The 57,671-nt window shown below is 72.0% G+C and carries 46 protein-coding genes (2 of these 46 only partly in view); 19 read left to right on the top strand and 27 right to left on the bottom strand.

What is annotated here, in order from left to right; translation table 11 throughout:
• The 6 genes from HHX40_RS21380 to HHX40_RS21355 all read right to left on the bottom strand — a co-directional run.
• Positions 1-547 carry the 5' portion of a response regulator transcription factor gene (locus tag HHX40_RS21380; RefSeq protein WP_220499373.1) on the bottom strand. It extends 143 nt beyond the left edge of the window, so only the first 547 of its 690 coding nucleotides appear in the window; it begins with the start codon at positions 545-547; its stop codon lies beyond the left edge, outside the window.
• A 141-nt stretch (positions 548-688) separates the two neighbouring features.
• Positions 689-2,020, bottom strand: coding sequence for a cation:proton antiporter (locus HHX40_RS21375; protein WP_182872967.1), 1,332 nt, complete (start codon positions 2,018-2,020; stop codon positions 689-691).
• A 15-nt stretch (positions 2,021-2,035) separates the two neighbouring features.
• A complete protein-coding gene (locus HHX40_RS21370) occupies positions 2,036-3,424 on the bottom strand; it encodes a cytochrome P450 (protein WP_220499372.1) in 1,389 nt (462 codons plus the stop codon).
• Positions 3,418-4,464: an alpha-hydroxy acid oxidase gene (locus tag HHX40_RS21365; RefSeq protein ID WP_208758792.1), complete on the bottom strand. Its 1,047-nt coding sequence runs from the start codon at positions 4,462-4,464 to the stop codon at positions 3,418-3,420. The genes HHX40_RS21370 and HHX40_RS21365 overlap by 7 nt, the downstream gene beginning before the upstream one ends.
• Positions 4,461-6,029, bottom strand: coding sequence for an NAD(P)-binding domain-containing protein (locus tag HHX40_RS21360; RefSeq protein WP_182881986.1), 1,569 nt, complete (start codon positions 6,027-6,029; stop codon positions 4,461-4,463). The genes HHX40_RS21365 and HHX40_RS21360 overlap by 4 nt, the downstream gene beginning before the upstream one ends.
• 65 nt (positions 6,030-6,094) lie before the next feature.
• Positions 6,095-7,693, bottom strand: a complete 1,599-nt coding sequence (locus HHX40_RS21355; RefSeq protein WP_220499371.1) for a class I adenylate-forming enzyme family protein — start codon at positions 7,691-7,693, stop codon at positions 6,095-6,097.
• A 183-nt stretch (positions 7,694-7,876) separates the two neighbouring features.
• On the opposite strand from HHX40_RS21355, the gene HHX40_RS21350 reads away from it, so the two are divergent.
• Complete coding sequence (locus tag HHX40_RS21350; protein WP_182881985.1) at positions 7,877-8,530, top strand: GNAT family N-acetyltransferase; 654 nt, start codon at positions 7,877-7,879, stop codon at positions 8,528-8,530.
• 65 nt (positions 8,531-8,595) lie between these two features.
• On the opposite strand, the gene HHX40_RS21345 is transcribed toward HHX40_RS21350, so the two are convergent.
• The 4 genes from HHX40_RS21345 to HHX40_RS21330 form a co-directional block, all read right to left on the bottom strand.
• Positions 8,596-9,057 (bottom strand): PPOX class F420-dependent oxidoreductase, encoded by a 462-nt coding sequence (locus tag HHX40_RS21345; RefSeq protein WP_111700386.1) that lies wholly within the window; start codon positions 9,055-9,057, stop codon positions 8,596-8,598.
• Between the two features lie 146 nt (positions 9,058-9,203).
• Positions 9,204-11,432 carry an ATP-binding protein gene (locus HHX40_RS21340; protein WP_182881984.1) on the bottom strand — a complete coding sequence of 743 codons (2,229 nt, stop codon included), beginning with the start codon at positions 11,430-11,432 and terminating at the stop codon, positions 9,204-9,206.
• 73 nt (positions 11,433-11,505) lie between these two features.
• Positions 11,506-11,733: a hypothetical protein gene (locus HHX40_RS21335; protein WP_182872970.1), complete on the bottom strand. Its 228-nt coding sequence runs from the start codon at positions 11,731-11,733 to the stop codon at positions 11,506-11,508.
• Between the two features lie 72 nt (positions 11,734-11,805).
• The gene (locus HHX40_RS21330; RefSeq protein ID WP_310738218.1) at positions 11,806-12,279 is read right to left on the bottom strand and encodes an NUDIX hydrolase; all 474 of its coding nucleotides are present in this window, start codon (positions 12,277-12,279) and stop codon (positions 11,806-11,808) included.
• Positions 12,280-12,441: 162 nt separating this feature from the next.
• On the opposite strand from HHX40_RS21330, the gene HHX40_RS21325 reads away from it, so the two are divergent.
• Positions 12,442-14,694: an MMPL family transporter gene (locus HHX40_RS21325; protein WP_182881983.1), complete on the top strand. Its 2,253-nt coding sequence runs from the start codon at positions 12,442-12,444 to the stop codon at positions 14,692-14,694.
• Between the two features lie 187 nt (positions 14,695-14,881).
• The gene (locus tag HHX40_RS21320) at positions 14,882-16,045 is read left to right on the top strand and encodes an MFS transporter (RefSeq protein ID WP_182881982.1); all 1,164 of its coding nucleotides are present in this window, start codon (positions 14,882-14,884) and stop codon (positions 16,043-16,045) included.
• 45 nt (positions 16,046-16,090) lie between these two features.
• On the opposite strand, the gene HHX40_RS21315 is transcribed toward HHX40_RS21320, so the two are convergent.
• On the bottom strand, positions 16,091-16,336 hold the full coding sequence (locus tag HHX40_RS21315) for an AbrB/MazE/SpoVT family DNA-binding domain-containing protein (protein ID WP_182881981.1): 246 nt from the start codon (positions 16,334-16,336) through the stop codon (positions 16,091-16,093).
• A gap of 42 nt (positions 16,337-16,378) precedes the next feature.
• Positions 16,379-17,116: an MBL fold metallo-hydrolase gene (locus tag HHX40_RS21310; RefSeq protein ID WP_182881980.1), complete on the bottom strand. Its 738-nt coding sequence runs from the start codon at positions 17,114-17,116 to the stop codon at positions 16,379-16,381.
• A 54-nt stretch (positions 17,117-17,170) separates the two neighbouring features.
• On the opposite strand from HHX40_RS21310, the gene HHX40_RS21305 reads away from it, so the two are divergent.
• Both HHX40_RS21305 and HHX40_RS21300 read left to right on the top strand, forming a co-directional pair.
• Positions 17,171-17,986 (top strand): putative RNA methyltransferase, encoded by an 816-nt coding sequence (locus tag HHX40_RS21305; RefSeq protein ID WP_182882048.1) that lies wholly within the window; start codon positions 17,171-17,173, stop codon positions 17,984-17,986.
• Between the two features lie 110 nt (positions 17,987-18,096).
• Positions 18,097-19,878: a prolyl oligopeptidase family serine peptidase gene (locus HHX40_RS21300; protein WP_182881979.1), complete on the top strand. Its 1,782-nt coding sequence runs from the start codon at positions 18,097-18,099 to the stop codon at positions 19,876-19,878.
• A 28-nt stretch (positions 19,879-19,906) separates the two neighbouring features.
• Here the strand turns inward: HHX40_RS21300 and HHX40_RS37805 are convergent, their stop codons facing one another.
• Positions 19,907-21,439, bottom strand: coding sequence for a PP2C family protein-serine/threonine phosphatase (locus HHX40_RS37805; RefSeq protein ID WP_310738217.1), 1,533 nt, complete (start codon positions 21,437-21,439; stop codon positions 19,907-19,909).
• Between the two features lie 158 nt (positions 21,440-21,597).
• Between HHX40_RS37805 and HHX40_RS21290 the strand changes: the two genes are divergently transcribed.
• From HHX40_RS21290 to HHX40_RS21280, 3 genes are all read left to right on the top strand, one after another.
• Positions 21,598-25,812 (top strand): HAMP domain-containing protein, encoded by a 4,215-nt coding sequence (locus HHX40_RS21290; protein ID WP_182881978.1) that lies wholly within the window; start codon positions 21,598-21,600, stop codon positions 25,810-25,812.
• Between the two features lie 3 nt (positions 25,813-25,815).
• Positions 25,816-26,448 (top strand): response regulator, encoded by a 633-nt coding sequence (locus tag HHX40_RS21285; protein ID WP_182872977.1) that lies wholly within the window; start codon positions 25,816-25,818, stop codon positions 26,446-26,448.
• Between the two features lie 77 nt (positions 26,449-26,525).
• Positions 26,526-27,467, top strand: a complete 942-nt coding sequence (locus HHX40_RS21280; RefSeq protein ID WP_182881977.1) for a MerR family transcriptional regulator — start codon at positions 26,526-26,528, stop codon at positions 27,465-27,467.
• 25 nt (positions 27,468-27,492) lie between these two features.
• Here the strand turns inward: HHX40_RS21280 and HHX40_RS36945 are convergent, their stop codons facing one another.
• Positions 27,493-29,484, bottom strand: a complete 1,992-nt coding sequence (locus HHX40_RS36945) for an NYN domain-containing protein (RefSeq protein WP_310738216.1) — start codon at positions 29,482-29,484, stop codon at positions 27,493-27,495.
• Positions 29,485-29,713: 229 nt separating this feature from the next.
• A complete protein-coding gene (locus HHX40_RS21265; RefSeq protein WP_182881976.1) occupies positions 29,714-32,602 on the bottom strand; it encodes a sigma-70 family RNA polymerase sigma factor in 2,889 nt (962 codons plus the stop codon).
• A gap of 140 nt (positions 32,603-32,742) precedes the next feature.
• Here HHX40_RS21265 and HHX40_RS21260 point away from each other — a divergent pair, with 140 nt between their 5' ends.
• Positions 32,743-33,285: an orotate phosphoribosyltransferase gene (locus HHX40_RS21260; protein ID WP_111700374.1), complete on the top strand. Its 543-nt coding sequence runs from the start codon at positions 32,743-32,745 to the stop codon at positions 33,283-33,285.
• On the opposite strand, the gene HHX40_RS21255 is transcribed toward HHX40_RS21260, so the two are convergent.
• Together HHX40_RS21255 and HHX40_RS21250 are read right to left on the bottom strand one after the other, a co-directional pair.
• Positions 33,257-33,703: a hypothetical protein gene (locus HHX40_RS21255; RefSeq protein ID WP_182881975.1), complete on the bottom strand. Its 447-nt coding sequence runs from the start codon at positions 33,701-33,703 to the stop codon at positions 33,257-33,259. The two genes, HHX40_RS21260 and HHX40_RS21255, sit on opposite strands and share 29 nt — an antisense overlap.
• A 79-nt stretch (positions 33,704-33,782) precedes the next feature.
• Positions 33,783-34,487 carry a DedA family protein gene (locus HHX40_RS21250; RefSeq protein ID WP_310738215.1) on the bottom strand — a complete coding sequence of 235 codons (705 nt, stop codon included), beginning with the start codon at positions 34,485-34,487 and terminating at the stop codon, positions 33,783-33,785.
• Positions 34,488-34,664: 177 nt separating this feature from the next.
• Between HHX40_RS21250 and fbaA the strand changes: the two genes are divergently transcribed.
• The 4 genes from fbaA (at position 34,665) to HHX40_RS21230 (ending at position 38,685) form a co-directional block, all read left to right on the top strand.
• Positions 34,665-35,687, top strand: a complete 1,023-nt coding sequence (fbaA, locus tag HHX40_RS21245) for a class II fructose-bisphosphate aldolase (RefSeq protein ID WP_111700371.1) — start codon at positions 34,665-34,667, stop codon at positions 35,685-35,687.
• A gap of 101 nt (positions 35,688-35,788) precedes the next feature.
• A complete protein-coding gene (locus HHX40_RS21240; protein WP_111700370.1) occupies positions 35,789-36,211 on the top strand; it encodes a DUF3151 domain-containing protein in 423 nt (140 codons plus the stop codon).
• A 187-nt stretch (positions 36,212-36,398) separates the two neighbouring features.
• Positions 36,399-37,682 (top strand): adenylosuccinate synthase, encoded by a 1,284-nt coding sequence (locus HHX40_RS21235; RefSeq protein ID WP_111700369.1) that lies wholly within the window; start codon positions 36,399-36,401, stop codon positions 37,680-37,682.
• Positions 37,683-37,755: 73 nt separating this feature from the next.
• Positions 37,756-38,685, top strand: a complete 930-nt coding sequence (locus HHX40_RS21230; protein WP_182881974.1) for a glycerophosphodiester phosphodiesterase family protein — start codon at positions 37,756-37,758, stop codon at positions 38,683-38,685.
• A 252-nt stretch (positions 38,686-38,937) separates the two neighbouring features.
• On the opposite strand, the gene HHX40_RS21225 is transcribed toward HHX40_RS21230, so the two are convergent.
• From HHX40_RS21225 to HHX40_RS21215, 3 genes are all read right to left on the bottom strand, one after another.
• Positions 38,938-39,156: a ferredoxin gene (locus tag HHX40_RS21225; RefSeq protein WP_182881973.1), complete on the bottom strand. Its 219-nt coding sequence runs from the start codon at positions 39,154-39,156 to the stop codon at positions 38,938-38,940.
• A 21-nt stretch (positions 39,157-39,177) separates the two neighbouring features.
• Positions 39,178-40,374, bottom strand: a complete 1,197-nt coding sequence (locus tag HHX40_RS21220) for a cytochrome P450 (RefSeq protein WP_182881972.1) — start codon at positions 40,372-40,374, stop codon at positions 39,178-39,180.
• Between the two features lie 145 nt (positions 40,375-40,519).
• The gene (locus HHX40_RS21215) at positions 40,520-41,638 is read right to left on the bottom strand and encodes a magnesium and cobalt transport protein CorA (RefSeq protein WP_182881971.1); all 1,119 of its coding nucleotides are present in this window, start codon (positions 41,636-41,638) and stop codon (positions 40,520-40,522) included.
• A 381-nt stretch (positions 41,639-42,019) separates the two neighbouring features.
• Between HHX40_RS21215 and purD the strand changes: the two genes are divergently transcribed.
• From purD to HHX40_RS21195, 4 genes are all read left to right on the top strand, one after another.
• Complete coding sequence (purD, locus tag HHX40_RS21210; protein WP_182881970.1) at positions 42,020-43,261, top strand: phosphoribosylamine--glycine ligase; 1,242 nt, start codon at positions 42,020-42,022, stop codon at positions 43,259-43,261.
• A gap of 14 nt (positions 43,262-43,275) precedes the next feature.
• Positions 43,276-44,163, top strand: coding sequence for a phosphoribosylaminoimidazolesuccinocarboxamide synthase (locus HHX40_RS21205; protein WP_220499416.1), 888 nt, complete (start codon positions 43,276-43,278; stop codon positions 44,161-44,163).
• A gap of 175 nt (positions 44,164-44,338) precedes the next feature.
• Complete coding sequence (murA, locus tag HHX40_RS21200; RefSeq protein WP_182881968.1) at positions 44,339-45,616, top strand: UDP-N-acetylglucosamine 1-carboxyvinyltransferase; 1,278 nt, start codon at positions 44,339-44,341, stop codon at positions 45,614-45,616.
• Between the two features lie 262 nt (positions 45,617-45,878).
• Complete coding sequence (locus HHX40_RS21195) at positions 45,879-47,123, top strand: transcriptional regulator (RefSeq protein ID WP_165900650.1); 1,245 nt, start codon at positions 45,879-45,881, stop codon at positions 47,121-47,123.
• Positions 47,124-47,240: 117 nt separating this feature from the next.
• Here the strand turns inward: HHX40_RS21195 and hisC are convergent, their stop codons facing one another.
• A complete protein-coding gene (hisC, locus tag HHX40_RS21190; RefSeq protein ID WP_182881967.1) occupies positions 47,241-48,296 on the bottom strand; it encodes a histidinol-phosphate transaminase in 1,056 nt (351 codons plus the stop codon).
• Between the two features lie 32 nt (positions 48,297-48,328).
• Positions 48,329-48,844 carry a hypothetical protein gene (locus tag HHX40_RS21185; RefSeq protein ID WP_182881966.1) on the bottom strand — a complete coding sequence of 172 codons (516 nt, stop codon included), beginning with the start codon at positions 48,842-48,844 and terminating at the stop codon, positions 48,329-48,331.
• 135 nt (positions 48,845-48,979) lie between these two features.
• Between HHX40_RS21185 and HHX40_RS21180 the strand changes: the two genes are divergently transcribed.
• Positions 48,980-51,172, top strand: a complete 2,193-nt coding sequence (locus HHX40_RS21180) for a glycoside hydrolase family 6 protein (RefSeq protein WP_182881965.1) — start codon at positions 48,980-48,982, stop codon at positions 51,170-51,172.
• Positions 51,173-51,319: 147 nt separating this feature from the next.
• The gene (locus HHX40_RS21175) at positions 51,320-51,985 is read left to right on the top strand and encodes a polysaccharide deacetylase family protein (RefSeq protein WP_182881964.1); all 666 of its coding nucleotides are present in this window, start codon (positions 51,320-51,322) and stop codon (positions 51,983-51,985) included.
• Here HHX40_RS21175 and HHX40_RS21170 read toward each other — a convergent pair.
• The 5 genes from HHX40_RS21170 to HHX40_RS21150 form a co-directional block, all read right to left on the bottom strand.
• The gene (locus tag HHX40_RS21170; protein ID WP_182881963.1) at positions 51,964-53,172 is read right to left on the bottom strand and encodes an acyltransferase family protein; all 1,209 of its coding nucleotides are present in this window, start codon (positions 53,170-53,172) and stop codon (positions 51,964-51,966) included. The two genes, HHX40_RS21175 and HHX40_RS21170, sit on opposite strands and share 22 nt — an antisense overlap.
• A gap of 88 nt (positions 53,173-53,260) precedes the next feature.
• Complete coding sequence (locus HHX40_RS21165; RefSeq protein ID WP_111700359.1) at positions 53,261-53,935, bottom strand: NUDIX hydrolase; 675 nt, start codon at positions 53,933-53,935, stop codon at positions 53,261-53,263.
• Between the two features lie 39 nt (positions 53,936-53,974).
• Positions 53,975-55,810 carry a DUF4434 domain-containing protein gene (locus HHX40_RS21160; RefSeq protein ID WP_182881962.1) on the bottom strand — a complete coding sequence of 612 codons (1,836 nt, stop codon included), beginning with the start codon at positions 55,808-55,810 and terminating at the stop codon, positions 53,975-53,977.
• A gap of 62 nt (positions 55,811-55,872) precedes the next feature.
• Positions 55,873-56,961, bottom strand: a complete 1,089-nt coding sequence (locus HHX40_RS21155) for a glycosyltransferase (protein WP_182872994.1) — start codon at positions 56,959-56,961, stop codon at positions 55,873-55,875.
• Between the two features lie 14 nt (positions 56,962-56,975).
• Positions 56,976-57,671: the 3' portion of a nucleotide sugar dehydrogenase gene (locus HHX40_RS21150; protein ID WP_182881961.1), read on the bottom strand. 567 nt of this gene lie beyond the right edge of the window; only the last 696 of its 1,263 coding nucleotides appear in the window; its start codon lies beyond the right edge, outside the window — the gene reads right to left on this strand; it ends in the stop codon at positions 56,976-56,978.

The raw sequence follows: 57,671 nt of genomic DNA, 5'->3' as shown, positions 1-57,671 counted from the left end.
GCGTGTGCACCTGCCGGGGGCGGGCCGCCAGCGCGTGGAGCAGCCAGTACTCCCGGCCGGACAGCGTCACCTGTTCGCCGGACGGCAGCCGTACGGTGCAGGACCCGGAGTCGAGCCAGCCGGCGCCGAGCGGCAGCAGCGTGGCCTGGTCGAGGTTCCTGCGGTGCAGGGCGCGGACCCTGGCCAGCAGTTCGTCGATCTCGAACGGCTTGACCAGGTAGTCCTCGGCGCCGGCGTCGAGCCCGGTCACCCGGTCGGCGACGGCGCCGAAGCCGGTGAGCATCAGCACCGGCACGGTGACCGCCCGGCGGCGCAGCCGTCTCAGCAGATCGAGCCCGTCGACCACGGGGAGCCCGCGATCGATGATCATCACGTCGTAGCCGCGGCTCAGTCCCAGATGCAGGCCCCGCTGCCCCTCCAGTGCCAGGTCGACCGTGTATCCCTGGTCACGGAACACGTCGGCCAGCATGTCTCCCAGCTCGCGGTCGTCCTCCACGAGCAGCAGGCGACGGGAGCGCGGTTCGGATGTCCCCGATATCCGTGCCACTGGAATACCGTGGCACCAATATCGCGAAATATCCAGACTTTGGGACGTCGCTCCGGCTCCCGCCCCCGCCGTTCTGCGTTTTCTCCGGATTTTCCCTGGCCGCCTCCCGAGCGGAACGTGAAAGTAGCTGAAACCGTTTTCTCAGGCGGCCGCCCGTTCGCGCCCGGCCAGGCTCTCCGCGTCCGCCGCCTCCGCCCGCTCGATGCGTTCCGGCAGCGCCAGTTTGTACAGCGGCAGGGCGCTCGCCGTGGTGAGCACGGCCACGAGGACGAGCATCGCGAAGAGCTCCTGCGTGATCATGCCCTGGGCCAGGCCGATGTTGATGAAGATGAGGATCATCAGCCCGCGGGCGTTCATCATCGAGCCCACGGCCCAGGACTCGCGCCAGCCGAAGCCCAGCCCTCTCGTCGCGAGGGAGCAGCCGAAGTACTTCCCGCAGAAGGCCGCGGCCAGGATCAGCGCGAACGCCAGGAGCGCGGAGCCTCCGGCGATGCCTGCGAGATGGGTGTTCAGCCCCGAGAACGCGAAGAAGACGGGGAGCAGCAGGGTCGAGACGACGTCCATCATCCGGCCGTGCAGGGCGGCGCGGAACGCCGGCTCGCGCGGCATGGCCAGCCCGGCGATGAAGCCGCCGAACACCGAGTAGACGCCGATCGCGTCGGTGATGTACCCGGCGGTGAGGGGCACCAGGACGACCACGTAGACGGCGCCGGCGCCGAACCGCCCGGTGCGGGCGACCTGGCGGCCCAGGGGGCGCAGCAGCCGGGCGACCACCAGGAGCATCACCGCCGCGAACACCGCCGTCAGGCCGATCGTGCGCAGCGTGTCGGACGGGCCGCCGCCCAGATGCACCGCCGACAGAGCCGCGAGCAGGCACCACGCCACGGCGTCGTCGATGGAGGCGGCCAGCAGGGTGAGACGGCCGACACGCGTGTTCTGCAGCCCGCGCTCGTACAGGATCCGCGCGAGCATGGGGAACGCGGTGAGCGACAGCGCTCCCCCGAGGAACAGGGCGAACTCCCACCGGCCGACGTCGGGGCGGGAGAGCCGGTCCCACAGGAGGAGCCCGGCGCCGAGGCCGAGGACCATCGGGGAGCCGATTCCCGACGCCGCGAGCACGCTCGCCTTGCGCAGCTCGCCCGGCGCCCGGGCGTCGTGGTCGATCCCGGCTCCGACGAGGAACATGTACAACGTCAGGCCGATGGTGCTGAGCACGTACAGGATCGGCCTGACGTCGGCGGAGAACAACGCCGCCTGGGCGTCGGGGAACAGCGCGCCGAACAGCGTCGGCCCGAGCAGGACGCCGGCGACCATCTCGCCGACGACGCGCGGCTGCATGACCATGGTGGCCAGCCGGCCGCACACCGCCGCGGCCAGCAGGATGACGGCCAGGGCCGGCAGCACCTTGAGAGCGAGTGCGAGGTTGGGGTCGGTGGCGGGTGCGGCCGCCAGGGGAAGGGCCGGAACGAGCATGACACGCTCCTCAGCTCATGAACGGATGGCGTCGCCGGAGAGATCGGCGAAGTGGCGCTCGCACAGTCGCAGCCTGCGCGCGTCCCAGACCATGTACGTGCCGAGGACGAGCTGCACGAGGCTGCGCCAGAGGTTCTCCCAGTCGTCCCTGAACCGCATGAACAGCAGCGTCATGCGGTGTCCGGGCCCGCGCGGGGCCCCCAGGGGGGTGAGCAGGCAGGGTCCCCGGTTGGGCAGGGACCGGGTGTGGGCGGCGGTGGAGTCGAGCCGGTACGCCCCGAGGATCTCCCGCACCGCGACCCGCATCATCAGGGGGGCGAGCCGCCAGGCCGGGCAGGGACGGTTCGCCGGCATGCCGAACGGGATGTGGTTGAGCTCCCGGACCGGGGTGTGCCCGGGGGCGAAGCGCCCGGGATCGAAACGCTCCGGGTCGGGGAACCCGGCGCGGTGGAAGGAGGGGTAGTCGAAGCACAGCACCGAGCCGGCCGGTATCGCCGCCCCCTCCCCGAGGGGGATCTCACCGGTGGTTATGCGGTGCGCGATGCCGAAGAGCGGGTAGAGCCGCAGCGTCTCCGAGATCACCTGGTCGAGGTAGCGGTCGTCACCGCCACGCGCCCTGTCCTGGACCTCCGGATGCTGCGCGAGGGCCATCAGCACGTGTGCCGTGGCCTCCGACATCTGCACCACGGCGGTGTTGAAGAAGGCGCCCTGGAGGTAGAGCGCCCGCTCCCGGTCCGTCAGGCCGGGTGGGAGTTCCCGCCTCACGTCGTCCCGCAGCCTGGGCAGCGACTCGACGAGATACGCGGTCAGCCGGTCGCGCCGGTCCATGTGCCGCAGGCCGCAGCACTTCAGGGAGGTCACGACGTCGTCCGCGTTGCCGACGATCAGGTCGCGGGCGTACGGCGGGCACTCCTCGCCGAAGACGAGCTCGTAGGAGAACTCGGCCCACGCCGGCATCGTCAGGTCACGCAGCCGGACCACGCCGCGTCTCTCCCGTCCCTGCCCGTCTCGCAGCGCACGAGTCACGCAGCGGCGGGTGAGCTCCTCCGCCCGGGCCCGCGGCACGGACAGGATCCGGCGGGTGGCCAGGGCGACGGCGTCGTAGCGCTCTCCCTCCTCCAGGTGCTCCTGGTGCATCTCGGGTCCCGGCGACAGCCAGTACCAGAACAGGTCCGACAGGGCGGCGCCCCTGCTGCGGCCGGAGGCCGCCGGGTGGGAGTAGACCTCCCTGAACCGATCGACGCCGACGAGATCTCCGGGGACCGGGATGCTCTCGTCGCCGTTGATCCGGGTGAAGACCCACCCGCGCAGCGCGACGACCCGCCCGGGGAGCCACCGGGGCAGGCTGACCACGACGAGGGCCGCGGCCACCCATCCCGCCGTCGCCCACATCCCGCTCAGCACGGCCGCACCAGGTCGGGCCCGAGGTCCCGTACGGAGGCGACGCCGCACAGGGCGAGCGCGTGCTCGATCTCGTCGCGGAGCAGCCCGAGCACGCGGGCCGCGCCGCGCTCGCCGTCCGCCGCGAGGCCCCAGATCACCGGACGGCCCACCGCGACGGCGGACGCGCCCAGCGCCAGCGCCTTCACCACGTCGGTGCCGCGCCGGATCCCGCCGTCCACCAGCACGGGTACGGCGCCGCCGACGGCGGCGGTGATCGCCGGCAGCAGGTCGACGGCCGCCGGGACGGTGTCGAGCTGCCGTCCGCCGTGGTTCGACACGTACAACGCCGACACGCCGTGGTCCAGGGCGAGGCACGCGTCGGCGGGATGGGTGACGCCCTTGAGCACGATCGGCAGCCGCGTCATCCGCCGCAGCCGGTCGACGTGCTCCCAGCCGACCTCCGGCGACATGACGATGGGCCGCACCCGGTCGCCGTCGCGCAGGTTCTCGCAGCACATGCCGTCGGGCAGGTCGTCGAAGCCGTTGCGGGCGTCCCGGTCCCGCCGCCCCCGGGCGGGGGAGTCGACGGTGACGACCAGCGCCGCGCAGCCGGCCGCCTCGGCCCGCCGGACGATGGCCTCGGTGAAGTCCATGTCCGGCTGCAGGTAGAGCTGGAACCACAGGGTGACGCCCGACGCGGCGGACGCGACGTCCTCGACGGCCATGGTCGAGGCCATGCTCACGATCATGACGGTGCCCGCGGTGGCCGCCGCGCGGGCCGTGGCCCGCTCGCCCTCGGGGTCGGCCAGCCGGTGGAACGCCGTCGGCGCCACCAGCACGGGCATCGCCAGGGAGCTGCCGAGCAGGGTGATCCCGGTCCGGGGGCTCCCCGCGCCGCGCAGCACGCGCGGCAGCAGCGCGAGCCGGGCGAACGCCGTCTCGTTGGCCCTCAGGGTGATCTCCTCGCCGGCCCCGCCCGCGAAGTAGTCGTAGTGGGCGGGGGCGAGGCGGTCGCGGGCCGCCGCCTCGTACTCCCCGATGGTCGGCAGCACGGTCGTCACACCGAGACCGGAAGGCTGTGGTGCTGGAAGAAGTCCCGCAGTGGGTTGAGATGCACCTGCTCGGACGTCCAGTCGTTCTCCAGGTTCTCGGTGACGTGGTGGACGGCCTCCACCACGCCGTTCCGGAAGAGGCGCACGACGGGGTGGAGGTAGTGGCCCTCGTGCGCGCGCTCCGCGTCGCTCTGGGTGATCCGCCCCACCGAGATGTCGAAGGGGTCGACCTGGTCGTGGCCGGGGCCGTACTCCAGCGTCACGGCGAAGTGGCCCTGGTCGCCGACCGGCGGGCCCTGCAGGTCGAGCGGCACCTCCTCCAGATAACGCGCGCCGCCGCGGCCGTCGGGGACGATGACGTCGGCCAGCACCCCGAACTGCTGCCACAGCGCCGAGCTGCGGTTGACCCGTTCGAGCACGGCCGCCGCGAGCGCGCCGGGGTCGCCGGACAGCTCGCGGCCCGGCCACTCGACGCCGTGGTACCGCGCCTCCAGGGCTCGGTGCAGGGCGCGTACGCCGTACCGGAACCCGTGGATGAACCCGCTGGTCCCCCGCTTGAAGTCGCGCGACTGGGTGATGGTCCCGGCGAAGTGGAGATCGGGCACGTTGACCGACTCGTACGCCGGGGTCAGCGCCGGGAACCTGTCCTTGATCGCCAGCTCGGGACGGCATTCGGGCGCGAAGATCGAGGCGTCGAACCGGAATCCGGTGCAGACGATCACCCGGTCGTACGGGATGTCCTTGGTGATCTCGTCGGCCCGGACGAAGGCCACGGTCACCAGGTAGGAGCCGTCGGCCCGGCGCTCGATGCGCCGGATGTCGCCGTCCAGCACGGCGTTCTGCAACTTGAGCTGGTAGGTGTCGAGGAAGTTGTTGTTGTACGCGCGCAGGTGCCCGACGAAGTGGGTCTTCCAGGCCAGCTTGACCGATTGCGGCCCGGCCACGTGGATGACCGCGGCGGTCTCGATGAGGTTGTCGGCGGTCTCGAAGGCCGAGTTGGCCTTGCCGATGATCAGCACCCGCTTGTTCGTGAAGTCGGCGGGGTCGACGGAGACGGCGCCGTACTGCTCGGCGGTCTCGATGCCGGGGATCGGCGGGACGTTGGGCTGCGTGACCCCCGTCGCGACGATCACCCGCCGGGCCGTGAACGTCCGGCCGCGCTCGTCGGTCACCCTGAACGGGCCGCCGGCGTCGGGGCGCGCGACCTCGGCGACCCGCGCGTCGTACGTGATGTTCGGCTCCTGGGCGGCGGCGAAGTCCTCCAGGTAGCGGACCATGTCGTCGGCGTCGGGGAAGTAGCGGTCGCTGTACTGGGTGAACAGGAGCCGGGGGTCGTCGGACAGCAGCGAGTTCCAGTCCATCCGGAGGTTGAGCTCCGGGTCCTCCCAACCGGTGTACTTCTTGTTGATGGAGATGAGCGTCCGGTGGCGGGGAAAGGTCCGGAAGAACGCGCCCGGCGCGGGCGTCGCCTCCAGGATCCGGTAGCTCCGCCCCGCCCGGTGCAGGAAGTGGCCCATCTGCAGGCCCGCCGGTCCGGCGCCGATCACCAGGTAGTCAAGGATCTTTTCCGGCACTGCCGCCTCCCTCGCTGGGGTGGTTGAAGTTTCACCAGTGTTGGCGGGTGATTCTCAGAAAACTCTCAGAGCGCGGACGGCGGGTGCCGTTCCAGCAGGGCGCGCTTGTCTGGTTTGCCGCTCGCCGCGACCGGCACTCCGGGCACCGTCGTGATCGTCCGGGGCACGCTGTCCGCGCCGAGCTCGGCGCGGACCAGGTCGGCCAGGGCCGCGGAGTCCGGCGTGCGGCCGGGCACGGGGACGACGAACGCGTGGACGGCCTCCCCCGTCCGCTCGTCCGGCGCGCCGGTCACGTACGCCTCGGCCACGTCCGGGTGCCCGGCCAGCACCCGCTCGATGGGACCGGCGTAGACGACGATCGCGTTGACCATGACGACGTCCCTGGTCCGGCCGGCCAGGTAGAGCAGGCCCGCGTCGTCCAGGCGGCCGAGGTCGCGGGTGCGCAGCCAGCCGTCCCGCAGCACGTCGCGGGTCTCCTCCGGCTGTCCCCAGTAGCCCGTCATCAGGAAGGGGCTGCGCACGTGGACCTCACCGGTGCGTCCCGTCCCGACCGGGCGGCCCTCCTCGTCGCGCACGCTGATCTCGACGCTGGGGTGGGGGCGGCCGACGGAGGCCGGCGCGCGGGTGAGGTCGCCGGGGTTGAGGATGGTGATCATCCCGGCCTCGGTGGCGCCGTACGCCTGGTAGACGACGGGGCCGAGCCGGTCCGCCGCCTCACGCATCCGGTGGGGGCTGATGGGCGACCCGGAGACCATCAGCATGCGCAGGCTGCCGACGTCGACCCGCTCCTCGCGGAGCAGGTCGAGCATCTGGCACAGCCGGGGCGCGGTCACGATGGCGCTGGTGATGCGGTGGCGCTCGACCGCGTACGGGAACAGCGGCCGGCCGTCGTCCTCCGGGATGACCACGGTGCCGCCGCCGAGCAGGCACGGCCCCAGGAACTCCAGCATCACCAGGCTGGCCAGGGTGCCGAACAGCAGGTGCCGCCCGAACCGGTCGGTGAAGCCGGGCTCGACCGACGACCAGACGCGCGGCCAGGACCAGTGCGCGGCGAGAGCGCGGTAGGTGAGCACGCAGCCCTTCGGCTCTCCGGTGCTGCCGCTGGTGAAGGTCAGCAGGGCCACGTCGTCCGGCCGCGCCGTGACCTCGGGTATCGGACCGCCGCCCGTTCCGGCCGCGGTGAGGATGTCGACGGCGGCGGGCACGCCCTCGACGGGACCGAGTGACAGCACCGTCGCCGGCCCGGCGGCGTCGAGCACCTCCGGGGTCGCGGTCGCCGGGTCGACGACCACCGCGTCGACGCCCGTCCCGAGGACGTGCGCGAGCTGACGGGGCGTGTATCCGGGCTTCACGCTCACGATGCGGCAGCCCAGCACGTGCGCGGCGATCTGGGCGGCGAACGCCTCCGGCGTGACCCCCGTCCGTACGGCGACGCCCCGGCCGGGCCCGAGACCGGCTTCCCGCATCGCCACGGCCAGGTGCCCGATCAGGCCCAGCAGCTCGCCCCTGGAGACGGTCCTGTCCCCCTGTTCGAAGGCCGGGCTGCCGGGCGCGCTCCGCAGCGCGTCCAGGAGCACCTGCGGAAACGCCACGGCGTCGGCCTCGGCGGGCGCGGCGGGCAGGGGAGATGCGGCGGGCGCGGTGGGTACGGCGGGATCGTGCACGTCCAGCTCCTTCGTCTCGCGGGCGCCGGACCGCGGCGACGACGCCGTCGGCCGCGGCGCGGGTGCCGGTGTGCCACCGGCACCCGCCGACGGTAGGAGGCGCACATCAGAGCCGCATCAGAGCCAGGACCGTTCCCGGAAATCGGGGTGCGGCGAGGCACCCGGTCTTGCCACGATCGGCGCATGCGACACTGGCCGCTCTTCGCACTCAAGGTGACGACCCCCCGGCTGGAGCTACGGCTGCCCACCCTGGACGACCTCGACGCGCTCGCCGACCGCGCGGCGGAGGGCGTCCACGAGCCCGGGGGGATGCCGTTCGGGGTGCCGTGGACGGACGCCCCGCCGCTCGAGCGCGCCCGCTCGACGGTCCAGATGCATTTCCGGCAGTGGGGCACCTGGTCCCCCGACGATTGGCACTGCTCCTTCGTCGTCGCCTGGGAGGGCCGGATCGTCGGCACGCAGGAGATGGCCGGCCGCGACTTCGCGTACACCCGGGAGATCTCCACCGGCTCCTGGCTGGGCCTGCGCTTCCAGGGCAAGGGCATCGGCACCGAGATGCGCGCCGCCGTCCTGCACCTCGCGTTCGCCGGGCTCGGGGCGCGCCACGCGGTGTCGTCCGCCTTCACCGACAACCCACGGTCGCTCGCCGTGTCGCGCAGGCTCGGCTACCGGGACGACGGCATCGAGGTGCACCGGCGCCGGGACGAGGCGGCTCGGCAACAGCGCGTGCGGCTGGCCCGCGAGGACTGGACGGCCCCGGACGGGTTCGCGATCCACGGTCTCGAACCCTGCCTGCCCCTGTTCGGACTCGCCGAAGGCCGCCCCCCGCACGCCTAGCCGTACTGCCCCGTGCGCTCATGCGTGCGGGGCGAGCTCTTCGGACGAGTGGCGTCTCCTCGGCGTCAGGCCAGGCGCGGCGGGAACCCGCCGGTGGCCACCGGGCCCCAGGAGATCGGGGTGACCCGCAGCAGCGACTTGCCCTGCCGGATCATCGCCGCGCGGTACTCCTCCCAGTCGGGGTGCTCACCCGAGATCGAGCGGTAGTACTCCACCAGCGGCTCAAGGGCGTCGGGCAGGTCGAGCACCTCGGCGGCGCCGTCCACCTGCACCCACGGTCCGTCGAAGTCGTCCGACAGCACGACCACGCTGACGCGGGGGTCACGGCGGGCGTTGCGGGCCTTGGCCCGCTCGGGGTACGTCGACACGACGATGCGCCCCTCGGGGTCGACGCCGCAGGACACCGGGGACGCCTGCGGCCCGCCGCCGCTTCTCGTCGTGATCAGGATGGCCTTGTGGCGGTCACGGACGAAGTCGAGCAGTTGTTCACGGGAGACGGTCTCGGCGGTCGCGATCCTGGGACTCATGACGCAACTCTAGTAACCGGTCCCCGCCGCGACGTGACCTGCCGGGGCCGGGCTCGCCGCGTCGAGGCGGAGCACGCGGGGTCACCGCCTGCCGGACCCGGAGTCGCCGGCCCGCGCGATCGCACGCGGCCTCTCTCCAGCAGGCCCTAGACGGCCGGCCTCCTGTTCACCCAGGCCGCGACCTGGACGCGGGACCGGAACCCCAGCTTTTCGAGGATGTGCTCGATGTGGCCCTCGGCGGTGCGCTGCGAGATGACCAGCCTGCCGGCGATGTCCTTGTTGCTCAGCCCCTCGGCCACCAACCGCGCGATCTCGGTCTCCCTGCGGGTCAACGGCGCGATCTTCCCGGGTGCGTGGGCGGCGGGCGGTCTGTCCGCCAGGGCGTACGCGACCGCCTCGTCCGAGGGCATGCCCGCGCCCCGGGCGAGCGCGGCCCGGAAGGCGGCCTCGCCGAGTTCCGTACGGGTCGCCGCCACGCACGCGTCGTGGAATCGGCTCAGGTAACCGAACTCCCCCATCCGCGACCCGGCGGCCGCCCAGACGGCATCGGCGGCGCCCAGCAGCCGGGCCGCCCGCTCGTGGTCGCGCGCTCCCGCCGCGAACCAGGCATGGGCCTCCAGGTTCACGCCCAGGCCGAGCCGGTCGTCCAGCAGGGCGCTGTGCCGCAGGCTCTCGTCGCCGTGCTCCACGGCCGCCCGCGCGTCCCCGCGGCGCCAGGCGGAGATCGACAGCGCGAGCAGCGCGTACGCCCGGTGCCGGCCCTCGCCGTACAGGTCGCACAGGGCCACGCACTCCTCGGCGAGGCCGCGGGCCTCCGGACGGCCGAGGGACGCGTTCGCCAGGGCGAGCCGGCTGAGGGCGAGCGCGAGACCGACGGGGTCGCCGACGGCGCGGTGAGCCCGCGCGGCCTCCTCGTACCACCGCATGCCGGCCCACAGGTCACCCCCGCGGACGGCGGTCATGCCGGTGAGGAACGCGACGTGGCCGTGGATCCCCCGCAGGCCGAGCCGCGCGGCGATCGCCCCGGCCTCCGCCAGCCGCACGGCCGCGGTGGCGTGGTCTCCGCCGAGCAGGGAGATCCAGGCCCCCGCCCACAGGCCGTGGGCGCGCGCCTCACCCGGATCCGTCTGGGCGGCCAGGCCCCGGCCGAACCAGCCCGCCCCCTCCGACAGGTGGCGGCCGCTCCAGTGGTACAGCAGCTCCGCGATCATCGTCAGGGCCGTCCCGGCCTCTCCCGGCTCGCGCAGCGACCAGTCCAGCGCCGTACGCAGGTCGGCGTGCTCGCGCTGGAGGCGCCCGGTCCAGGACCGCTGCGCGACGCCGGACGGCTCCGCCCAGGCCCGCGAGGTGATCTTCCGGTAGTAGTCGCGGTGCCGCCGGCGCAGCGCCGCCTCCTCGCCGGTCTCGGCCAGCAGCGCACGGCCGAACGCCCGGACCGTGTCGTGGAGGTGGTAGCGGACCACCCCGTCGCGCTCCCGCCGGAGCAGGACCGCCGCGTCGGCCAGACCGGCGACCAGCGCGGGCACGTGCTCCCGGGCGACGCCGTCCCCGGCGCACACGTGCTCGGCCGCCTCCAGGTCCACGCCGCCGCCGAAGACGGAGACCCGCCGCCACAGCAGCCGTTCGCCGGGCGTGCACAGGTCGTGGCTCCACTCGAACAGCACCCGCAGCGCGCACCGATGCCGCGGCCTGGCGTCCAGCCCCTCCAGCACCTGCCGCACCGACAGGTCGCGCAGCCGTACGGCGGCCATCTCGATCGCGAGCGGCAGCCCGCCGAGGCGGCGGCAGATCCCCGCCACCTCGCACCCGGCCGTCTGGAACCCTGCCGTTTTGAACCCTGCCGTCCCGAACCCCGGCACGACGGCGGCGGCGCGATCCGCGAACAGCCGCACCGCGTCCGGCTCCGGGAGCGGCGCGAGCTCGACGACCCGCTCGCCCGGAAGACCGAGCGGCCGCCTGCCGGTGACCAGGACCCGAAGCTCGGGAAGCGCGCGGACCAGCGTGTCCACGAACGGCGCGCACCCGGGGAGAAGGTGCTCGCAGCCGTCCAGCACGACCAGGGCCGGCCCGCCGCGCAGCCGGTCGATCACCGCCTCCAGGGGCGGCCCGGCCGAGTGGCCCGCGACCGGCAGGGCATCGCCCACGGCGTGCACCAGCAGCGCGGGGTCCTGAAGGGCGGCGAGCTCGGCCACCCGGACGCCGCCGGGGAAGCTCCCGCGCGCCTTCTCGGCCACCCGCAGGGCGAGGCGGGTCTTGCCGACGCCGCCCACGCCCACCACGGTGACCACGCCCGCGTTCCCCAGCAGACGCCCGATCCCGACCAGCTCGGGACCGCGCCCGACGAAGCCCGCGCCTCCCGGTCCCTCAGCGGTCATGACGCCCATGCCGCCCCCGTCGTCCGTACGCCAGTGGCCTCTACCAGCGTACTTTCGCCGGCGCGGCCGTCGCTCAGGCGGAGCCCATGCGCCGCAGGATCTGCTCGCGCCTGACCTGCAGGTCGTCGATCAGCGCCTCCTGCTGTTCGACGTTGGTCAGCAGGGTGGCCCGCTCCGCCATGTCGGTGGGCGCGTCCCAGCTCTGCCCGATCTCCTCGCGCATCTGCACGCTGTCCCGGCGCATGCGCTCGATCTGCGCGTCCAGCTCCTCAAGCTCCTTCTTGAGCTCCGGATCACCCATGCCACACCGTCCCGCTTCCGTCACTCGCGCTCGTCGTTCCGTTCGCCCACCCCATTTCCACGCGGAGGAGAACTATTCGAGGACGGAGCCGCCGAGGTACTCGGTCGTGCCGCTCTCCCGCGCCCGCGCCGCGGCGGTCAGCCGGGTCAGCAGGTACGCCGGGAGGAGAGGAGCGGCCTGCTCGGCGGTGAAGAAGCCGTAGTCCTCCAGCTCCTCCTCCTGGAGCACCATGCCGGTGCCGTCCTCCACGACCCCGCAGTCGAACAGGAAGTGGACCAGCGGAATCGGCCGGTCGTCGAGCGGCGGCACCCAGTGGACGACGAGCAGGCGGCCCACCGGCAGGACGAGGCCCAGCTCCTCGGCCAGCTCCCGGTGGCAGGCCGCCTCGGGCGACTCGCCCTCGTCGACGTGCCCGCCCGGCCAGCCCCAGTGGTCGCGGTAGCCCGGCTTGACGAGCAGGACCCGGCCCGAGGGATCGGTGACGAACCCGGCCGCCGCGGCGGCCACCTTGAACAGGCCGGCGTAGAAGGCCTCCGCCGGTATCACCGCAGTTCCGATCGCATGTCCCTGAGCCTAGTCGGGGACGTCCCCTAGACCGCTGGGAGGAGCGGCGTACGCCCAGGGCAGTACGCGGGATCTGGTCTGCTCGCCCGATGTTTCGCCCTTGATCGACTTCTACCGTCGAGACAGTCGTGAAAAGGGGAGGTCATGAGAGGCCGCAGGAACATCGCCGCCGCCATCGGCGGCTGGAGCGCACGCCACCGCTGGCTGGCGCTGCTCATCTGGATCGCGTTCGTCGCCGTGGCGACGGTCGCGGGCAACGCCGCCGGCACGGTGGAGATGCGCGGCTACGAATCCGCGAACGGCGACTCCCGCCAGGCGGAGCGGATCCTCGACGGCGCGGCGTTCAAGGACGTGGCCGGCGAGATCGTGCTGGTCCAGTCGCGCACGGGGACGCTGACCATCGCCGACCCGGCCTTCCGCCGGGCGGTCGAGGACGTCAGGAAGGCCGTGGAGGCCACCGGCCAGGTCGAGCACGTGCGCACGCCGTACGACAAGGAGCCGTCGCCGGTGACGCAGGACCGGCGGACGACGCTGGTGCAGTTCGACATGAAGGGCGACGGAGGCACGGCCGAGGAGCGGATCCAGCCGGTGCTCGACGCGGTGGCCCGGGTGCAGGGGGCGCATCCGGACCTGCGCGTGGAGGAGGCCGGATCGGCCAGCGCGGGCAAGCTGATCGGTGAGGCGATCGACAAGGACTTCGTCCGCGCCGAGCAGCTTTCGCTGCCCATCACGATCGGGATCCTGCTCGCCGCGTTCGGCGCGCTGCTGGCCGCGATCGTGCCGGTCGCGCTCGCGATGACCGCGATCTTCGCCGCGACGGGCCTGCTGGCCTTCACCAGCCACCTCCTGCACGTCGACTCCGCCACGAGCAACGTCATGCTGCTCATCGGCCTCGCCGTCGGGGTGGACTACTCGCTCTTCTACATCATGCGGGAGCGGGAGGAGCGGGCGAGGGGCCGGAGCAAGAAGCGGGCCATCGAGATCGCGGCGGCCACCTCGGGACGCGCCGTGCTGATCTCCGGCATCACCGTCATCGTCGCCATGGCGGGCATGTTCCTCACCGGCAACGGCGTCTTCATGGGCTTCGCCGAGGGCACGATCCTCGTGGTGCTCACGGCCGTCGTCGGCTCGCTGACCGTCCTGCCCGCCCTGCTCTCGCTGATCGGCGACAAGATCGACGCCCGGTTGGTCCACGGAGTCGTACGGGTCGTCACCGGCGGCCGGGTGACGTGGCGCCGGGTGCTCGGCGTGCGCGGCGGCCAGAGCCGGGTCTGGGGGGCCATCATGCGCCCGGTGCTGCGCCACCCGCTCGTCTCGGTGCTCCTCGCCGGCGGCCTGCTCGTGGGCCTCGCGATCCCCGCCTTCCAGTTGAAGACCGGTGCGCAGACCATCGACGACCTGCAGGGCGACTACCAGATCGCCGAGACGTTCAAGCGGATCGACAACGCGTTCCCCGGCGGCAACGAGCCCGCGGTCGTCGTGGTCGAGGCCGCCGACGTGACGACGCCCGCGTTCACCGCGAAGATCGAGGACTTCAAGCGGCGGGCGCTGGCCACCGGCGAGGCCAACGAGCCCTTCGCCGTCGCCGTCAACCCCGCGAAGACCGTGGCGAAGATCAGTATCGGCATCAAGGGCACCGGCGCCGACGAGGTGTCCGAGCACGCGATCCGCACGCTGCGCGACGAGGTCGTGCCGGCCGCCCTCCCCGGCGCCCACGTCACCGGCAACACCGCGGGCTCGATGGACTTCAACGAACAGCTCGGCCGCAGGATCCCGCTGGTCTTCGCGTTCGTGCTGCTGCTGGCCTTCGTGCTGCTGCTGGTGTCGTTCCGCTCGCTGGTCGTGGCGGTCAAGGCCATCGCGCTCAACCTGCTGTCCGTCGCCGCGGCGTACGGCGTGCTCGTGCTGGTCTTCCAGAAGGGGTACGGCGAGAGCCTGCTGGGCTTCCACTCGACGGGGACGATCACCAACTGGCTGCCGCTGTTCCTGTTCGTGATCCTCTTCGGGCTGTCGATGGACTACCACGTGTTCATCCTCAGCCGGATCAGGGAGGCGTACGACAAGGGCATGAGCACCGAGGACGCCGTGGCGTTCGGGATCAGGAGCACGGCGGCCGTCGTGACGAGCGCCGCGCTCATCATGGTGGCGGTGTTCGCGACGTTCGCCACGCTGTCGCTGCTGACGTTCATGCAGATGGGCATCGGCCTCGCGGTGGCGGTCCTGATCGACGCGACCATCGTCCGGGCGGTGCTGCTGCCGGCCACGATGAAGCTGCTCGGCGACTGGAACTGGTACCTGCCGCGCTGGCTCGGCTGGCTCCCGCGGCTCTCCCATGGCGACGACGCGGCCGAGGAGGCCCCCGAGACTCCCGAGGAGCGGGTCCCGGCCCTCGTCTGATCACCCGAAGCCCGCACCGGGACGGCCCAGTCGACACTGGCGCCGTCCCGGCGTCGGCGTGTCCGGACTCACACCGGGTCACACAAGGGACAAGAAGCATGCAACGGTAAAATGCGTCTACGTGGTGCATACGGGTGGGAACAGTCGAAAAGCTCTGATCTATTGGGCCGCCGGTGTGCTCGCGTACATGATCGCGGTTTTCCATCGCCAGTCGCTCGGCGTCACCGGCATCGACGCGGCGACGAGGTTCGGAGTCGGTTCGACGGCGCTGTCCACCCTCGCGATGCTGCAACTGCTCGTCTACGCGGCCATGCAGATCCCCGTCGGGGTGCTGGTCGACCGCCTGGGCTCCCGGCGGATGCTGCTCGCCGGCGCCGCGGTGATGGCCCTCGGCCAGCTTCTGTTCGCCGTCTCGGCCGATCTTGTCACGGCCGCCGCCGGCCGGGTGCTGGTCGGCTGCGGCGACGCGATGACGTTCATCAGCGTGATCCGGGTGGTGAACGTCTGGTTCCCACCCCGCCGAAACCCGCTGATCGTGCAGCTCACCGGCATCCTCGGCCAGTTCGGCGCGGTCGTGTCGGCCGTACCGCTGATCACCTCGCTGCACGCGTACGGCTGGACCCCGACCTTCCTGTGGGCGGCGGGGCTCGGCGGCGTGGCCCTGGTCGCGGTCGCGGCGGGGCTGCGCGACCGGCGGCCCGAACGCGCTCCGGCGGCGTCCGGAGTGCGCGCCGCCTGGGCCGAGCCGGGCACCCGCCTCGGCATGTGGACCCACGCCGCCACCTCGTCGTCGGCGGCGGCCTTCACCCTCCTGTGGGGATATCCGTTCCTCGTGCAGGGCCAGGGCCTGTCGCCCCGGACGGCCGGGATGCTGCTGACCTCGCTGACCCTGCTCGCCATGGCCTGCGGGCCGCTGCTCGGCCACCTCGCCGGCCGCTTCCCGCAGCGCCGCTCGTGGATGGTGCTGACGATCATCGGTGGCACGGCCGGCGCGTGGACGCTCGTCCTGCTGTGGCCCGGCCGCGCCCCCGTCTGGACGCTCGGGCTCCTGATGGTGGCCCTCGCCACGAACGGGCCCGGTGCGGTCATCGGCTTCGACTACGCCAGAACGTTCAACCCCGCCGAACGCATCGGCGTCGCCACCGGAATCGTCAACGGCGGCGGCTTCGCCGCCTCGATGTCCGTGATCGCGCTCATCGGCGTCACGCTGGACCTGCAGGGCGGCTACCACTGGGCCTTCGCCGTGCAGTACCCCGTCTGGCTGCTCGGCGCCGTCCAGGTCATGCGTTACCGCACCCGCGCCCGCCGCCGCGCCTCCGCTCCCCTCACCCCCGCCCCGGCCCCCGCCTGACCGGGCTCACGATGTTCGTGTCGAGCATCACCAGGGGTCGGCCAGTCATTGCCAGCTGTCCCGGCTGTTCTCCACGTCTACCGCATCGGTGAAACCGGGAATGGTCCCTGTTACGTCCTTGAAGCGGCTGCGGTGACGGCGAATCACGATGTGATCACCCTCGTCCGCAATGTCGACCGCATCGCCCGGCCCGAGACCCAGCTTGCACAGGAGGGAGACCGGAAGGGTGACCTGGTTCTTACGAGAGATGCGCGCAGGCCCCCTGTGCGTCGCCGGGTTCGCATACTCCATGACCTTTACCGTTACGGACCGCACACAAGTGGATCCGTTGAGTCAGAGATTCGTCCGCAGGGCGACGAAGGGCTGGGGGAAGTGGGCGGGGGCGAGGACGGCGGCGCGGGCGAGGAGGCTCCGGCGCGTCCGTACGGCGAGATCGGGATCCTCGTCGTACACGTAGCGGATCGTGAGATCGGCGAGTTGCGCCGGGTGGTGCAGGAGGTCGCCGCTCATCAGCACGTCCCCCACCTGCACGCACTGGTGGCCGGGCGTGTGCCCGGGAGCGTGCAGCACCCGGACCCCGGGGACGGGTTCGGCGTCGCCGTCGACGACGTCGACCCGGTCCCCCAGGGGCAGGATGATCCGCTCGCGCACCGGGCCGGACGCCCACTCGACCTCCGCCCGCTGCAGCAGGTAGCGGGCGTTCGGGTAGGCCGGGGCGCCGTCCACGACGCACCCGCCGGCGTGGTCGCTGTGCAGATGGGTCACCACCACGACGTCGACGTCGGCCGGGGCGACCCCGGCGGCGGCCAGTTCCGCGCCGAGCCGTCCGGGCAGGGGCGCCCAGGTCGCGGGCGAGTCCGCGCCGCCGATGCCGGTGTCCACCAGGACCGTACGGCCCCCGGCCCGCAGCAGGAAGCAGTGGAAGTGGAGCACCCACTCCTCGTCCGGCCCGAACGACGAGCCGGCGAACATCTCCGGCAGCGGTTTACGGATGGGCGGTCCCATCGGGCCCACGGCGTCGCACAGCGGAGTGATCTCGACACCGGCCACTACTCTCGGCTCGTACGGCATCCGACCACGATACGGCGGGTGCGACGACGCCCGGGCGGCCGGGATGATGGAGGCGTGCTCGCCGACGTCATCGACCTGCTCGCCTGCCCCCTCTGCGGGGCGAGGACCCACCTCGCCGGGGGATCGGTGCGGTGCGGGAGCGGCCATTCCTTCGACGTCGCGCGCCAGGGGTACGTGAACATGCTCACCCGGCCCGCGGGCACGGCCGACACGCCTGACATGGTGGCGGCGCGGGCGCGCTTCCTCGACGCGGGCCACTACGCTCCGCTGGCCCGCCGCCTCGCCCGGCTGTGCGCGGGCGCGGAGGTGGTCGCCGACGCGGGGGCGGGCACCGGCCACTACCTGGCGGCGGCGCTCGGCGACGGCGCGGTGGGGATCGCGCTCGACGTGTCCAAGCACGCGCTGCGGCGGGCCGCGCGGGCCCATCCCCGCGTCGGCGCGGTCGTCGCGGACGTGTGGCGGCCCCTCCCGGTCGGCGACGACCGCGTCGACGTGCTGCTCAACGTCTTCGCGCCGCGCAACGCGCCGGAGTTCGCCCGCGTCCTGCGGCCGGGCGGGACGCTGGTCGTCGTCACGCCAGGCCCCGGCCATCTGCGCCCGCTCGTGGAACGGCTCGGCCTGCTGTCGGTGGACGAGGACAAGGAGCGCCGCCTGGAGGAGAGCCTGGGTGGCGCGTTCACCCGGGAGGACGAGGAGACGGAGGAGTTCACGCTCTCCCTCGGCCACGAGGAGGTCGGGGCGGTGGTCGGCATGGGCCCGAGTGCCTGGCACACCCGCCCGGAGGAACTGGCGGCGGGAATCGGCGATCTGCCCGACCCGGTCGAGGTGAGCGCCTCGTTCCGCGTCTCCCGCTGGGCCGCCCGCACCTGACCTTTCCTCTGTGGGCGGAATCCTCGCCCGACATCACCCATTTAGCGGTCATTGTCACGCCTCACCGGACATACTGAACGCGACCCCGTAGGAGCGCTGGGGAGGGCGGCATGAAGGCCGAGGAACGCTGGCAGGCCAGGTTCCGGGCACCCCGCGTGACCCTGCCCACGTGGGCGCGGCAGGCGCCGCACCGTGCCGTCTACCGCGGCAACGCCTCCGGCGCCTGGGAGATCTACGCCTGGGACCGGTCGAACGGGCGCACCCGCCAGGTCACCGACCGCCCCCACGGCACGCGGTACGGCGCGATCGATCCGACCGGCCGCTGGGTCTGGTGGTTCGGCGACGCCGAGGGCGACGGGCAGGGCGTCTGGTCGCGGCAGCCGTTCGACGGCGGTCCCGACGTGCCCCTGTCCCTGCCGCCCGGTCATCCGGGCGGGCTCGCGCTCGCCTCCGACGGCACCGCGGCGGTCGGCCGTTCCTCCCGGGACGGTTTCGAGATCCTGCTGGCCCGGCCGGGGGACGAGCCGGTGCGGCTCTACCACCACGACGAGTACGCCGTGGTCGCCGACATGTCCCTCGACGGGGCGGTCGTCGCCGTCAACCACAGCGAGCACGGCGACCTGCTGCACCCGGCCGTACGGGTTGTGAAGACGAACGGGTCGGTGGTCGCCGAACTGGACGACGGGCCCGGCAAGGGAGTGATCGCGGCCCGCTTCGCCCCCGTGCCCGGCGACCGGCGGCTGCTGGTCCTGCACGAGCGCCGGGGCCGCCGCGAGCCGCTCGTGTGGGACCCGGTGACCGGCGAGCAGCGGGAGATCTGGCTGCGGGTGCGCGGGGAGATCTCCGCCGACTGGTACGACGACGGCCGCGCCCTGCTGATCGTCCACAACCACCGGGGCCGTACCGAACTGCTGCGCTACGACCTGGCCGGTGGGGGCCTCACCCCCATCGACAGCCCGCACGGGGTGATCGAGGCGGCGGCGCCCCGGCCCGACGGCACCGTCGAGTACGCGTGGTCGAGCGCGGCCCACCCTCCGGTGATCAGGTCCAGCAACGGCCACGTGGTCTTCAGCCCCGGCCGTACGCCACCGCCGTCCGTGCCGCTGGAGGACATCGACGTGGACGGCCCGGGCGGCCGGATCCACGCCCTCGTCTCCCGGCCGGAACGGGCCGCCGCGCCGTACCCGGCGGTGTTCCTGCTGCACAGCCAGCCGGCCGCGTTCGACGGCGTGCCGGGCGGGCAGGACGACGACTCCTTCCAGCCGCAGGTGGCGGCGTGGGTGGACAACGGCTTCGCCGTGATCCGGGTGAACCACCGCGGCTCGGCCGGGTACGGCTCGGCCTGGCGCGACGCGCTGCGCGGAGACGTCGGCCACATCGAGCTCGCCGACGTGGCGGCGGTGCGCGACTATGCCGTGGAGCAGGGCATCGCCGACCCCGACCGTCTCGTGCTCGCCGGGGCCGCGTGGGGCGGCTACCTGACCCTGCTCGCGCTCGGCACCCAGCCGAAGGCCTGGGCGGCGGGGATCGCGACCACGCCCATCCCCGATCACGCGGCGATGTACGAGCACGAGGCCGAGTGCCTGCGCGCGGCGCACCGGGCGCTGCTCGGCGGCTCTCCGGACGAGGTGCCCGACCGGTACGCCGCATCCTCCCCGATCACCTACGCCGACATGGTCGAGGCGCCGCTGCTGATCATCGCGGGGGACGACGATCCGCACTGCCCGATGGAGCAGGTGGAGCACTACGTGCGGGCCCTCGCCGACCACGGCCGCGAGGCGTCCCTCTACCGGTACGCGGCGGGGCCCGGCGGCACGCCGGCGGTCGAGGAGCGGATCCGGCAGATGGGGGCGTCCATCGAGTTCGCCGTACGCGCCCTGGGCGGGGCCTGAACTGGCCTGGCCTGCGCGACCCGGCCGGTCAGGGGGCGCGCAGGACGAGGATGGCGAGGTCGTCGGCGCTCGGCTCGGGCGCGAAGTCCTGCACGGCGCGGCGGATGCGTTCGGCGACGGCGCGGGCGGACAGGTCCGCGCACTCCGCCAGCAGCCTGGCGAGGCCGCCGTCGTCGTCCAGCAGCCGGTCGCCCGACCGCCGCTCGGTGACCCCGTCGGTCACGCCGAGCAGCACGTCACCGGGGGTGAGCCGCAGCTCGTCCTCCTGGAACCTCGCCTCGGGGAACACTCCGAGCAGCGACTGCGGCGAGGCCACGACCTCGACGTCGCCGTTCGGCCGCAGCCGCATCGCCTCCGGGTGCCCGGCGGAGACGAGCCGGATGTCGAGTCCTTCGGGCACGACGTTGATCTGGCCGTGCAGCAGCGTCAGGAAGCGGGCCCGCTCCCCCTCCTCCAGGATGGCCTGGTTGAGGCGGCCCACGACGGCGGCCACGCCGTACCCCTCGCGGGCGAGCAGCCGGAGCGTGTGCCGGGCCAGCCCGGTCACGGCGGCGGCCTCGGGGCCGGTGCCGCAGACGTCGCCGATCGCGAAGCGCCAGACGCCCTGGGCGACCGGGAACAGGTCGTAGAAGTCGCCGCCGACCTCGTTGGTCTCCCCGGCCGGCTCGTAGATCACGTGGAAGTCGAGGCCGGGCGTGTCCGGCTCGTCGGGCGGCAGCAGGCTGCGCTGGAGCGCCCGGTTGGCCGCCGCCTGCTGCGCGTACAGGCGGGCGTTGTCGAGCGCCAGCGCCGCGCGGCGGCCGAGGTCCTCGGCGATCTGCATCGCCTCGTCGGGGAAGTGGTCGCGCCGGCCCAGGCACATCACGCCGAGCCGCCGCCCGCGCGCGGTCAGCGGGTACGCCAGCGCCTGCCACTCACCCAGCGGCAGCACGGCGGGCCCGTCGTCGGCCGGCAGCGCGACGTCCTCCAGTTCGTCGCGCATGGCGTCGATCTGCGTCTCGTCCGCGTGCCACAGGTACGCGGGGCGCAGGTCGCCCGAGCCGTCCTGCGCGGTGTAGACGGCGCACCAGCTGGCCAGGCGCGGTACCACGATCTGCGCGATGATCGCCGGCACCATCTCGGGGTTGAGCGTGCCCGCGAGCAGGTCGCTCGCGTCCGCCAGGAAGCCGAGCCAGCCCGGGCCGTGCGCGGCCTCCAGCAGCCACTCGTCGCTCTGCACCGGCTCACCGCCGGGCAGGTCGAGCCGGGCCCACCGGGTGCGCAGGGCCGAGGTGAACGTCACACCCCAGGTCACGGCCTCGGCCTGCGGCCCGAAGTCCGAGCCGTCCGTCTTCTCCCGCACCTCCACCTGGACGTTCTCACCGTGGTGCAGCCAGGCGACCTCGAAGGGCCCTCCCGACGCCTCCGCGACGAGTTCGCCCACCAGCCGCTCGGCCTCCGGGCACACGGACAGGGCAGCCCACGCCGTCATCACTTCACGCGTGAACCGCTTCGCATCGGGTACGGCCGTCTCGCCCGGCGTGAAGGACGCGGCGAGAACGGCACGAGGGGAAACAGGCACTGCCTCCTGCTTACCACACTTCCGGCTGACACCGGGTCAGGCAAGGGGGCCCCGCACCCCACGGAACGTGACAGACTGGCATGGAGTCCACGGCTGGACAAGGCCGTATCGGCCGCTGCCTTGGTCGCGTCAGCCCCGATCGGGGTAAAGGAGGCTAGATGTCGCCCGCCAACGTCGAACTGGCCGGGACCGAACGGACCTACACCGAATCCGATCTCGTTCCCTTTCTCGAAACCCTCATCACCTGGCGGGACGGCGACTTCCGCCGGCGCGTCTCCCACGCCCCGGCGGGGATCCTCAGCGAGATCCGGCTGCTGCTCAACGAGGTGGCGGACCGGCGTGAGCACCTGGCCAACGAGCTGGCCCGGGTGCGCCGCGAGGTCGTCAAGGAGGGCCGGTTCACCGAGCGGCTGAGCCCGGGACCGGGCGTGGGCGCGTGGGCGGAGAGCGTGGGCTCGGTCAACGACCTGATCGACGCGATCGTCACCCCGGTCAGCGGCGCCGCCGACGTCATCGACGCGGTGGCCAAGGGCGACCTGTCCCGCCGGATCGACGTGGACCGCGCGGCCCGGGGCGAGGTGCGGCGGCTCGGCAAGGCCATCAACGGCATGGTCGACCAGCTCTCGCTGTTCACCTCGGAGGTGACGCGGGTCACCCGCGACCTCGGCACCGAGGGCAGGCTGGGCGGCCGGGCGAACCTGCGCGGCATGTCGGGAAGCTGGCGCGACCTCACCGAGGCCGTCAACACGATGTCCGACCGCGTCTCCGCACAGGTGCGCGACATCGCCGAGGTGACGACCGCGGTGGCCAGGGGCGACCTGAGCCGCAAGGTCACCGTCGACGCCGTCGGCGAGATGCTGGAGCTCAAGCACACCGTCAACACGATGGTCGACCAGCTCTCGGCGTTCGCCGAGGAGGTCACCCGGGTCGCCCGCGAGGTCGGCACCGAGGGCAAGCTGGGCGGCCAGGCGCAGGTGCGCGGCGTCTCCGGGACGTGGAAGGACCTCACCGACAACGTCAACTTCATGGCGAACAACCTGACCTCGCAGGTCCGGCAGATCGCCGTGGTGTCCACCGCCGTCGCGAAGGGCGACCTGTCCAGGAAGATCACCGTGGACGCCCAGGGCGAGATCCTGGAGCTCAAGGAGACCCTCAACACGATGGTCGACCAGCTCTCGGCGTTCGCCGACGAGGTGACCCGGGTCGCCCGCGAGGTCGGCACCGAGGGCAAGCTGGGCGGCCGCGCCGAGGTGAAGGGCGTGTCGGGCGTCTGGAAGGACCTCACCGACAACGTCAACTCGATGGCCAAGAACCTCACCTACCAGGTGCGCAACATCGCCCAGGTGACCACGGCCGTCGCCAACGGCGACTTCACCCGCAAGATCGACGTCGACGCCCAGGGCGAGATGCTCGAACTCAAGAGCACCATGAACACGATGGTCGACCAGCTCTCGTCCTTCGCCTCCGAGGTGACCCGCGTCGCCCGCGAGGTCGGCACCGAGGGACGCCTCGGCGGCCAGGCGCAGGTGCGCGGCGTGTCGGGCAACTGGAAGGACCTCACCGACAACGTCAACTTCATGGCGAACAACCTGACGTCCCAGATCCGTCAGATCGCGGTCGTGTCCACCGCCGTCGCCCAGGGCAACCTGTCCAAGAAGATCACCGTGGACGCCCAGGGCGAGATCCTGGAGCTCAAGGACACGATGAACACGATGGTCGACCAGCTCTCGGCGTTCGCCGCGGAGGTGACCCGCGTCGCCCGCGAGGTCGGCACCGAGGGACGCCTCGGCGGCCAGGCCCGGGTGCCGGGCGTCTCCGGCGTCTGGAAGGACCTCACCGACAACGTCAACTCGATGGCCAGCAACTTCACCTACCAGGTGCGCAACATCGCCCAGGTGACCACGGCCGTCGCCAACGGCGACCTGACCCGCAAGATCGACGTCGACGCCCAGGGCGAGATCCTGCAGCTCAAGAGCACCATGAACACCATGGTCGACCAGCTCTCGTCCTTCGCCTCCGAGGTGACCCGCGTCGCCCGCGAGGTGGGCTCGGAGGGCCAGCTCGGCGGCCAGGCCCGCGTCGAGGGCGTCGAGGGCACCTGGAAGCGGCTCACCGAGAGCGTGAACGAACTGGCCGGCAACCTCACCACGCAGGTGCGCGCCATCGCCGAGGTGACCAGCGCCGTCGCCAGGGGCGACCTCACCCGGTCGATCACGGTGGAGGCCCCGGGCGAGCTGGCCCAGCTCAAGGACAACATCAACACGATGGTGTCCACCCTGCGCCAGACCACCAAGACCAACCAGGAGCAGGACTGGCTCAAGTCCAACCTGGCCCGGATCTCCCGCCTCATGCAGGGTCACCGCGACCTCATGGAGGTCGCGCGGCTCATCATGAGCGAGCTCACCCCGCTCGTGTCGGCCGGCCACGGCGCCTGCTACCTGTACGACGGCGGCCGGCTCAACCTCATCGCCGGGTACGGCATCCAGCCGGGGTCGTCCCCCAAGCCGTGCTTCGAACTGGGCGAGGGGATCATCGGCCAGGCCGCCCTGGAGGCCAAGCAGATCATCCTGGAGAACGTGCCGGCCGACTCGATCACGATCGAGACCGGGCTCAGCCGGTCGCACCCGGCGCAGATCGTCGTGCTGCCGATCCTGTTCGAGAACAAGGTGCTCGGCGTCCTGGAGATGGCCTCGTTCACCCAGTTCAGCCAGGTGCACGTGGCGTTCCTCACCCAGCTCGTCGAGACCATCGGCGTCACCATCAACACGATCATGGCGAACTCCCGGACCGAGGCGCTGCTGACCGAGTCGCAGCGGCTCGCCATCGAGCTGCAGGAGCGCTCGGACGAGCTGCAGCGCCAGCAGGAGGAGCTGCGCCGGTCCAACGCCGAACTGGAGGACAAGGCGGCGCTGCTGGCAAAGCAGAACCGGGCCATCGAGATCCAGAACTTCCAGATCGAGCAGGCCCGGCGGACGCTGGAGGAGCGCGCCGAGCAGCTCGCGGTGTCGTCCCGCTACAAGTCCGAGTTCCTCGCGAACATGTCCCACGAGCTGCGCACCCCGCTGAACAGCCTGCTCGTGCTCGCCAAGCTGCTCACGGAGAACGCCGAGGGCAACCTGACGCCGCAGCAGGTCGAGTTCGCCCGCACCATCCACGACGCCGGCTCGGCGCTGCTCCAGCTCATCAACGACATCCTCGACCTGTCCAAGGTCGAGGCGGGCCGCATGGACATCCACCCGCAGGCCATGTCGCTGGCCGCGCTGGTCGAGTACATGGAGGCGACGTTCGCCCCGCTCGCGCGGGACAAGGGGCTCTCCTTCACCGTCGACGTCGATCCCTCGGTGCCCGGCGACGTCAGCAGCGACGAGCAGCGCCTGCAGCAGGTCCTGCGCAACCTGCTCTCCAACGCGGTGAAGTTCACCCACCAGGGCGAGGTCAGGCTGGAGGTGACCCGCGCGCCCGGAGACGTGCCGTACGTGGACGAGAAGCTGCAGGGCGCGCAGGAGATGCTCGCCTTCAAGGTCGTCGACACCGGCATCGGCATCGCCCCGGACAAGCTCGAAGTGATCTTCGAGCAGTTCCGGCAGGCCGACGGCACGACCAGCCGCAAGTACGGCGGCACCGGCCTCGGCCTGTCGATCTGCCGGGAGATCGCCCGCCTCCTCGGCGGTGAGATCCACGTCCAGAGCACGCCCGGGGCGGGCAGCACCTTCACGCTCTATCTGCCGCCGAGCTACTCCGGGCCGCTCGCCGCGTCCGACGGCGGTGCGATCACCTCGCTGGCGGCCTCGGACGGGCACGAGGTGGACGTGCCCGAGCTGCACATCAAGGAGATCCTCCCGGAGATCCCGCTCCCGACCGACCCTCCCCTGGCGCAGCTCGCGCCGATCCCCGACGGCCACGTCCACGACTGGCAGGGCGACGACCCGCTGTCCGGAGCGAAGATCCTCATCGTGGACGACGACATCCGCAACGTCTTCGCGCTGACCAGTGTGCTGGAGCGGCACGGCTCGACCGTCGTCTACGCCGAGAACGGCCGCGAGGGCATCGAACAGCTCGAACGCAACGAGGACGTGGCACTCGTCCTGATGGACATCATGATGCCCGAGATGGACGGCTGGGCGACGACCTCGGCGATCAGGAAGATGCCGCAGTTCGCCGATCTGCCGATCATCGCGCTGACGGCGAAGGTCATGCGGGGAGACCGGGAGAAGAGCATCGCGTCGGGCGCGTCCGACTACGTGCCGAAGCCGGTCGACGTGGACCGGCTGCTCGAACGGCTGCGCGGATGGCTCATGCGCGGGCGGAACGTGGGCACAGAACGGACGAGGGGTGTGCCGGCCCCCGAGCCCCGCGACTCCCAGGAGGCATGATCGATGCCCGACCGCGCCAGGGTCCTGCTGGTCGACGACCGCGAGGAGAACCTGATCGCCCTTGAGGCGATCCTGAGTTCGCTGGACGTCGTGCCCGTACGGGCCCGCTCCGGCGAGGAGGCGCTGAAGGCTCTCCTGTCGACCGACTTCGCCCTCATCCTGCTCGACGTGCGCATGCCCGGCATGGACGGCTTCGAGACGGCCGCGCACATCAAGCGGAGAGAGCGCACCAGGAACATCCCGATCATCTTCCTGACCGTGGTCGACAGCGCACCCGACTACGCCTTCCGCGGGTACGCCGCCGGAGCGGTCGACTACCTCACCAAGCCGTTCGATCCCTGGGTGCTGCGCGCGAAGGTCTCCGTGTTCGTGGAGCTGTACGCCATGAACCGGCGGCTCACCGAACAGGCGGCGCTGCTGCGCGAGCGGCTGGCCGGTGAACTGCCGGGAGGCCGCGACACCGACCTGACGTCCGTCCTGGCCGAACTGGCCAAGCGGCTCGCCGCCGTGGAGGACGACCTGCGCCGCGTGCGGGAACAGGCCGGCAGGTCGGACGACTCACCACTGAACGGCGCCATCTCCGACCTGGGTGAGCGGGTCGCCCACCTCCGGGCCGGCTTCGACGCCCTCACCTGACGGCGAGCCGCCTCTCTCACCCCGCGGTCACCCCGCCGGGTTGAGTCTCCCCCAGGGGGAGACGGAAGGCTGGAGGCATGGACGGCGACACGACGTGGTCGATCGGGGAACTGGCGGCGCGAACCGGGCTGACGGTCAAGGCGATCCGGTTCTACTCCGACCGCGGGATCGTGCCGCCCGCCGACCGCAGCCCCGCCGGCTACCGCCGTTACGACGCCGCCGCCGTGGCCCGCCTGGACCTCGTACGCACGCTGCGCGACCTGGGGATCGACCTTCCCACGATCAGGAGGGTCCTGGACCGGGACGCCACGCTGGCCGAGGTCGCGGCGGCGCACGCCGAGGCGCTGGCGGCGCAGATCCGGGTGCTGCGGCTGCGGCACGCGGTGGCGCTGGCGGTGGCCAGGCGCGGCTCCACCCCTGAGGAGATGGATCTGATGCACAGACTCGCCAGGCTCACCGAAGACGAACGGCGGCGGCTGATCGACGACTTCCTCGACGCCGCCTTCGGTGAACTGGACGCCGACCTGACCGGGATCAGGCGGACGATGACCCCCGAACTCCCCGACGACCCCGACCCCGAGCAGGTCGAGGCCTGGGTCGAGCTGGCCGAGCTGTCCGGCGACCCCGCTTTCCGGGCCGCGCTCAGGCGCATCGCCGAGCAGCATGTGGCCGACCGCGCACCCGCCGCCCCGCTTCCCGACACCGCCCCACGTCCGGACGCCGTCGCGATCGTCCGCGACCAGGTCGTCCCCGCGCTGGCGGCGGGCGTCGACCCCGCCTCGCCCGGCGCCGAACCGTACCTCGCCGCGGTCACCGCACGATATGCCGCGAGCCTGCGCCGCCCGGACGACGCGACCCTGCGACGCCGGTTGCTCACGCTGCTGGAGACCGCGAACGACCCGCGCCGCCAGACCTACTCCCGGCTGCTCGCGGTGGTCAACGGCTGGCCGCCGCCGGACGACCTGACGCCCGCTCTCACCTGGTTCGCCGAGGCCCTGCGCACCCGGATGCCGGACTGAGCCCGGCGGGGGTCAGCGACGAGGGTTAGCGGCGGGCCCGCTCCAGAGCGTCCCAGAAGCCGCGCCGCAGCGCGTGCCGGACCTCGTCGTGGAGGAGGAAGTCGATCGGGAGCGACGACCCCTGCAGGAGCCTGGCCTCCAGGTCGGACGGCATGCGGGGCTTCCGGGCGAGCACCGCCTCCAGCCAGAGCGCGGGAGCGTCCCTGGCCACCGACTCGCCGAAGTCGTGTCCCTCCTTGTGCGCGGCCTGCACCGCCTCGGCCAGCGTGGTGGTGCCCCCGGGCTGCATCGGCACCGGCGCGGGCTGCGGACCCGTGTACGGCCCGAGCTGGGAGGGCGGGTAACCGACGGGTCCGGAGGCGTACTGGCTGTTCAGCGGGGTCGTCGGCGGCGCCTGACCCGCGGGCGGCGCCGGCGGAGCCGGCAGCGGCATCGACGGAGGCGGCATGGACGGGGACGGCGGAACCGGACGCTGCTGCGGCTGACCCGGCGACTGCTGAGGCTCCAGCGGATAGCCGTTGTACGCAGGAGGGGACGGCTGCGCCGCCGGACGGGCGTGCCCGGAGGATCGGCCGCCGCCGTGGGCACCGGAGCCGTGCGCGCCCGAGCTGTGGGTTCCCGAACTGTGCGCTTCCGAGCTGTGCGCTTCCGAACTGTGCGTTTCCGAGCCCTGCGCGCCCGGACCATGAGCACCGGAACCATGGGCACCGGGCCCCTGAGCCCCGGAACCATGTGCCCCGGAACCATGGGCACCGATCCCATGGGCACCGGAACCGAACGCACCCGCGCCCTGGGCACCGGAATCCTGCGCACCGGACCCGAGGCCGCCCGACGAGTGATCGCCGGACGGGTAACCCCCCGGCGTGTGGCCGCCGGGCGTGTGGCCGCCCGGCCCCGCGGTGCCGGACGCGTGCGCACCGGACCCCTGGGCGCCGGACCCGGACGCGTGGCTGCCGGACGAGTGAGCGCCCGTGCTGTGGGCCCCGCCGCCGAGCGACCCGCCCAGCGACGACCCGCCCAGCGACGATCCTCCATGCGACGCCGGACCGAGCGATCCCGAGTCGCGCGAACCGGTGCCATGCGAACCGGTGCCGTGCGAACCGGCACTGTGCGACCCCGTGCCGTGTGACCCGGAGCCGTGGGAGCCGCCGCTCTGCGGCAGCCCGTCGGATGCCGGCGTGCCAGATGCCGGAAGACCCGGCGTCGGAGTGTCCGGCGACGAGGTGCCCGGCGTCGAGGCGCCGTGTGCGCCCGAACTCCGTGAGCCGGAGCCGTACGAGGCGTTGTCGTGCCCGCCGGAGGCGGGAAGGCCGGGAGTGTGCGAGCCGAGGATGTAGCCGGCCTGTGACTGCGAACCGTACTGCTGCGAACCCTGCGGGTGGGAGCCGTTGGCGTGGGCGACGACGCCGTTGCCGTGGTGCTGGCCGTTACCCGCTGTGAGCTGGTGTTGCCCGTTGCCGCTGTTGAGGCTCGTGTCCGCCGCGGTCGACAGGGTGACGTACGACCGCAGGTGCGCGCCCGCGATCTCCACGAGGTCGTCGCACTCCTGGCGCAGGGTGCGCGCGGCGGACCAGGCGCCGTCCGCGGCCAGTTGCATGACGGTCACCCGGACGCCGAGATCCTGCGCGTCGCTCACCACCTGGGTGAGGTCCTCGTCACCGCTGACCACGACCGCGTCGCAGACGGCGTTGTTGCGGGCCAGGGTCATCAGGTCCCGGTGGACCTGGGCGTCCACGCCCTCCCGGCGGCCCGGACGGATGCGCCCGAGGCGGAGCTTGAGACCGGGGATGTCGGCCAGCACGTCGTGCTCGGGCGTCCGGCGGCCCTCGACGGTCGCCTCGTACCAGTAACAGCGCAGCAACGGCAGGCCGGTGCGCTCTCGCGACAGGTTCGTCAGGAACCGCAACAGCCCCGGATAGTCCCAGGAGACTGCCTCGCGATGGCGAGTCCCATGGACGGCCATCGCGCCGTCCGCCAGCAGGTAGCCGGCGTCAACGAACAGCGCGCAGCGATCCACGCGACACCGCCCTTCCTTACGTGGCTCTCTCAGGGTAGTCAAGCGTGTGTTCCCGCGAGGGTGATTCCCGGCGATTCAACCCTCGCCCCCAGGTGGGAGATCGGGACGTCCGCGGCCCCTGGAATCGGAAGCGTTCACGCCGACCGTACCAGTTTGTCCAGGTATTACCTGCCACTCATTCGTTATCGGTCACCTTCGGAAAAAGCTCCCCTCGGGGAGGCGGAATATGTCAGGACCATGTTCTCGCGCTCACGACCGCGACCCCGAAGAAGGCCGGCTCCCGCCTGGTCGCGAGACGCAGCGTGGGGCGGCGTCCCAGCAGCGTGTGGAGGGAGTCCACCGCGACACCGCCGGTGGCTCCGGTGGCTCCCGTGGGGAGGGCACCCGCCTCCCCTCGGTCCTCGCCACGACCCCGGCCGCCGGTGGTGGCGAGCCCGGCCCTGACCCCCTCGGCGTTCCACACCATCAGGTCGATCCGCGCCGGGGCGCCGCCGGGGGCCAGGCCGTCGAGCGGGATCCGCAGCGCCTCCTCCTCGGTCCCCACGACGGCCGCGGCGTCCAGCACCACCACCCGCGTGTACGGCTGGCGCTCGTCCACGGCCAGCATCACCAGGCCCCACGCGGCGTGCCGGACCGTCCCCGTACGCGCCGGGGCCGCCCCGGCGACCCACCAGCGTCCCCCGCCCGCGGCCCGGACGAGGGACGTGACGTCGGCGAACGCCTGGTAACCGGGACCCGTGGGCAGGTTCCGCCGCGCGATCTCGGCCGCGCGCACGGTGACGTACGCCGGGCTGCCCGGCGCGCGCACCCGGACGTCCCCGGTGGGCTCCGCCCGCCTGCCGTCCGCCGACCAGTAGAGCCCGGCCCACAGCACCCGGCCGGCCCCGGGCAGAGCGAGATCGGCGCAACTCGACGTCGGCGTCGAGTCGTCCGCGTCGAGGTCGACGGGCACACTGACGCCCGGGCCACGACCAGGAGCGGTGGAGGCGGCGGTGCCCACGAGCGTGTTGCCGACGACCCGCGTGACCAGACGGCCGTCCGCGGCGAACCGGGCCGCCACACCCGACCCGCGTACTCCCGCCGTCGATCGGGCGGCGGCCTCCGTCCGCCCCGAGCGGACCCGGACCGTGAACGCCCTATCCGTGGGCGCGTCCGCGGCCACGGCCACCTTCAGGAAGATCGCGGTCACCTCCCCGGCCGCCAGCGGCCCACGGGCGCAGCGCACGACCCGGCCCTCCGCCGTGCAGGTCCAGCCGTCCCCCGTGCCGGCGTCCCCTTTCGCGCGCCCGTCCTGTTCCCCGCCCCGATGCCCGCCTCGATGCCCGCCGGAAGCCGCGTACCGGCTCCGGGCCACGAACCTGACTCCCGGCGGGAGGGTCACGGTCGCGACGACCTCGTCCTTCCCTTCCCGGCTCTCCCCCTCCGTGGCTGCGCGGCCCGCGTCGCGCAGCCGTACGGCGACGAGCCCCGGCTGCCCGCGCAGCAGGGCGCCGAGCGGGTCGACGGCGACGACCGGCCCGGCCTCCCCGCTCCTCCCGGCACGGCTCACCGTGCCGGGGTGCGGGGTCCGCGCCGCGTGCCGCCTCCCGGTCTTCTCGTCGCCGCCGGGCCGGGTGCTCCGTCCGGCGTGCTCCGCACGATCCCGGACGTCGGCGCGGGCCTGCCCGGGAACCCGCTGACGCACCTCCTGGCGGGTGGGGAACTGCTGGTGCGCCTGCCGGCGGCCCTGGTCGCGGTCCGTCTCGTACGGAACCCGGGGAACCCGCCGGCGCACCCGCTGCCGTTCCGGGGCCGAGACGCGGCCCTCCTGCGCCGTATCCCCTTGGGCGACGCCCTCCTGCGCCGTACTCCCTTCCTGCATCGGGGCGTGCCCCGCGTTCACCCGGACATCGGAGGAGTGACGGGGAGCCGGAGGCCACCCGGTGTGCCCTCGGCTGTCATGGGGCGGCGGGACCGGGTCGTCCGGCCGGGCCGGCTCCGGCATCGCGGCCGTCCCGGCCGGTGTCGCGGAGCCGACCGGCTCGCCCGTCCGGCCCGGTGACCCCGAGACGCTCACCGGAAGCACGCTCGCCGGCTCGGCGACGAGCAGGAAGGCCGCCGTCGCCAGGCCGGCCACGGCGATGCCTCCCAGCACCGCGCGGTAGGAGGCCGGCACGCTCTGCACGAGGGCCGGCAGCCGCAGGATGGGCGCCCGCACCCGGTCACCGGCGGCCCCGAGCACCGCGACCGCGCCCGTCCAGACGCTTCGCACGGAGGCCCGGGCCCTGTCGTACAAGGCCCGCAGCACGGCCAGGGGGCTGTCGTCCATTCGGGCACCCGCCCGGACGCCCGCTCTGAAGTCCCCGCCGGGCGCCTGGTCGTGCCGCGTGTGCGCGGCGAGGTCCGCGAGGTAGTCGTCCACGGCCGGCCCCGCGACGAGCTGGCCGACGACGTCCCGCAGCCCCTGCGTGAGGTCCACCATCTCCAGGAAGACCGACCGGCAGTCGATGCACTCGGCGACGTGCCCGTCGACCTCGGCGGCCTCCTGCTTCGGCAGGCCGTTCTCCAGGTACCGCAGGATCGTGATGAGGACCGGCCGGCACTCCTCGCGCGGGCCGCCGTCCAGGCGCAGCCGCACGTACGCCTCCCGCAGCGCGCGGCGGGCCCTCCCGGTGAGCTCGACGGTCGCCCTTCCCGAGAGCCCGAGCAGCGGCCCCGCCTCCGCCGGGTCGGCGCCCTCGACCTCCACATGCCACAGCACCATGCGCCAGCGCTCCGGCAACGAGAGATAGGCGCGGGCGAGCGGCGCGCGTTCGAGCCCCTTCAGCTCGGGGTCCACGTAGAGGGAGTCGCCGTCGGCCAGGTCGACCACCCCGGTGGCGGCGTACCGGCGCAGCGACGCCAGCAGATAGGGCCGGAAGGCGGAGGCGGGGCCGCCGCCGCGCCGCACCAGTTCCAGCACCCTCGCGAAGATCTCGACGAGGAGGTTCTCGACCGCCTCCTCACTCTGCGTGAGCTGCCGGGCCAGGGACCGGGCGGCCGTGGAGTGACGCCGGTAGAGCGTTCCGTACGCCGCCGTGTCGCCTCCCCGGACGGCTTCGAGCAGCTCCACGTCGGTAAGCCGGACTTGTCTACGCATTGCGACCTCGCGATTACGATGAGTTGCATCGCCAATCATTCCGCAGTCCGCGTCCTGGCTAAACCGCAGCCAGGTCTTTACTCTGCGTAGCCGTCGGCCCCTGCGAACCGTCCCGCCGGGCCGGCCGTACGCTGAGGCCCATGAGTGACCGCGAGAAGCTGCTGGACGAGATCAAGAACAAGGGCATCGTGCACGGGCGGGTCGTGCTGTCCTCGGGCAAGGAGGCCGACTGGTACGTCGACCTGCGCCGCATCACCCTCGACGGCGTGGCGGCGCCACTGGTGGGCCGGGTCATGCTGGACCTCACCGAGGATCTCGGCTACGAGGCGGTCGGCGGCCTGACGCTGGGCGCGGACCCCGTGGCGACGGCGATGCTGCACGCGGCGGCGGCCCGGGGCCGCGCGCTCGACGCGTTCGTCGTCCGCAAGGCGGGCAAGGCCCACGGCCTGCAGCGCAGGATCGAGGGCCCCGACGTCGCCGGACGCCGGGTGCTCGCGGTGGAGGACACCACCACCACCGGCGGATCGGTGCTCACCGCCGTGGAGGCGCTGCGCGAGGCGGGCGCGCAGGTCGTGGGCATCGCGACGATCGTGCACCGGGGCGGCGACGAGGCGCTGGCGGCGACCGGGGTGCCCTACCGCTCCGCCTACACGCTCACGGACCTGGGGATCGCCGCACACTGAACGCCTGCCGCTCGCCGGGCGGCCCGGGGGACCTGGCGGCTCCGTTCGTGAACACCTCGACCGTGCTCGCGTCGTCCAGGACGACGTCGAGTTCGGGGTCGAAGTAGGACGCCTGCTCGCCCCGGGCCAGGTCCCGGTCGACCAGCACGTCGCCGCCCGGCACCCGGACGAACACCGGGCACCGGTCGGCCTGGCACACCACCCGTACGGTGGGCACGCTGGGCGGGGACGCCGCCGCGGAGGGCCGGGCCGCCGGGGACGAGGACGCGACGGCCGCGGGGTCCCCGGACTGCCCTGATCCGAACGTCGAGAACAGCGCCCTGCCGCCGATCACGATCACGGCGAGCAGCAGCACTACCGCCAGGCCGACGAGTGCCAGCCTCGCGATTCCGAGGGGATCAGACCTGTGGCGTCCCACAACCCGGAGAGTAGCGGCTGTGCGGGAGGTTCAGTGCTGACCTGTCGCTTGTCATCAGGCATTCATCGCCGGGCCCGCGTCAGACGCCGGGGTGGTTCCGCTGCTCCACGCCGGCGTGGTGGCGGCCCTTCGGCACGACGACGGCGGCCCGGCGGCTCTTCATCACTTCACGCACGATGGGGATGATCGACAGGACGATGACGACGAATACGCCGGGAAGGATGTACTTGTCGATGCCCTCGACCTTGCTGCCGAGGAAATAACCGAGCAGCAGCAGCGCCTCGACCCAGACGACGCCGCCGACGACGTTCCAGACGAAGAACCGGCGCGCGTCCATCTCCAGGACGCCGGCCACGGGATTCATGAAGGTGCGGACGATCGGCATGAACCGCGCGACGACCACGGCCTTCGCCGGGCCGAACTTCTCGAAGTAGTGCTCCGCCTTCTCGACGTGCTCTCTCTTGAACAGCCGGGAATCCGGCTTGTCGAACATCCTCCGGCCCACCTTCGCGCCCAGGAAGTGGCCCAGCTGCGCCCCCGCGATCGCGGCCAGCGGCGCGCCGACCAGCAGGGCCGGCAGTGACAGCGGCGCGATCCCGAACCCCTGGGCGGCCGCGACGGTACTGAAAATTCCAGCGGTCACGAGCAGCGAGTCACCGGGCAGGAAGAACCCGACGAGCAGCCCCGTCTCCGCGAACACGATGGCGATGACGCCGATCGTGGCGAAGGCGCCGAGCATTCCCAGCCACCACTTCGGGTCAAGAAGGTCCAAGAGCACGTCCACGGCCCGAGCCTACCTGTCCGGGATGAGATGAGACTGAGAAGAGACAACGGCTGTGGAAAACCCGGGTCGCGCAATGACCGCGGCTTTCGGCGGCCTCCACCCGGCCCGGCTTTCCGGATCGGCCCGGCCTTCGGGATACTGGCCACGCCGCATACCGTCAGAAGGAGATGACTTCGCATGCCTATCGCGACTCCAGAGGTCTACGCCGAGATGTTCGACCGCGCCAAAGCGGGCGGTTTCGCGTACCCGGCGATCAACGTGACCTCGTCGCAGACCCTGCACGCCGCGCTGCGCGGCTTCGCGGAGGCGGAGAGCGACGGGATCATCCAGGTGTCGACCGGAGGGGCTGAGTTCCTTTCCGGCACCACCGTGAAGGACATGGTCACCGGGTCGGTGGCGTTCGCCGAGTTCGCCCGTGTGGTGGCCGAGAAGTACCCGGTGACGGTCGGTCTGCACACCGACCACTGCCCGAAGGACAAGCTGGGCTCTTTCGTCCGCCCGCTGCTGGAGATCTCCGCCGAGCGCGTCGCGCGCGGCCAGGACCCGCTGTTCCAGTCGCACATGTGGGACGGCTCCGCCGTGCCGCTGGACGAGAACCTCCAGATCGCCAGCGAGCTGCTGGACAAGACCGCCGCCGCCAAGGTGATCCTCGAGATCGAGATCGGCGTCGTCGGCGGCGAGGAGGACGGCGTCGTCGGCGAGATCAACGAGAAGCTCTACACGACGCCGGAGGACGCGCTGGCCGTCGCCGAGACCCTCGGCCTGGGCGAGCGGGGCCGCTACATCGTGGCCGCCACCTTCGGCAACGTGCACGGCGTCTACAAGCCGGGTCACGTGAAGCTCCGTCCGAGCGTGCTCAAGGAGATCCAGGAGGCCGTCGGCGCGAAGTACGGCAAGGAGAAGCCGTTCGCCCTCGTCTTCCACGGCGGCTCCGGCTCGGCCATGGAGGAGATCCACGAGTCGATCTCGTACGGCGTGGTGAAGATGAACATCGACACCGACACGCAGTACGCCTTCACCCGTCCGATCGTGGACCACGTGTTCCGCAACTACGACGGCGTGCTGAAGATCGACGGCGAGGTCGGCAACAAGAAGGCCTACGACCCGCGCGCGTACGGCAAGCTGGCCGAGGCCGGCATGGCGCAGCGCATCGTCGAGGCCTGCCAGCACCTCAAGTCCGCGGGCACCAAGCTCAAGTAGCGGGCGGACCGGCGGGAACTGAAGATCATTCTCGTATCGATCTTCCGTTCCCGCCGGCCGGACCATACCCTTCGGGCTGTTCGGCAGGTAAGACTGTGCTCATGGAAACGCACGAGAACCTCCTTGCCGGCCCGCCGCCCACCCTGCTGCCCGACAACGCCGAGGCGCGGCAGATGCTCGAGTCGGGCGCCAAGGCGGCCGACGTGGCCGCGCGCTTCCCCGCCTACTCCGCGGCCTGGGGCGCACTCGCCGACGACTACTTCGCCTCCGGCCACGCCGTCACCTCGTACGCGTTCGCCCGGACGGGCTACCACCGGGGCCTCGACCAGCTTCGCCGCGCGGGCTGGAAGGGCCACGGCCCGATCCCCTGGGAGCACGAGCCGAACCAGGGGTTCCTGCGCTGCCTGAACGCCCTGGCCCGGGCCGCCCACGCGATCGGCGAGAAGGACGAGGCCGAGCGCTGCGCCCAGTTCCTGCGCGACAGCAGCACGGCCGCCGCGGAGGCGCTCGCCACGGCCTCCTGACGGCCCGGGAACGACGACTCGGGAACGACGGCCCGGGAACACAGCGGCACGCGAGGGCCGGCGAGGCTCCGTCTCGCGAGTTAAGACGCCGTTCACCCACGGCGCGGCCCTCGGGTAGTCTCTGTGTGCAAGAGGCCCCTGCCGCGCTTGCGCCAGGGGCTTTCGTCGTGGTTCGGGAGATTTGACCATGCCGGCTGTCGTTCTCGTTGGTGCCCAGTGGGGCGATGAGGGCAAGGGGAAGGCCACCGACCTGCTCGGTGGTGACGTCGACTACGTCGTCCGTTACCAGGGCGGCAACAACGCGGGTCATACCGTGGTGATCGGCGACCAGAAATACGCCCTGCACCTGCTGCCGACCGGGGTGCTCTCGCCGGACGTCGTACCGGTGATCGGCAACGGGGTGGTCGTCGACCCGGGCGTCCTGCTCTCCGAGATCGACGGGCTGGCCGAGCGCGGCATCTCCTGCGAGCGGCTGCTGATCTCCGCGAGCGCGCACCTGATCATGCCCCAGCACAAGGCGATCGACAAGGTCAGCGAGCGTTTCCTCGGCAAGGCCAAGATCGGCACGACCGGCCGCGGCATCGGCCCGGCGTACGGCGACAAGATCTACCGCATGGGCATCCGGGTGCAGGACCTGCTCGACCCGGGCATCCTCGGCAAGAAGATCGAGGCCGCGGTCGGCGAGAAGAACCAGGTCCTCACCAAGATCTACAACCGCAGGGGCCTCGACCCGGCCAAGGTGCTGGAGGAGTACCTCGGCTACGCCGAGCGGCTGCGCCCGCACATCGCCGACACCTCGCTGGTGCTCTCGCAGGCGCTCGACCAGGACAAGGTCGTGCTGCTCGAAGGCGGGCAGGGCACGCTGCTCGACATCGACCACGGCACCTATCCCTTCGTGACCTCCAGCTCCCCCACCTCGGGCGGCGCCTGCGCCGGCTCCGGCATCCCGCCGACCCGGCTGACCAGGATCATCGGCATCCTCAAGGCGTACACCACGCGGGTGGGCTCCGGGCCGTTCCCCACCGAACTGCTGGACGAGCAGGGCGAGTGGCTGCGCCAGACGGGCGGCGAGTACGGCGTGACCACCGGCCGCGACCGCCGCTGCGGCTGGTTCGACGCGGTCATCGCGCGGTACGCCACCCGGATCAACGGCGTGACCGACTTCTTCCTGACCAAGCTCGACGTGCTGTCCGGGCTGGAGCGCATCCCGGTCTGCGTCGCGTACGACGTCGACGGCACGCGCCACGACGAGATCCCCATGACGCAGACCGAGTTCCACCACGCCACGCCGGTCTACGAGGAGCTGCCCGGCTGGCAGGAGGACATCACCGGCGCCAAGACGTTCGAGGACCTGCCGCCGAACGCGCAGGCGTACGTCAGGGCGCTGGAGGAGATGAGCGGCGCCCCGATCTCGGCCATCGGCGTGGGCCCCGGCCGCACCCAGACCATCCAGATTCGCCCGCTGATCTGATGGTTCGTGGCGTACGCGCCGGGAACCGGGGGATCACCCGCGTCACCCCCGCGGGGCGGTAGGGTACGCCGCTGTGCACGGATACGTTGAGCTGCACGGGCACCGTGGAGCACGAGGGCTGCGGCCCGAGAACACGCTGCCCGGCCTGGCCTTCGCGCTGGAGCTCGGGGTCGACGCCTTGGAGTTCGACGTCGCCATGTCGGCCGACGGGCAGCTCGTGCTCACCCACGACCTGCACGTCTCCCCCGTGACCAGCGCGGACACCGGCATGGCCACGCCGGGGGACGAGATGTTCCCGTACGTCGGCAAGCCGGTCGTCGCGCTCACGCTGCCGCAGCTGCGGACCCTCGACGTCGGCGTACGGCTGCCGCAACGGCCGGAAGACCGCTTCGCGCTCACGCAGGTGCCGTTGCCGGACACCCGGATGCCCACGCTCGGCGCGGTGCTCGGCCTGGTCGGCGCTCTCGGCGCCGACGACGTGCGGCTGAACGTGGAGCTCAAGTCCGACCCGGTCCGTCCGGACCTGTGCCCGGACCCTCGGCGGTTCGTGACGGAGGTCGTCCGCGAGCTCGACCGGCACGACCGGCTCTCCAGGTCGGCCCTGCTCAGCTTCGACTGGCGGCTCCTGGAGATCGCCGGGCCGCTGATCGAGCGGCGGTACGCCCTCGTGGAGCGCGACACGATGACGCCGGAGTGGATGAACGGCATCCGCCTCACCGAGGTGGGCGGCGACCTCGCGGCGGCCGCCGCCGCGGTGGGCGCGACGACCCTGTCCCCCGACCGGGTGCTCGTCGACGAGGCGCTGATTGCCGGGGCGGCGCGGCAGGGCCTGCCCGTCGTGGTCTGGACGGTCAACGAGCCCGACGAGGCGGCCCGGCTCATCGACCTGGGCGTGGCCGGCGTCGTCACCGACTACCCCGACCGCATGCGCCGGTTGTGGAAGGCACGGGGGCTGCCGCTGCCCCGGCCGGTCAGCCCGTTGCGCCCGGTGGGAGCGCCGTAAGAGACCCTGCCGTGAGGGACCCTGCCGTTAAGGGACGTGGGAAGAGCCCCGCCGAGGCTCCTCTACTGAGGGGCTGAGACGGGGCTCCAGGGTCACCCACAAGAATGGCTTTCACAGCCACTTACCAGACAACCTCATCGCAGGGTGCGCGTCAAGTAGCTGACCGTCACCCCGTCCTGCGTGTCGCGCCGGGCCGGTCGCCGCTCGCTCCTCGGCGTACTCGATCGGCTCGGCCTACTCGATCGGCTCGGCCTACTCGATCGACCCGGCCGCATCTGTCGTGTCGAGCGAGAGGGCGCCGGACGGGCAGAGCTGGACGGCTCTGCGCACCGCCGCCGCCAGTTCGGCCGGCGGCTCGGGGTCGAGAATCTCGACCGTTCCGTCGTCCTCGCTCTGGTCGAAGACCTGGGGCAGCGTGAGCGCGCACATCCCCGCTCCGACGCACCGTTCGAGATCAGCCTTGATCTTCATCGTTTCCTCCCGCGCATCGCCTCACCAGAGCACCGGCAGGCGGCGTACCCCGTAGACCGCCGAGGTGGCCCGCATCGGCACCTCCTCCGGCGGCACGGCCAGGCGCAGGCCGGGGAACCGGCGCAGCAGGGCCGGATAGGCGATCCGCATCTCGACGCGCGCGAGCTGCTGGCCCAGGCACTGATGGATGCCGTGGCCGAAGCTCAGGTGGCCCTGGGCCGACCGGGTCACGTCGAGCGTGTCGCCGCCCTCGAACCGCTCGGGGTCGCGGTTGGCCGCCCCCAGCGACAGGGTCACCGACTCCCCGGCCCTGACCAGGGTGCCGCCGATCTCGACATCCTCCAGGGCCGTACGGGTGGGCCCGATGTGCAGGATGCTGAGGTAGCGCAGCAGCTCCTCCACCGCGTTCTCCACCGCGCCCGGGTCGTCCCGCACGACGGCGAGCTGCCGGGGGTTCGTCAGCAGCGCGAAGGTGCCGAGGCCGAGCATGTTCGCCGTCGTCTCGTGGCCCGCGATGAGCAGCAGCAGACCCATGCCGGCGATCTCGGCGTCCGTCAGCTCCCCGGAGGCGGTCAGGCCGCTCAGCATGTCGTCGCCCGGGTCCTTCCTCTTGGCGGCGACGAGAGCGCCCAAATAGGCGAGCAGGTCGTCCCTCGCCGCCGTGATCTCGTCGGTCGAGGCCTCGAGATCGAGGATCACCGACGAGTCGTGCTGGAACTTCTCCCTGTCCTCGTACGGCACGCCCAGCATCTCGCAGATGACCAGCGACGGGATGGGCAGCGCGAAGGACCTGACGAGGTCGGCCGGGGCGCCCTCGCGCTCCATGGCGTCGAGGCGGCTTTCGGTGATGTCGTGGATACGCGGTTCGAGCTGCTTCATCCGCCGCACGGTGAACTGGCCCGTCAGCAACCTCCGGTACCGGGTGTGGTCGGGAGGGTCCATCTGCAGGAAGAACCCCGGCTGCAGGGGCCCCCGGCGGAGCTCCACCCGCTGGGGAAGCGCCGAGTGCATCAGTTCGGGCCGGCTGCTGAAGCGGGCGTCGGCGAGGATGGCGCGGGACTCGGCGTAACCGGTCGCCAGCCAGCCCTCGTGCCCGTCCCCGTACATCATCCGCTGGAGCGGCGCCTCCGCGCGGCGGCGCGTCAGCTCGTCCGGCGGGTCGAAAGTACGCTCACGCGCGAGGGGAAAGATGGACAACCGGGGTGTCGCCTCTGTCATGACACGCTCCTGTGGAAGTGGAAACGGTCGATGTGCGCGAGCGGCCCGCTCTCCCCCACCTAACAACATCATCTGACATATCGCAATGACCGATGCCCAGAGTCGGGCTCAGCCGGCCCCAATTGACAAAGCAGGAGAAAACAGATCAGAGCCAGCCGTTGCGACGGAACGCCCGATGCAGGAGCGTGCAGGCGACGACCATGACACCCAGCACCAGCGGGTAGCCGTACACCGCCTTGACCTCGGGCATGTGCTCGAAGTTCATGCCGTAGATGCCGGCGATCATCGTGGGCACCGAGATGATCGCGACCCAGGACGAGATCTTGCGCATGTCCTCGTTGGCGAGCGCGTTCGAGCGCGCCAGCGCGGCCTGCAGGATCGAGTCCGACAGTTCGTTGGAGGCCTGCACCTGCTCGCACACCCGGGAGAGGTGGTCGCCGACGTCGCGGAAGTACTCGCGCATCTCCGAGGGGATGCTGCGCCGCTGGGGAAGGGCGTTGAAGGGGGTCTGGAGCGGTCCCACGGCCCGCTTGAGCTCCAGCATCTCCCGCTTGAGCTGGTAGATGCGGTTGATGTCCCGGGAGCTGACCTCGGCGAACACCGCCGCCTCGACCTCTTCGAGCTCCGCCTGCATCAGGTCGGCGACCTGGAGATACTTGTCCACCACGTGGTCGGCGATGGCGTGCAGCACACCCGCCGGGCCCCGGCTGATCAGCTTCGGCTTCGACTCCAGCTTCTCGCGGACGTCGCCGAGCGGGCAGTACCGGCCGTGCCGTACGGTCACCACGAAGTCGGGGCCGACGAAGACCATGATCTCGCCGGTGCCGATGATCTCACCGCTCGCCGTCGGCACCTCGCCGTCGAGGAACGCGACGGTCTTGAGCACCACGAACAGCGAGTCGCCGTACCGCTCGACCTTGGGCCGCTGGTGGGCCTTGATGGCGTCCTCCACGGCGAGGGGGTGCAGGCCGAACACCTCGGCGAGCCACTCCACCTCGGGCGCGGCGGGCTCGTGCAGGCCCACCCAGACGTACGCGCCGGGCAGCTCGTTGGCCTCGTTGTGCTCGCGGACCATCCGGACGGCCTCGGGGATGCCGTTCGCGGCGACCTTCTTGCCGCCGATGTACGCGCCGAACTCGACGAGGGAGCTGGCCGGCGGCACGCAGCGGACGACGGCGTCCGCGCTCACCGGCGCGGAGCCGAGGTGCGTGGACAGGACGCGGGTGTGCCTGTTGATGCGGGGGAAAAGCAGAGTGGAGCGCATGGCGGTCCCTTCCCGCCCGAGCCGGCACGCTCTACGCGCGACGTGATGTCACCCCTTCATGCAGGCGTGAGCTGCCCCTCGGGACTCAGTGTCGAAGTGGTCGGGAGTGCGCACGACGTACGTGCGCGAGCACGTACTGACGGGATCACCAGAATTCATCCCAGACCACCTCCAATCACTACGAGACAGCGCGAAGCCTCACCAACCTAGCACACGGCTGCGTGACGCCTGTTCCAGGGTACCGGCGTCAAGACCCTCCGATCATGCACTTCTTGCCAAAAAGGGGTCGGACAAACTGGTCACCCCTGTGTATCCGGCGCCCATCGGCCTGTACGGAGGCCGGACGGCGGAGGACACGGGGAAGACTGCGAGAATGAGCGGGTGCGCGTTCTTGTCATCGGTTCCGGGGGTCGCGAGCACGCTCTGTGCCGGGCCCTGCGGCTGGACCCCTCCGTCGTCGAAGTCCACTGCGCCCCCGGCAACGCCGGCATCGCCGAGGTGGCCACCCTGCACCAGGTCACGCCCACCGACGGCGCGGCGGTGACCGCCCTCGCCGAGCGCCTGGGCGCCGGTCTCGTCGTGATCGGCCCGGAGGCGCCGCTGGTCGCCGGCGTGGCCGACGCGGTCAGGGCCGCGGGCATCCCCTGCTTCGGGCCGTCGGCCGAGGCGGCCGCGGTCGAGGGTTCCAAGGCGTTCGCCAAGGACGTCATGACGGCCGCGGGCGTGCCGACCGCGCGGGCGTACACGTGCGTGACCGAGGAGGAGGCCGCGGCGGCGCTGGACGCCTTCGGCCCTCCGTACGTCGTGAAGGACGACGGCCTGGCCGCGGGCAAGGGCGTGGTCGTGACCGACAGCCGCGAGGAGGCCCTGGAGCACGCGCGGTCGTGCGAGCGGGTGGTGATCGAGGAGTTCCTCGACGGCCCGGAGGTGTCGCTGTTCGCCCTGTGCGACGGGACGAGCGCGGTGGCGCTCCAGCCGGCCCAGGACTTCAAGCGGGCCTACGACGGCGACAAGGGCCCCAACACCGGCGGCATGGGGGCGTACACGCCGCTCCCCTGGGCCCCGGAGGGCCTGCCGGAGCGGGTCATGGCGGAGATCGTGCGGCCGACGGTCGCCGAGATGGCCCGGCGCGGCACGCCGTACACGGGCGTGCTGTACGCGGGGCTGGCCCTGACCGCCGACGGCCCCCGCGTGATCGAGTTCAACGCGCGGTTCGGCGACCCGGAGACCCAGGTCGTGCTCGACCGGCTGGAGACCCCGCTGGGCGGGCTGCTGCTCGCGTGCGCGACCGGAACCCTCGCGGACCATCCGCCGCTGCGCTGGCGCGACGGCGCCGCCGTGACCGTGGTGCTCGCCGCCGAGAACTACCCGGCCGACCCGGCGAAGGGCGACCCCGTCGCGGGGCTTCCCGCGGCGACCGACGAGGCGTACGTGCTGCACGCCGGGACGGCCCTCGACCCGGAGAACCGGCTGGTGTCGAACGGCGGGCGGGTGCTCAACGTGGTCGGGACCGGCGCCGACCTGGCCGAGGCGAGGACGCGGGCCTACGAGGCGCTGGAGCAGATCACCCTGCGCGGCTCCCACCACCGCTCCGACATCGCCCTGACCGCCGCCTCCTCCTGACGCGACCCCTCCTCCTGACGCGACACGGGGTGAGGAGCTGGGAGAATGGCGGGGTGAAGCACCTCCACTCCGGCAAGGTACGCGACCTGTACGAGACCCCCGAGGGGTTGCTGCTGATGGTCGCGTCCGATCGCATCTCGGCCTTCGACTTCGTCCTCGAACCCGGCATCCCCGACAAGGGGGAGATTCTCACCCGGCTGTCGCTGTGGTGGTTCGAGCAGCTCGAGGACGTCGTGCCCAACCACGTCGTCCCGGCCGACGTGCCCGCGGAGTTCGCCGGGCGCGGGGTGCTGTGCCGGAAGCTGCGGATGGTGCCGGTGGAGTGCGTGGCCCGCGGCTACCTCACGGGCTCCGGGCTGACCGACTATCGCAGGGAGGGCGTCGTCTCCGGCGTACGGCTCCCGGAGGGGCTCACCGACGGGTCGCGGCTGCCCGAGCCGATCTTCACGCCGTCGACGAAGGCCCCGATGGGCGAGCACGACGAGCCGATGACGTTCGAGCAGGTCGTGGCCGAGGTGGGCGCGGACGTGGCCGAGCGGCTGCGTGACATCACCCTCGGCGTCTACCGCCGGGGGGCGGAGATCGCCCTGGACCGGGGCATCATCCTGGCCGACACCAAGATCGAGCTGGGCTGGGACTCCGACGGCGTGCTGACCCTGGGGGACGAGGTGCTGACCCCCGACTCGTCGCGCTTCTGGCCGCTGGACCAGTGGGAGCCGGGCCGCTCCCAGCCGTCGTTCGACAAGCAGTTCGTCCGGGACTGGCTGCTGTCGCCCGCGTCGGGCTGGGACAGGGCCTCCGGCGAGGCTCCTCCGCGGCTGCCGGACGAGATCGTCGAGCGCACGCGCGACCGTTACGTGGAGGCGTACGAGCGCCTCACCGGAGAGCGCTTCCGCGCCTGAGTCACAAACGTCACACAAGTCATCTCGTGTGACCTGTTCCCCCGTCTGTTCTGGGGGTAGTTCCTCCCCGAAACGCCCGGGACAGCGGCTACTCTAGGCCGACGCATTCGCCGACGACGTGGCTGCCGGCCGACGCGAGTCCCCCCACTTTTCCCCCAACATAGGAGTCGAATTCATGGTCAGTTACCGCGTGCGCGGTGGCAACGTACTGCGTGGAACCGCCTTCATCCAGGGCGCGAAGAACGCCGTACTGCCCATGATCGGGGCGGCGCTGCTCGCGGCCGAAGGCCGTACGGTGCTCCGCAACGTGCCCGTCATCGAGGACGTGCGCCGGGCGGTCGAGCTCGCCGAGGCCATCGGGGCGAAGGTGGAGTTCCACGAGAGCGAGCGGACGCTCGTCATCGACGCCTCCCGGCTGACCAGCCCGGTCCTGCCCGCCGAGATCGCCCGCCGGTTCCGGGGATCGGTGCTGTTCGTCCCGGCCCTGCTCCACCGCCTCGGCGAGGCGATCATCGAGGGCATCGGCGGCTGCAACCTCGGCAGCCGCAACCTCGACTTCCACTACCTCGGCTACAAGCGCCTCGGCGCGATGGTGGACGAGGGCGAGGCCGTCATCCACATCAAGGCCGGCGGCCTGCTCGGCGCCCCGCTCTATCTCGACACCCCCTCGCACACCGGCACCGAGAACCTGATCATGGCGGCCTCCCTCGCCCGGGGCACCACCGTGATCGAGAACGCGGCGCTCGAACCCGAGGTGCTCGACGTCATCACGATGCTGAGCCGGATGGGGGCGCGCATCCGCGGCGGCGGGACCGGCTTCATCACGGTCGAGGGCGTCGACGAACTGACCGCGGTCGAGCACACGGTGATGCCGGACCGGCTCGACGCGGGCGTGTTCGCCATGGCCGCGGCGATCACCGGCGGCGACGTGAGCCTGGTCGGCGCCTCGCTGGAGCATCTCGGCGTGGTCCGCTGGAAGCTGGAGCAGATGGGCGTCGAGTTCGAGGAGCACGGCGCGGTCCTCCAGGTGCGTCGCGACCGGCCGCTGCGCCCGATCAACGTGATCACCGACACCTACCCCGGCTTCGCGACCGACCTGCAGTCTCCCCTGATGACCGTGGCCTGCCTCGCGGAGGGCTCCAGCTACATCCACGAGCGCATCTTCGACGGCCGCTTCGCGCTCGCGGGCGAGCTCAACAAGATGGGCGCGAACGTCGAGGTGGAGGGGAGCCGCGCGGTGGTGCACGGCCCGACGCCGCTGCACGGCGCCGACGTGACGGCCCACGACCTCAGGTCCGGAATCGCGCTCGTGCTCGCCGGTCTCGCCGCCGAGGGAGAGACGTCGATCGGGTCGGGTTATCTCATCGACCGCGGCCACGGGGCGCTGGCGCAGCGCATGCAGGCGCTTGGCGCTGATGTGGTGCGTGAAATTTCCACTTCGGACGGCCGCTGAGTCCGAAAACCTTTACTAACGCCCTGACCAGGGGGTATCCGGGATATTACGGATGCGGCTCGACCACCCAGAATGGTATTCCGGAAAATCTGGGCGTGACATTACGGCCTTAACCAGCGATCGTTCCAAAGAGAAGCCACAACAACGAGGGCGACGTGGGATGGGACGAACATTGGTCGAGCGCACGGAAGACACTCCGCGCGGGTCACGTCTGGGGACGGTGACACCCGACCTCACCATCGGCGTGGTGGGGTCACATGATTTGGTCGAACGCGTGATGCTCATGGGGCACTCGGCTGCCCCGGTGCCCTGTCGGCTGGTCGCCGCCGCGTACAGGGACGAGCAGGAGGCCGCGGACAAGGTGACCCGGCTCGGGCCGGGTGTGGACGCCTGCCTGTTCGCGAGCCCGGTGCCCTTCGAGCTCGCCCGGCGGGCCGGAGTGCTGACGATGCCCGCGACACACGTGCAGCTCGGTGGAGCGGCACTGGTGGCGGCGATCGCGCGGGCCTCGCTGGACGAGCGGACGGATCCCCGCCGGGTGAGCGTGGACGTGCTCGGGCGGCCGGACATCGACGAGGCGTACGCGGACCTCAACCTCCCCTCGGGGGAGGTGCACAGCCGCGACGAGCCGGGCCCGATCGGCACGGTCACGGCCTTCCACGAGCGGTTGTTCCGCCAGGGGGCCACCACGGGCGCGCTGACGTGCGTCCAGGGAGTGGCCGACCGGCTGACCTCGGCCGGGGTGCCGGTCGTGCCGATCCGGCCGACGTCCGCGGCCGTACGGACGGCACTGCACACGGCGGCTCTGCTCGGCGCCCGGCACCGGCTGGAGGAGTCGCAGCTCACGGTCGTGCTGGTGGAGGTGCCGACGCTGCGCGAGCCGGTACGGCGGGCCGCCCCGCGCTACTGGCGGGACGAGCTCCGGCTGTCGCTGCACCGCCTGCTCGTGCAGGAGGCCAACCGGATCAACGCGAGCGTGTGGCCGATCGACGACCACAGCTACCTGGTCGTGGCGACCAAGGGCTCGATCGCGGCCGCCACCGACGGGTTCCGGGTGCTGCCCTTCGCCGCCAGGATCCGCGAGGAGCTGGGGCTCGCCGTCGAGGTGGGCGTGGGGATGGGCCGCACGACACACGAGGCCGAGACGCACGCGCGGGGCGCACTCGCCCGCACCCAGGGTGGCAAACAGCCCCAGGGCTTCGCGGTCGACCGGGAGGGCCGGGCCCTGGTGCCGCCGCCCCGGATGCCTCCCCAGCCGGGCGGGCCGATCAAGCCCAAGGGCGTCGAGGTGCTGGCGCGCCTGGCGGCCAAGCTGGAAGGCGGAGACACGGTCGTGGACGCGGAGGGGGCCGGGCGCATGCTCGGGGTCACCCCGCGTACGGCTCGCCGGTTGCTGCGCACGCTGGTTGACGAGGGACTCGCGTGGCCGCTTCCGCCGAACCGCACTCCGCAGCCGGGCCGGCCGCGCCAGCTCTACCGGCTGATCGTGGAGAAGCTCAGCCGGTGACCGGGCGGTCGTGAACGACAGGTGTGGACGGCGCTCGGCGCCGGGCAGACGGCGTGGGGCCGGCGTGCCCCGGCAGCGCGGCCGCCGTCCACACTCTCCCTTCGATGGGAGGACCGCTCAGACGAAGGCCTGGGCCACGGACAGGAAGACGTCGTTGGCCTCGGGGTCGCCGATGGACACCCTGGCCCCCTCGCCGTCGAACGGGCGCACGGCGACGCCCACGGCAGCGCACTCCGCGGCGAACTCCGTCGTGCGCTCGCCGAGGCGCAGCCACACGAAGTTGGCCTCGGTGGGCGGGACCGTCCAGCCCTGCGACAAAAGGGCCTCCCGCACGCGCGTGCGCTCCTTGATGACGGTCTCGACCCGCTCCAGCAGCTCGTCCTCCGCGTCGAGGGACGCGATGGCGGCGGCCTGCGCGAGGTGGTTGACCGCGAAGGGCAGCAGCGTCTTGCGGACGGCCGCGGCCACCGGCTCGTGCCCGATCAGGTAGCCGACCCGCAGCCCCGCCAGGCCGTACGCCTTGGAGAAGGTGCGCAGGACCGCGACGTTCGGGTGCTCGCGGTAGAGCGTGAGGCCGTCCGGCACGTCGGCGTCCCGCACGTACTCCCGGTACGCCTCGTCGAGGACGACCGTGACGTCGCCGGGCACCCGGCCGAGGAACCGCCTGAGCTCCTCGGTCCGGTTCACGGTGCCGGTCGGGTTGTTGGGGTTGCACACGAAGACCAGGCGGGTCTCCGGCGTGAGGGCGTCGGCCATCGCGTCGAGGTCGTGCGTCTCGTCGCGCAGCGGCACCTGGATGGAGCGGGCGCCCGAGAGGTCCGCGAGCAGCGGGTAGGCCTCGAAGGAGCGCCAGGCGTACAGGACGTCCGCACCGGGCTCGCCCACCGCCGCCAGGATCTGCTGCGCCACCGCCACCGACCCGGCGCCGAGCGCGACGTGCCCGGCGGGCACGTCGTACCGCTCGGCGAGCGCCTCGGTGAGCCGGACGGCGCCGGGGTCGGGATAGCGGTGGACCTCGGTGGCCGCCTTCGCGACCGCCTCGACCACCGACGGCAGCGGCCCGTACGGGCTCTCGTTGGAGGACAGCTTGTACGACCGGCCCTCCGGGGAGACCACCGCCTTGCCGGGCTTGTAGGGCGGCATGCTGTCGAGGATCGAGCGGAATCGCGGCATACCGTCACCTTAGAAGATGACCCGGGGAGGCTCTACTTGTAGTAGGCGTACAGCGTCTTCCAGGTGCCGGCGTACTGGCAGTTGAGCGACGGCTTGGCGGCCTTGCCCTCGGAGCAGACCTTGAGCTCGACCTCCCCGACGTTCTTCATCGTGAAGGCGAACTTCTTCTTCACGTTGTACGAGCAGGTGCGGTAGTTGCGGTAGGCCAGGTGCGGCGTGTTGGAGGAGTCGAACCAGCTGACGCGGAAGAGCGCCCAGCCGCAGGAGGACGAGGAGCGGGTCCGGTCGACGACGCTGCCGGAGACCTTGACCCACGGCGCGGGCACGCTGGGGTCGTCCTTGGCCGCGGCCGTCAGCGAACCGCTCACCTTGGCCTTCGAGCCCACCGCGAAGTACGGGCCCCAGGGCTTGAAGGCGGCCTGGGCGGCGGTGGCCTGAGTGCCGGCCTGGGTGGTGGCGGCCTCGGCGGCGGTGGCGGTGGCGAGCGGGGCGAGAGCGAAGATGCCGGCCGCCAGCGTGATGCCGGCCAGGGAGCGGGTGAGCGCCATTGCGGGGTTCCTTTCCTCTGTTGTTGCGCTCACTTTGTCGCAGGCCGCTTTCAATGCGCTTGACGCCCGCTGTACGCCCCTTTCGGACGCCGATATTAGTTAGGATCGCGCCTGAACCGGCGATCGGGGAAAAGCATGACGAACGGCGCTGAGAGCGGCGGACCGCGATACGACGATCCCCGGCGCATCGGGCCGTTCCACATTCTCGGGCGGCTCGGTCAGGGCGGCATGGGCACCGTGTATCTCGGCCGGGACGACGAGGGCCGGGAGGCCGCCGTCAAGGTGATCCACCCGCAGTGGGCGGCCGACCCCGGTTTCCGGCGCCGGTTCCAGCGGGAGGTCGCCGCCGCGCAGCGGGTCGCCCGCTTCTGCACCGCCGCCGTCATCGGCGCCGGGCTGGACGGCGACGTCGCCTACCTCGCCACCGAGTACGTCCCCGGCCCCACCCTCCAGGAGGTCGTACGGGACCGCGGGCCGCTGTCGGGATCGAGCCTGGAGGCGGTCGCGGTGAACGTGGCCGTGGCCCTGCAGGCGATCCACAGCGCGGGGGTGATCCACCGCGACCTCAAGCCGTCGAACGTGCTGCTGTCGCCGGTCGGCCCCAAGGTCATCGACTTCGGCATCGCCCAGGTCACCGACAACACGGCGGACCTGAGCGGCATCGTCGCCGGGACGCCGTCCTTCATGTCGCCCGAGCAGGCGAAGGGCGACCGGCTGACCCCGGCCTCCGACATCTTCGGCTGGGGCGCCCTGGTGGCGTACACCGCCTCTGGGCAGGCGCCGTTCAGCGGCGGGTCGATCCCGAGCATCCTCTACCGGGTACTCCACGAGTCTCCGCAGATCTCGGGGCTCGAACCCCGGCTGCGGTCGATCGTCGACCTGGCGCTGGCGAAGGAGCCGGCCCGGCGCCCCACGGCGCAGCGCCTCGTCGAGATGCTGACCGGCCACGAGCCGGTCGAGCTGATCGCACCAGCCGCTCCGGTCGCGACAGCCGAGCCGGCCGCACCGGCGGCGACGGTCACCGGGGCGCCGACGGTCGCCGGGGACGCGGCCGGCCGCCCGTCCCGGCCCGGCCTCACCGGCGGCGTCAGGCTCGGGATCGCGGCCGTCGTGGCCGCCGTCCTGGTCTCGGCGGGGATCTTCGTCGCCGTCCAGTTCACGTCGTCGGAGAAGCCGTCGTCCGGGACGCCGGGGAAGCCCCTGGCGGCGTCCGGGAGCCCCGCCGGGTACACCACCCCCGCCCCCACCCCCGCCCCTACGGGCACGACGGCTCGCGGCGCGGGCTCGGGCAACCCGCTGCGCGAACCGGACGTACGGCTCTACGCCGACCCGGCGGGCGACGAGGCGCGCCAGGCGGAGGCCTGGGCGGCCGCGGGGCGCGGCGAGGACGCCGAGACGATGCGGAAGCTGGCCGCGGTGCCGAGGGCCGTGTGGCTGACCGGGCCGAGCGCCGCCCAGGCGGGCCGTACGGCGAGCGCCGCGCTCGGGGCCGCCGCGCGGCAGGACGCCGTGCCGGTCTTCGTCACCGACGACCTCCCGCTGCACGCGTGCAACGAGGGCGGCGCGGCCGGCTCGGCGCAGTACCTCGCCTGGATCGACGCCGTCGCCTCGGCCGTCGGCGACCGCAGGGCGGTGTTCGTGCTGGAGCCCAACAGCCTCACGGAGCTGCCGGGCTCGCCGGAGTGCTCGCTCGGGAACGCCGCCGACCAGCGGGCCAGGCTGCGGATGCTCACCTCGGCGGTCGAACGGCTCGGCGCGCTGCCGAACACCGCCGTCTACCTCGACGGCAGCCTGGAGGGCTGGCCGTCACCCGAGGTCATGGCGACGCGGCTGGTCGAGGCGGGCATCGCCCGGGCCGACGGCTTCTACCTCAACGCCGCCGGTTACCAGGAGACCGGCTCGCTCGTCGCGTACGGCACCCGCCTCGCCGCCTGCGTCAAGATCAAATCGTCGGGGAGCGGCACCTGCGCCGACGCCGGGACGGGCGGGGACACGGGCGGGGGCACGGGCGGGCTGCCGCACTTCGTCGTCGACACGAGCAGGAACGGCAGGGGCGCGTGGACTCCGCCGGAGGGCAGGTACAAGGACCCCCAGGAGTGGTGCAACCCCCCGGGACGCGGCGCCGGGGCGCGGCCGACCACCGACACCGGCAGCGCGCTCGTGGACGCGTACCTGTGGGTGCGACCGGCCGGGGTCTCCGACGCCCGGTGCACCCGTGGCGAGAGCGGCTCCGCCGACCCGGTGTACGGCATGGTCACGCCGTACGGCGGCCAGTGGTGGCCCGAGCTCGCCCTCCAGCGGGCCAAGGACGCCGTCCCGCCGCTCTGACGAAGGTCTGATTACCCTCTCTGCCGATATTCACTAAGATCCCGCGACATGTGGCGGAAAGTCAGAATCTCGTTGGCCGGTGTCTGCGTGGCGGGCGTCTGCGCCGTCCCCACCTCGGCCGCCTCGGCCCCGGTGTCGGTGAAAACGGTGGCGGTGAAAACGGTGGCGGCCGTGCAGACGGTGAAGGCGGCGAAGCCCTACTGCGCCCGGTACAAGTGCATCGCGCTCACCTTCGACGACGGCCCGTGGCCCTACACGCCGGCGCTGCTCGACACGCTGAAGAAGCACAAGGCCAAGGCCACGTTCTTCCTGCTCGGCCGGAAGGTGGCCAACCGCCCCGAGCTCACCCAGCGGATCGTGCGGGAGGGGCACGAGATCGGCAACCACACCTGGAACCACCCCGACCTGACCAAGCTGCCCGACGAGGAGGTGCTCAGCGAGCTCACCAGCACCTCGGACGTCATCTACGAGACGATCGGCAGGAAGCCGGAGATCATGCGCCCGCCGAACGGCGCGACGAACGCCCGCATCTCCGGGCTCACGGCGCAACTCGGCCTGCCCCAGATCCTCTGGACGGGGTCCACGCTCGACTGGCAGGCCAGGAACACGAAGGTGATCGCCGCCCGGACGCTGAAGCTCGCCAAGCGCGACGGCGTCATCCTGCTGCACGACATCGTCCCGGAGACGGTCAAGGCGATGCCGGGCGTGCTGAGCAAGCTGGAGAAGCAGCACTACAAGTTCGTCACCCTGACGACCCTGCTGCAGGGCCGGACGCTGCGCGGGGGCGAGATCTACCCGCCCCGCGGCAAGTAGGCGGCCGGAGCCTCCGCCAGCGGCGCCGGTGCCTGCGTCTGCACCGGCGTCTGCATCGGTGCCTGCACCGGCGTCTGCACCGGCGGGACGGGGACCGCGGCCGCGGCGTCCGCCGTGAGCGACCGCTCCAGGGCCGCCCGCAGGCGGGGCTGCAGGGGCCGCTCCACCAGCCGGTGCACGGCGTACGCGACGGCGAGCACCGCGGCGGTGACGACGGGCAGGGCGAGCCGGTTGCCGAGCGGCCCGTGCAACGCCTGGATGAGCAGGAACCCCACGTGGTGGTGGAAGAGGTACAGGGGGTAGGTCAGCGCGCCGAGCGCGGTCAGCCACCGCCAGTCGAGCCGGTCGAGCGCGCCGACGGCGACCGCGACCATCACCAGGAAGATCAGTGAGATCACGCCGACGACGAGCGCGGACCCCAGTGCCGGGCCGAACCGGTCGACCGCCGGGAGCTTCTCCCCCAGCACCGACACGATCGCGAGCGCCCACCCCGCCCCGACGAACAGCCAGGGGAACATCGACCCGCCGAAGCGGTGGATCAGGAACAACGCCATGCCCGCGATGAAGTACGGCGCGCTGAACGGCAGCAGCACCGCCTGGAGGAGGTCGGCGTCCACCCGCTCGGCGATGACGAGCAGGAAGACCCAGCCGCCGAGGAACGCCAGGCAGCGGCGGTAGGTGATGCCGACCGCGGCGAAGCACGCGACGAGCACATAGAAGACGAGCTCCTGCCAGAGCGTCCAGTAGACGATCTCCAGGTCCCGCACCCGCAGACCGTGCTGCAGCATGGTCAGGTTGGCCAGCAACTCGGCGAACGTCGGCCGGTGGTCCGTGATGAGCCCGGCGACGGCCAGCGCGCCGAGGACGAGCACGCTCGCCCAGTACGCCGGGTAGAGCCGGGCGATCCGCGACGCCGCGAAGTGCCCGGACGTACGGCCCCACGCGCTCATCAGGATCACGAACCCGCTGATGAGGAAGAACAACCGCACGCCGTACACGCCGAACATGGTCACCGCGCTCAGGGCCGGGAAGGCGTTCGGGGTGCCCCACGCGCGGGTCTCGCCGAAGTGGAACAGGACGACGCCGAGAGCCGCGCAGAACCGCAGGAGGTCGAGGACGCGCAGCCGCGACGGTCCGCGGAGGATGGCCGGCGCGTCGGGGGCGACGCGTGGGGCCGCAGCGAGCATAGGCCGGAATATATCCTGAAAGATCCCTGTGAGGCGGACGATCAGGTCGTGGCAGCCACCGCGCGGCCACCGTGCGGCTACTGTGCGGCTATTGGGGGGCGGCGGCGCCGGCGCGGAGCATCGGGGGATGCAGCAGCACGGCGGGGCCGCGACGGTGCAGCATGGCGGGCCGGCCGCCGTCCCGGGTCGTCGTGCGCCCGGTGGGCACCAGGAAGCCCTCGGTCTTGGTGACCTTCCGGTGGAAGTTGCGGGGGTCGAGCGGGCGGCCCCAGACGATCTCGTACACGCGGCGCAGCTCCGCGACGGTGAACTCCGGCGGGCAGAAGGCGGCGCCGAGCGAGGTGTACTCCAGCTTGCTCCGCGCCCGCTCCACGCCGTCGAGCATGATCCTGCGATGGTCGAAGGCCATCTCCGTCAACTCCGCCACCGGCTGCCAGCTCATGTGGGCCTCGGTGGACGCGGGCAGGTCGGGGGCGAGGCCGAGGTAGGCGACGCTGACCACCCGCTGACGGGGGTCGCGGTCCGGGTAGCCGTAGGTCTGCAACTGCTCCAGATGGACGGGAGCGCCGGGCAGGCCCGCCCGCTCGGCGAGCACCCGGGCCGCGGCGGCCGGCAGGTCCTCCTCCAGCTTGATGAAGCCGCCGGAGAGCGCCCACCTGCCCTCGTACGGCGGCCGGTCGCGCCGCCAGACGAGGGCGCTCAGCTGCTGGGACCTGACGGTGAGCACGACGAGATCCACGCTGACCGGGATGCGCGGGATCATGAGCGAACGCTATCAGTACGCGGCCGGTTGCCCGGTGTCTCAGCCGGTGTTGTGGTAGTAGACGGGCTCCGCCGACTTACGGCCGTCAGCGGAGGTGACCTCCACCCGCACCCACACGCCGCCGGGCACCGTCGCCCAGTCCACCGGGATCCAGATCTGCTCGGTGCCGGCGGGAAGCCCCGGGATCGGCATGCCGTCGTGCCAGCCGACCGTCGCCGAGTCGACGACCCTGGGGGTGTCCAGCCCCGGCCAGCTCAGCGTGACCTTCGCGTCGCCGAGGTGGTAGCCGCGGATCTCCAGGCCGTCCTGGATCTGCCGTTCGCGCCGCTGCGCCTCCACCGGGATCGGCCGGTCCCAGTCCTCCGCGATCTCCTCCGACAGCGACGGCGAGCCGCAGGTGAAGAAGTCGCTCCACATGTACGAAATGATCTTCGAGACGTACGGCCCGGCCAGTGTGACCTGGGTGTCGAGCCGGGGCTTGTCGGTCCTGCCCCGGGTTCCCTGACGGCCGCAGTTCTCGGTGGAGGACGGCTCGAAGGCCTCGACATTGGCCCACAGCTCCACCTCCACGCCCTCCTCGGCCAGCTCCGCCCGCGCCTTGGACATCTCGCGGTAGTAGTCCCGGGTGCCGCCGTAGTAGGCCGTGGCGTAGGTGCTCTCGCCGACGACCGGCTTGAGGCGGTCGTCCACCGGCTTGTTCTTCCAGTTGGGCCAGAACAGGCCGACCTTGCCCGTGCCCCGGCCGTCCTGCGGGGCGATGATCTCCACCCCGGTCCGGGCGAGGGCCTTGAAGCCCGCGGCGACCTGCGCCGGCGTGGAGGTGTACTTCAGCCGCCTGCGGCTGTCGATGTACGGGCTGACCAGGATGGGCTTGCCGGGCAGCTCCTGCTCGACGATCCGGTGCTGCTCGGCGTACACCTGGAGCGTCTGGACCTTGCCCGGGTCGGGCCAGTCCCTGAGCTGCAGCTCGAACGGCTGGTAGACGCCGCCCAGCGACTGACGGTCGCCGAAGCGGTTGCCGTAGTCCTGCAGGATCCGCCGGGTCAGCGTGGTGAGCGTGCCGATGTGCCGGGGGTCGGCGCGGGTGGACTCGGCCGGGTCGCGCGGCGCCAGGGGCAGCGCGGGGAAGACCCTGATGCCGAACCGGTCGCCGAGGTCGAGCAGTTCGCTGAGGCTGTCCTGCTCGCCCGCCGAGACGAGGATCAGGTGGTAGGCCCGCCCCTTGGTGGTGAAGTCGCAGGTGGGGTCGTCCGAGCCGTCCTCGGGGGCGATGAGCCGGTAGAAGACGTCGCCGTTCACGACGATCTTCCGTTCCACCTGCGGGCAGCGGAAGATGCCGGGCCCGAACTGCTCGTCGGTGCGGTAGACGTACGTCCAGCTGATGCGGTTGCCGGGGTTGGCGGCCCGGAGCTCCTGCTCCGCCGCCTTCATGCAGCTGAGCCCGCTCTCCACGCAGACGGCGTACCGCTTGTCGGGCGGCGGGGTCTTCTCCCGATCCTTGTCGTCCACCGGCTGGAGCACCCGCCCGTCGTCGTCGGTCTGGCGCGGCGACAGGCCGAAGCCGAGGCGCACGACGGTGTCCCCGCCGAGGCGGTGGATGGCCTGGAGCTGACGCCGCCAGGTGCACGGGTCCGAGGTCGGGATGAGCCAGTACCCCCGCACGGCGTACGGCGTGGCCGCGGCGGTGTCGAACGTGCCACAGGGGTCGGTGAACTCGCTGTGCGCGGGGGACGGGCTGGGGCTCTCGGTCGCCGCGGAGAGGGTCCGCCCGGCCCCGGCGGCGCCGGGATCGGAGCTCCCGTCCCGCAGGACGATCACGACGGACGCGACACCCGCGAGGATCGCCACACCCAGGATGAAGGTGAGCCAGCGCACTTTCAGGACACTACCCGCCCGTCGTTCGTCGAACTTGTCACGCCGAAGTGTTCACCGGGGCTTCAGCTCTTGACGCCGGCCCACGCTTCCAGCTGGTCGACGAAACGACGCGCCGAGTTGGGCCAGTGGTGATGCGCCCGCGCGGCGGCGTAGCCGCGCCCGCCGGTGCCGCGCCGTTCGAACGGGTTGTCCCTGAGCTGGAGCACCGCGCGCGCCACCGCCTGCGGGTCCCGCCACGGGACCACCATGCCGCACTGGTAACGCTCCACGAGCTCGACGGCCCGGGGCGAGGGGGTGGTGATGACCGGGATGCCGTGGGCCATGTACTCCACGATCTTCGTGGGCATGGAGTGGCGGTAGTTGGGCTCGTCGTGCAGCAGCGACAGCCCGGCGAGCGCGCCGTCGAGCCGCTTGAGCGCCTCGTCGTTCGGCATGAAGTCGCGCCACTCCAGCACGCCCTGCGCGACCGCCTCGTTGAGCAGCGGCCTGCTCTGCGGGTCGGCGTAGCCGATCAGCTCCACGGCCACCCGGTGCGGCTGGAGCAGGCGGGCCACCTCGACGGCCTCCTGCACGCCGCGGGCCTCCGACAGCCAGCCCAGGTAGACCACCCGGTCGTCGCCGGGCGGGCTGACGCTGTCGGGCACCCAGGTCTCGTTCGGCACCACCAGGTGCCGCTGCCTGAACCGGCCCGCGTACGCCGCCTCGGCCAGCAGCAGGTGCATCCGGCGCTCGGCGGTGCCCTCCAGGAGCCGGGCGAGGAACCGCGTCGGCGGGCGCAGGAACGCCGGCAGCCACGGCTTGAGCGACAGCGTCGCGGGGGTGTCCTCGTGGACGTCCCAGACCACCGGCGGGCTCTTGCGCACCCCGGCGACGGCGAACAGCAGCTCGGGGTCGTGGATGAGCGCCAGGTCGACCTTCCCGCGCATGCTCTTGAAGAGCTTGCGGGCCGCCCGCACCGCCGACAGGCGGCGCCGCTCGGCGGCCCTCGGCAGGTCGACTCCGGTCACCCACGAGCGCGGCACGACTCCCCGCGCGGTGTACGGCGCGGCGTACGTGACCTCATGACCGGCATCGACGAGTGCCCGGATCTGCCGGTGCAGGATCCGGGCGTCCTCGGGGTGATGCACCACCGTCATGACGAGCACGTGCACGGCGCGGACCCTTCCTACAGCCGCTCGACGCGTTCGCTCGTGGCGAGCACGCCACGAGTGTCCAGGACGAGAAGGGCCTGGTCCTCCACCACGTCCAGGTCGAACGCCGCGTGCTGCTGCAACAGGACCACCACGTCCGCGGCGGCCACGGCCGACGACAGGTCCTCCTCGCGGGGAATCGCCCTGCCCTCGACCGACCATTCCTTCACGTACGGGTCGCAGAACGACAGCTCCGCGCCCAGCTCCAGCAGCGCCTCGGCCACCGGGATCGCGGGCGTCTCCCGCTCGTCGGCGATATCCGGTTTGTACGTCACGCCGAGGAGCAGCACGCGCGAGCCGTTCACCGGCTTGCGGGCCCGGTTGAGCAGCCGCTGCACCCGGGCCACCACGTACGACGGCATCCGCTCGTTGATCTCCTGAGCGAGCTCGACGAAGCGGAAGGGATAGCCGAGCTTCCGCACCGTGTACGACAGGTACGAGGGGTCGACGGGAATGCAGTGCCCGCCGACGCCGGGGCCGGGCAGGAACTTCTGGTAGCCGAAGGGCTTGGTGGAGGCCGCCTCGATGGACTCCCAGAGGTTCACCCCGAGCTCGTCGCAGAAGATCGCCATCTCGTTGACGAGGGCGATGTTGACGTGCCGGTAGGTGTTCTCCAGAAGCTTGGCCATCTCCGCCTCGCGGGTGCCGCTGACCGGCACGACCCGCTCGAC

It is taken from the genome of Microbispora sp. H10949 (assembly GCF_014161435.1).
Classification (GTDB): Bacteria; Actinomycetota; Actinomycetes; order Streptosporangiales; family Streptosporangiaceae; genus Microbispora; species Microbispora triticiradicis.
Note: the sequence above shows the minus strand (reverse complement) of the source record. Positions and strands in the feature narration are given on the sequence as shown.

Excerpts from the sequence above, each read along its gene's own strand:
- HHX40_RS21185 (WP_182881966.1), bottom strand. The coding sequence starts at position 48,844 with ATGGCGCTCACCCGCTCCCTGGCCGGCATCACGCTGGCGGCCGGCATC.
- fbaA (WP_111700371.1), top strand. The coding sequence starts at position 34,665 with ATGCCTATCGCGACTCCAGAGGTCTACGCCGAGATGTTCGACCGCGCC.
- HHX40_RS21300 (WP_182881979.1), top strand. The coding sequence starts at position 18,097 with ATGAAGGCCGAGGAACGCTGGCAGGCCAGGTTCCGGGCACCCCGCGTG.
- HHX40_RS21215 (WP_182881971.1), bottom strand. The coding sequence starts at position 41,638 with ATGCGCTCCACTCTGCTTTTCCCCCGCATCAACAGGCACACCCGCGTC.
- HHX40_RS21170 (WP_182881963.1), bottom strand. The coding sequence starts at position 53,172 with ATGCTCGCTGCGGCCCCACGCGTCGCCCCCGACGCGCCGGCCATCCTC.
- HHX40_RS21260 (WP_111700374.1), top strand. The coding sequence starts at position 32,743 with ATGAGTGACCGCGAGAAGCTGCTGGACGAGATCAAGAACAAGGGCATC.
- HHX40_RS21315 (WP_182881981.1), bottom strand. The coding sequence starts at position 16,336 with ATGGAGTATGCGAACCCGGCGACGCACAGGGGGCCTGCGCGCATCTCT.
- HHX40_RS21325 (WP_182881983.1), top strand. The coding sequence starts at position 12,442 with ATGAGAGGCCGCAGGAACATCGCCGCCGCCATCGGCGGCTGGAGCGCA.
- murA (WP_182881968.1), top strand. The coding sequence starts at position 44,339 with ATGGTCAGTTACCGCGTGCGCGGTGGCAACGTACTGCGTGGAACCGCC.
- hisC (WP_182881967.1), bottom strand. The coding sequence starts at position 48,296 with ATGCCGCGATTCCGCTCGATCCTCGACAGCATGCCGCCCTACAAGCCC.
- HHX40_RS21235 (WP_111700369.1), top strand. The coding sequence starts at position 36,399 with ATGCCGGCTGTCGTTCTCGTTGGTGCCCAGTGGGGCGATGAGGGCAAG.
- HHX40_RS21290 (WP_182881978.1), top strand. The coding sequence starts at position 21,598 with ATGTCGCCCGCCAACGTCGAACTGGCCGGGACCGAACGGACCTACACC.
- HHX40_RS21310 (WP_182881980.1), bottom strand. The coding sequence starts at position 17,116 with ATGCCGTACGAGCCGAGAGTAGTGGCCGGTGTCGAGATCACTCCGCTG.
- HHX40_RS21350 (WP_182881985.1), top strand. The coding sequence starts at position 7,877 with ATGCGACACTGGCCGCTCTTCGCACTCAAGGTGACGACCCCCCGGCTG.
- HHX40_RS21265 (WP_182881976.1), bottom strand. The coding sequence starts at position 32,602 with ATGCGTAGACAAGTCCGGCTTACCGACGTGGAGCTGCTCGAAGCCGTC.
- HHX40_RS21220 (WP_182881972.1), bottom strand. The coding sequence starts at position 40,374 with ATGACAGAGGCGACACCCCGGTTGTCCATCTTTCCCCTCGCGCGTGAG.
- HHX40_RS21340 (WP_182881984.1), bottom strand. The coding sequence starts at position 11,432 with ATGACCGCTGAGGGACCGGGAGGCGCGGGCTTCGTCGGGCGCGGTCCC.
- HHX40_RS21320 (WP_182881982.1), top strand. The coding sequence starts at position 14,882 with ATGATCGCGGTTTTCCATCGCCAGTCGCTCGGCGTCACCGGCATCGAC.
- HHX40_RS21285 (WP_182872977.1), top strand. The coding sequence starts at position 25,816 with ATGCCCGACCGCGCCAGGGTCCTGCTGGTCGACGACCGCGAGGAGAAC.
- HHX40_RS21280 (WP_182881977.1), top strand. The coding sequence starts at position 26,526 with ATGGACGGCGACACGACGTGGTCGATCGGGGAACTGGCGGCGCGAACC.
- HHX40_RS21180 (WP_182881965.1), top strand. The coding sequence starts at position 48,980 with ATGACGAACGGCGCTGAGAGCGGCGGACCGCGATACGACGATCCCCGG.
- HHX40_RS21240 (WP_111700370.1), top strand. The coding sequence starts at position 35,789 with ATGGAAACGCACGAGAACCTCCTTGCCGGCCCGCCGCCCACCCTGCTG.
- HHX40_RS21335 (WP_182872970.1), bottom strand. The coding sequence starts at position 11,733 with ATGGGTGATCCGGAGCTCAAGAAGGAGCTTGAGGAGCTGGACGCGCAG.
- HHX40_RS21225 (WP_182881973.1), bottom strand. The coding sequence starts at position 39,156 with ATGAAGATCAAGGCTGATCTCGAACGGTGCGTCGGAGCGGGGATGTGC.
- HHX40_RS21165 (WP_111700359.1), bottom strand. The coding sequence starts at position 53,935 with ATGATCCCGCGCATCCCGGTCAGCGTGGATCTCGTCGTGCTCACCGTC.
- HHX40_RS21345 (WP_111700386.1), bottom strand. The coding sequence starts at position 9,057 with ATGAGTCCCAGGATCGCGACCGCCGAGACCGTCTCCCGTGAACAACTG.
- HHX40_RS21375 (WP_182872967.1), bottom strand. The coding sequence starts at position 2,020 with ATGCTCGTTCCGGCCCTTCCCCTGGCGGCCGCACCCGCCACCGACCCC.